A 57,671-nucleotide genomic window follows, 5' to 3' on the forward strand; every position below is an offset into this window, starting at 1 on the left:
TGAATACTCATTTCATGGTTGCACACACCACACATAATAACTTTTCTATCAAATTCTTTTTCAGTCCATCTTTGTATAGAATGTGATTCATGTTCATCATGACATTTATAACAAGGATAATATTTGTCACAACATTTAAATTTAATTGCAATAACATCTAAAAAAGAGTGATAGTGAGTACATCTTGTCTCTTTATCAATGACTGAACCGTGAATATTAGGCATAGATTAGATGTACCTCCTTTTAAAATTAACTTTTAGGGTGTTCTCCAATAATACGTACTTCTGTATTTAATTCTACATCAAATTTATCTTTAACAGTTCTTTGTACGTGGTGAATTAAATCTTCGTAATCTGTTGCCGTACCTTTATCTACATTAACCATAAAGCCAGCATGTTTTTTAGATACTTCTACGCCACCGATGCGATGACCTTGTAAATCAGAGTCTTGAATTAATTTACCAGCGAAATGGCCAGGAGGTCTTTGGAATACACTTCCACAAGAAGGGTATTCTAATGGTTGTTTTGATTCTCTTCTTTCAGTTAAATCATCCATTTTAGCTTGAATTTCATCTAAATGACCTGGCATTAAAGTGAACGCTGCTTCAAGTACAACAAGATGTTTCTTTTGAACAATACTATTTCTGTAATCTAGCTCTAATTCTTCATTAGTTAACTTGATTAAATCACCTTTCTCATTAACGCATAGCGCATAGTCGATACAATCTTTAACTTCACCGCCATATGCACCAGCATTCATAAATACAGCACCACCGATTGAACCTGGAATACCACATGCAAACTCTAAACCAGTAAGAACATGATCTCGTGCAACTCTTGAAACATCAATGATTGCAGCGCCACTACCAGCGATAATCGCATCGTCAGAAACATCAATATGATCTAATGATAGTAGACTTAGAACGATGCCTCTTATTCCACCTTCACGTATGATAATATTTGAACCATTACCTAAATATGTAACAGGAATATTATTATTATAAGCGTAAGCTACAATTGCTTGCACTTCTTCATTTTTTGTTGGGGATAAATAGAAATCTGCCTCTCCGCCAGTTTCAGTATATGTATAACGTTTGAGAGGTTCATCAACTTTAATTATATTGTCGGGAATAATCGACTTTAAATCATTTAAGATGTCACTTTTATTCAACGGTTTGTACATCCTTTCTCATCTTCTTAATATCATTATTATTATATCAACTTTAATAGTTATTTGCGAAATTTGAATATATTATTTTACCATTAAATAGACAAAGTAAGAATTCTCGTATTGATGTGTAGTAAATGCTCTAATTAATTTGAGTCTCTACTTAAATCCTCAAATATACTTTGTTTTTGATTTTCATACATACGAATGGCTCGCACATGTTTCAATATATTTTGTTTTTTCGTGGAAAATAATTGAGAAATTTTCTTATCTTGTGTTAATAATTGGTCAACCTTTTGATACTGTTCAAAAAGAGGGGTATCTAACTGTATAATATGTAATCTTACTTCTTGCTTAAGTTCACTAAGATTATTGAATCGAGCCATCACTACTTTTTTCTTATAGGAATGGTGAAGTCGGTAAAAACCAGCATAATTCAAACGTTTTTCATCTAGAGCAGTAATATCGTGTAAATTATTGACTCCTACAAGTACATCCAATATGGGTTCTGTAGCATAATTAAAATGACGCGTGCCACCAATATGTTGAGTGTATTTAACTGGTGAATCTAATAAATTAAACAATATATTTTTGACGTTTTGGTATTCTTTAGCGAACGATTCATTTAAGTCCTCTTTGACTAAAGGTTGAACATAAGTATACATGATTTACTCCTTGTGAATTATAATTTCTCAATTTTACAGTAAAGTCTGACATACTATAACACAATTCATTTTCATAATAAATACGTTTATGTATAATGTTTAATGATAAGGAGTGCAGATATGAAAAAATTACTATTTATTGCAACAATTGTCATATTTATAACCACGCTAACAGCCTGTGGAAATAAAACTAACAAAGATTTTAATGATTTTGACAATAAACTCAGTGATGTTAAGAAAAAGCAAAAAAACGTTGAAGAAGTTATAGATAAAATACATTTAAAAGAGTTAGATAACTTAAGTAAAACGGATACGACAGATAAAAACAAAAAAGAATTTATTGCACTTCAAAAAGATATTAATAACTATCTCATGCCGGAATTTAAGAAATATAAAAAGGCTGCTAATCAATTACCTGCAAATACAAATGATGTTAAAAATCTACGTAACTCGTATTTAGATACTGTTAAAGAGAAAGAAACTTCAATTAATGATTTAAAATCATTTGTTGATTTATGTAATCGTTCTATCAAAGATAATGAAGATATACTAGATTATACGAAACTTTTCGAAAAAAATAGATCAGAGGTAGAATCCGATATTAATAAAGCTACTAATAAAAGTGATGCTGATCAGTTAACATCTAAATTAGAAGAAAATAATAAGCAACTCAAATCTACAGCTAAGAAATATCTCAATTCTTCTACTACAAATTCAGATTCAGCTAAAAAAGCAATCAATGATCATATTTCACCATTGATTGATAAACAAATTAAAGATATTAACCAAACTAATATTTCAGACCAACACGTAGATAATGCTAGGAAAAATGCAATTGAAATGTACTACAGTTTACAAAATTACTATGACACACGAGTAGACACTATCGAAATTAGTGAAAAATTATCTAAAATTGATGTGGATAAATTACCAAAAGAGGGTAAAGATATTTCAAGCAAGGATAAAGAATTTAACAAGCAATACTATGAGTTTAAAGAAAATGTAAAATAGTTATTTTTTGAATTAAATAAAATAAAAATCGATGGTTAACATTATACAGCAGAATGTGTATAATTGTACCCACTGAGATGATTCTTGGGATATGAATATCACGCATATGCTCATAAAATGTGATAAATATTTTTAGAGGTGAATAGAATGGCTATTAAGCTGAGTTCAATTGACCAGTTTGAACAAGTCTTAGAAGAGAATAAATATGTTTTTGTATTAAAACATAGTGAAACTTGTCCAATTTCTGCAAATGCGTATGATCAATTTAATAAATTTTTATATGAAAGAGATATTGATGGTTACTATTTAATCGTTCAACAGGAGCGTAAATTATCGGACTATATTGCAGAAAAAACGAATGTGAAGCATGAATCTCCACAAGCCTTTTACTTTGTAAATGGTGAGATGAAGTGGAATGCTGATCACGATGATATTAACGTTTCTCAACTTGCACAAGCTGAGGAATAAATGAAAATAATTTAAATGTTTAAGTGGCTTGTCATAGACATCTGATAGTGAAGATGTATGGCAAGCCTTTCGTATATTATGAAAAATACTAAGAAAATATGTATAATGTGTTAGTGAATTATGTATAAGTACATCATTATCCTTAAATTTATAAAGATAAGTGAATAATCATATCCTAATAAATATTACTTGTAAAATAAGTACGCGGATAGGTTCAAATGCGAACCATTAAACAATATTTAAGTTGAAAATCATTTTGAAAAAGAGTAAAAGATATAAGGTGGTTAAGACAATGAAGGTTTTAGTAGCCATGGATGAGTTCAATGGAATTATTTCCAGTTATCAAGCGAATAGGTACGTTGAAGAAGCGGTAGCAAGTCAAATTGAACATGCAGATATTGTACAGGTTCCATTATTTAATGGAAGACATGAATTAATGGATTCTGTATTTCTATGGCAGTCTGGAAATAAATATCGTGTTAAAGCTCATGATGCCGATATGAATGACGTAGAAGCGATGTACGGCCAAACTGATAGTGGAATGACTGTTATTGAGGGGAATTTATTCTTAAACGGTGAAAAGCCGATTGATCAGCGTTCTAGTTATGGTTTAGGTGAAGTATTAAAAGCAGCACTGGATAATCAAGCGAAACATATCGTTATATCTCTAGGAGGTATTGGTAGCTTTGATGCAGGTGCCGGTATGTTACAAGCGCTTGGTGCAAAATTCTATGATGATGAAGCAAACATTGTAGATGTGAGTGAGGGTGCATATAAAATTAAATATATTAGACGCATTGATTTATCTGATGTACATCCTCAGCTTGCTAATGCCAAATTACAATTAATGTCCGATTTTTCAAGTCGATTGTATGGTAAGCAAAGTGAGATTATGCAAACGTATCAAACGTTTCAATTAAATCAAAGCGAAGCTGCTGAAATTGATAATTTAGTTTGGTATTTTAGTGAACTATTTAAAAGTGAACTCAAATTAGCAATTGGCCCTATAGAACGTGGCGGTGCTGGGGGAGGCATTGCTGCAGTGTTAAAAGGCTTATATCAAGCTGAAATATTAACAAGTCACGAACTTGTTAATCAAATTACACACTTAGAAGATTTAATTGAGCAAGCCGACTTAATTATTTTTGGGGAAGGACTCAAAGAAAAAGATCAAATTCTAGAGACAACTACTTTGCGTATTGCTGATTTAACTCAAAAATATCATAAACCTGCCATCGCAATTTGTGCCACAAGTGATAAGTTTGATTTGTTTGAATCGCAAGGTGTGACTGCAATGTTTAACACATTTATAGATATGCCTGAAACGTATACAGATTTTAGAATGGGCATTCAAATACGCCATTACACAGTTCAAGCTCTTAAATTACTTAAAACGAGTCTTAATCAATAAATCTATTTTAGATAATAAGATAAGAAAGCGGGCTAGAAATATAATTCATAAAAAAATTATATTTCTAGCCCGCTTTTAAATTAATATCAAAGTTTCGAATGATTATTCTTTTTTAGCAACTTCTTCAGCGATACCTACGACAACTTGAACTGCTTTTTCCATAACATCTATTGATGCATATTCGAATGGGCCGTGGAAGTTACCACATCCTGTGAAAATATTAGGTGTAGGTAACCCCATAAATGATAATTGTGAACCGTCTGTGCCACCACGAATAGGTTCAGTATTAGGTTCAATATCAAGTTTAGCAAATACACGTTTAGGGATATCAATAATGTGTTGTAAGGGTTTAATTTTTTCTGCCATATTATAATATTGGTCATGAACATCGACTTTTACAGGGAAATCCTCATAGTGAGTATTGATGTCATCACGAATTTCCATCATGCGTTTTTTTCGTAAGTCGAACTGCTTTTTATCATGATCACGAATGATATATTGGAGCGTTGCTTTTTCAACGTTACCCTCGAAACTCATTAAATGATAAAATCCTTCATATCCTTCAGTACGTTCAGGCACTTCGCTAGGTGGTAGAAGACTATTAAATTGTTGGCCTAAATTAATTGCATTCACCATTGCGTTTTTAGCGGAACCAGGGTGAACATTCACGCCGTGACAAGTAACTGTAGCTTCCGCCGCATTGAAACTTTCAAATTGAAGTTCACCCAATTGGCTTCCATCCATTGTGTATGCGAAGTCAGCATTAAAACGAGCAACGTCAAACTTGTGAGGTCCTCTACCAATTTCCTCATCGGGTGTGAAACCGACTCGAATACGACCATGCTTAATTTCAGGGTGATCAATTAAGTATTTAATACCTTCCATAATTTCGACAACACCTGCTTTATCGTCAGCGCCAAGTAATGATGTACCGTCTGTAACCATTAATGTATGTCCTACAACTTGGTTTAACTCAGGGAAAACACTTGGATTTAGCACACGATGAGTATCTCCTAACTGGAGCGCTTGCCCATCGTAGTTGTCTATAATTTGTGGTTGAACATTTGTTGCGTTGAAATCTGGTGATGTATCGACATGGGCCAAGAAACCTACTGTTGGCACCTCATCATCTACATTGCTTTCTAAAGTAGCGAATAGATATCCATATTCATCAATATCAGTAGATAACCCAAATGCTTGAAGTTCATTTTCCAATAAACGTAATAAATCCCACTGTTTATCTGTGGACGGTGTTGATTGAGAGTTTGGATCTGATTGCGTATCGATTTTTACATATCTTGTTAATCGGTTAATAATTTGTTCTTTCATTATAATCATCCCCTTAAGGTTAAACTCTATTATTCATATTATACGATTTTCTATAAGTTTTACCTTTGATTTTACCATAATACTGTTTAATACGAGTGTAAATATAATAGATGATTTCAGACACAAGTATACCGAAAGCGATGGCGCCCGAAATTAAAGTGACCTCTAAAAATGTATTTACTGCATAAGTATAATTATTAGAGACTAAGTAGCGAGTCGCTTCGTATGCAGCTCCTCCTGGTACTAAAGGAATGATTCCTGGAACGATAAAGATGATAACAGGTCGTTTATATCGTCTGCTCATAGTATGACTCATTAAACCTAAAATTAAACTTCCTAGGAAAGAAGCGCCTACTTTTCCTAAGTCCATCCCAACTGTGAATTGATAAATTGTCCAAGCTACTGCACCTACGAAACCACAGGCTACAAGTAACTTTTTGGGCGCATTAAATATAATTGAAAAAAGGACTGTGGAAATGAAACTAATTGTAAAATGGAATAAATAAAATAACATTATTAACAGCCTTTCTTATAATAGTAGTAATACAATTGCGACACCCGCACCTATTGCAAAGGCGGTAAGCGCAGCTTCAACGCCACGTGACATACCAGCTAACAATTCTCCTGCTAATAAATCACGAATGGCATTGGTTATAAGGATACCAGGAACTAAGGGCATAACACTTGCAATAGTAATAATATCTTGATTTTTAGCGATTCCAATTTTGGTGAAAATTGCAGCGATACTGATAACTACTGCTGAGGCTACAAACTCTGAGAAGAATTTAATTTGAATGTATTTTTGTACAAAACTAAAAGTTAAAAATGCTGCACCTCCAGCTAAACACGCAATCCAAAAGTCAGAAGCGGTACCTCCAAACATAAATAAGAAGAAGCCACAAGCTATAAATGCAGCAAGAAAATTCATAAAGAATGAATACTGTAGAGATGCACGTCTAAGGTGAATTAATTCTGTTTTAGCTTCATCAATCGTAAGTTGATTGTTAGAAATTTTACGAGATAAGCTATTGGTAAGAGCGATTTTCTCCAAATCTGTTGTACGTTCACGAATACGTATTAATCGTGTACTAGTGCGATCATTAAGTGAAAATATAATCGCAGTAGATGTAACAAAACTATATGTATCATGCAAACCATAACTATGTGCAATACGGTTCATTGTATCTTCAACACGATACGTTTCAGCGCCCGCTTCAAGTAAGATTCTACCTGCAATTAATACTACATCGATAACTTTATTTTCATCTATTATCGTGATGGAATCCGACATACACCTTCACCTCCAAGACAATTTTATTTTTTTAATGAACAATTGAAGTTTACAACTTGCGCTTTTAACTTTCAATAGACACTACACTATTAAAAGCTGAATTTTAATTTTCATATTGTTGTAGTTGTTGTGAAGTTTATTGATAGAATATGATGTTTTTATGAGAATGAATATAAAAAAACTGCCATACATAGATTCATTTTAATCATAAGATTAAATGGTTTACATCTATGATAGCAGTATTTAAAACTTATAGTTTAACAATAGGGTTAAACATCACTTTATTACGTCCTTCACTTTTAGCAACATGAACCATATCGTCGGCATCTTTAAATACTTTACGTTGTGATTTACGATCATCTTGGGTTAAGTATCCGACCCCGATTGAAACGGAAAGTTTGATAACTTCCTTATCTGGAAGATGGAAAGAAGACTTCTCTACACCAGAACGAATATTTTCAGCTAATTTTACGCTTTGATCTAGCGAGTAATTTCTAATGACAACTGAGAATTCTTCTCCACCGTTTCTGAAGATTTTAAATTGATTTGGTACATAATTTTTTAATAGCTGTGACATTTGTTTAAGTACAGCATCACCCGATTGGTGTGAATAAATATCGTTTACATCTTTAAATCCATCAATATCGATTAAGAGTAAAGCTAGACTTTGATTTTTTTCTTCAGCAATACGTGAAACTTCATTTAAATGTCTATCAAATTCTTTTACATTTCCTAAACCTGTAAGGTAATCGTATTTGTCCTCATTTTCATAACGGTTAACTAATGAGAAGAAATGCCAAATATCTACGAATGTAATGGCAGAAGCAATAGTAATAATTAAAGAAATAGGAATAAGTACTAATATTTCTATTAAGTCATAAATTGGACTTGCAAATGCTAATATTAATAAAATGATAATGCTAATGAAATTTAAAATTAGTAAAGAAACAATATCATTTTGTTTTAAAAATGGACCTACAGCACTTACAACACCAGCAATTACGACTAAAGTAATGCCATAAATAATTGAATTTCCAAATATTAATACATCAACTAATGCAACAATGAATGCGGAAGCCAGTGTATATATCATATTTGTATAGCGCCCTAAAAATAATAAAGGCACGAAAGTTAAATGAACGAGATATTCGCTCTTAAATGGAATAGGATATGCAGCTAAGAGTAGAGAAACGAGTGTCATTAAAACTGTCACGTATTCTTTTGAAAATACCATTTTTTTATTTTCTGAATACTGTAATCTGTGAAATAGATAAATACCTGCGACCATGACAGATATGTTGTAAATGATTGCTTCAAACATTTCTAAACCGACTCCTTTGTTGACCATTAGCTATTGTAAGTGAAAACTTACAATTTGTCATCATTTAGCCTTGGAAATTTTGTTCAAAAAATGGAATTTAATGTTAAAATAGTCGCTTAAATGGTATGATAGAAAAAATATATTTGAATTGAAAAAGGTTTAAGTATGATAATTTTTTTATCAATGCTTATTAGATAAATAACACATGTCATCGGAAAGGGCATTCCGGTAACATCCGTTCTAGACTATTGAGGGAGGGGGCGTTATGTTTTATCGTAACGCATAAAATACGTCTGGATATACTATAAATTTATGTGTAGCATCCATCTTCGTCTAAAATTAATTTGATAGAGATGATTACACAAGAAATTTTAAGAAATTGATTAACTTATTTAATGAAGGTGAACTGATGTATACTTTACTACTCATAGCATTTACCATGATAGTCAGTTTAATAATTACGCCCATTATCATTGCAGTATCAAAGAAATTAGACTTGGTAGATCGTCCTAACTTTAGAAAGGTGCATACCAAACCGATTTCGGTAATGGGTGGTACAGTCATATTATTCTCTTTTTTAATAGGTATTTGGTTAGGGCATCCTATTGAGAGAGAAGTGAAGCCTCTTATTTTAGGTGCCATCATAATGTACCTTGTAGGACTTATTGATGACATATATGATTTGAAACCATACATTAAACTTACGGGGCAAATAGTAGCTGCGTTAGTTGTCACATTATATGGCATTACTATAGATTTCATTTCATTACCTATGGGGCCGACGATTCATTTTGGATTTTTAAGTATACCGATAACAGTTATTTGGATTGTTGCGATAACGAATGCCATCAATCTTATTGATGGTCTTGATGGTTTAGCATCAGGAGTCTCTGCAATTGGATTAATGACTATCGGGTTTATCGCTATTTTACAAGCGAATATCTTTATTATTATGATATGTTGCGTGCTATTAGGTTCGCTCATTGGATTTTTATTTTATAATTTCCATCCAGCTAAAATATTTTTAGGTGACAGTGGGGCGCTCATGATAGGTTTTATCATAGGATTCTTATCATTACTTGGTTTTAAAAATATTACATTTATTGCGTTATTCTTCCCAATTGTCATTCTAGCGGTGCCTTTCATTGACACATTGTTTGCGATGATTCGTCGAATGAAGAAAGGTCAACATATCATGCAAGCTGATAAATCTCATTTACACCATAAGTTATTAGCTTTGGGATATTCACATAGACAAACCGTACTACTTATTTATTCAATTGCAATCATGTTTAGTTTATCAAGTGTGATTCTTTACTTATCACAACCACTTGGTGCACTCATGATGTTTATCCTCATTATATTTACAATCGAATTAATTGTAGAATTTACTGGTTTGATTGATGATAATTATCGTCCAATTTTAAATTTAATTACTCGAAAAGGGGACCACAAGCAACATCGTTATGATGAGCAACAGCCCCCTAGACACTAATAAAACGATCACGTGTAAGGATTAAAAGGATAACTCCTCATGCGTGATCGTTTTTTATACATCATTTAAATTAAGTCGTTGAGATATCGAAAGGTAATAATTTAAAATCTTCTTCTTCTAAATCATAATTACTAGCTGTAATACGGTTAAGAAATTGGATAAATTCATCGTAATCCTCTTTTACAACATCTATTTGATAGCTCACTTTGTCGGTATAAAATTGATTTCTTAGCATATAAGGTGTTGAAGCGAGCTCGTATTCAAATTTTCCAGTTAAATCATAACTTATAGTGACTGTTACAGGTACAGCTTCTCTTAGTTCTACTCGTCCAATATCGTATATCACATCTCTAACAGCACCGCTATAAGCACGGATAAGACCGCCACCACCTAATTTAATACCTCCGAAATAACGTGTGACTACTACACATGCGTCATGAATCTCTAATTTTTTTAAAATTTCTAGCATTGGTACACCAGCAGTACCACTCGGCTCACCATCGTCATTCGCTTTTTGGATGTTCATTTCAGGGCCAACAGTATAGGCTGAACAATTGTGAGTTGCATCTTTATGAGAGGATTTGATTTCATTAATAAATGCTTTTGCCTCCTCCTCGTTTTGAACGGGTCTAATATGTGCGATAAAGCGAGATTTATTAATGACATTTTCAATTTGATGTTCTTCTTTGATAGTAATTATCGGTTTTACCATATATTTTTGTCACCTACAATTTCGTACGTTTTTCAATAATATTATTATACACATATCTATGAAGAGTCTAAATCATTTAAATAAGATTTTCTTTTTCATAAAAATATTGTATTATGACAATGAGTATAATTGAGGAGGACTACTATGAAGGTTGCAGTAATGGCCGATTCAACAGGCTATTTACCACAAGAAATCATTGATAAATATAATATACCGATTGCTCCATTAAGTGTGACATTTGATGATGGGCATACATTTACAGAGAATGACCAATTTTCAATAGATGATTTTTATAAGAAGATGGCTTCATCTAAAACTATACCTACAACAAGTCAGCCCGCTATTGGTGAATGGTTGAAAAACTATGAAAAACTTAGAGATGAAGGATACACAGATATCATTGTAATTAACTTATCAAGTGGTATTAGTGGAAGTTATCAATCTGCTACACAAGCCGGAGAAATGGTTGATGGTGTTAACGTGCATACATTTGATAGCCGTCTCGCTGCAATGATTGAAGGTAGCTTTGTGATCTATGCAATTCAACTAGTAGAAAAAGGTTACACAGCTAAAGAAATTATTAATGAACTAACTGATGTAAGAGAACATATAGGCGCATATCTTATAGTTGATGATCTTAAGAATCTACAAAAAAGTGGGCGTATTACAGGTGCTCAAGCTTGGGTAGGTACGCTATTAAAAATGAAACCTGTACTTCGCTTTGAAGAAGATGGTAAAATTCATCCACATGAAAAAGTGCGTACGAAAAAACGCGCATTTAAATCTTTAGAATCAAATGTCTTTGAATTAATTAAAGACTTGGATGAAGTAACTGTATTTGTCATCGATGGGGATAAAAAAGAAGATGGACAAGCATTTTTACAACAACTTAAAGAAGACTACCCTAATGTGAATATTCAATACTCCGAATTCGGTCCAGTTATTGCATCTCATTTAGGTTCTGGTGGTTTAGGTTTAGGTTACTTCCCTAGAAAAATTGAAATTAATTAATAATATTACTGATAAAAAGTCTGAAACATGTAAGAGGATGAGAACTTTAGTAATTACGACATGTAATTAGTAGAGAACTAAATCTTCTAAAGTGTTTTAGGCTTTTTTAGTTAGAAAGTAGGGATTTATGATTAAACATTACGGTAAACTTATCTTTCCATCAATTCAGTTAAATGATGAAAAAGTTGCTCGTATTACGAAAGGCATTATTAAAAAAGAAGGACATTATTACTGTATTCAATGTGGTAATGAGGATAATAGTTATATGTCAAAGTACTATTCTCCCTTTTTGGACAAAGAAATTATTTACTGTAGGCGATGTATTCAATTGGGAAGGATAGATAGCATCACAGACTATAGAATTACCGAAAGTACACAATTAGCTACTGAAGGAGAGTTTGAATTACCATTTACATTGTCAAAGCAACAACAATATGCATCTGACGCTATCATTAAAGCTATAAAAAATTCTGAAAATCTCTTATTATATGCAGTGACAGGTGCAGGTAAAACAGAAATGATGTTTGATGGAATTAGCTTAGCACGGCAACTTGGACACAATGTGGCAATATTATCTCCTAGAGTAGATGTAGTTATTGAAATTAGTCATCGCATCAAAGAGGCTTTTAAAAACGAAGAAATAGATATTTTGCACCAGAAACAATCTCAAAAGTATAATGGGCATTTTGTTATCGCAACAGTGCATCAATTATATAGATTCAAACAACACTTTGACACTATTTTTATTGATGAAGTCGATGCCTTTCCATTATCTATGGATCCCAACCTCTCATTAGCAATCGATACCGCTTCTAAAACAATTCATTCTCATATTTATATGACAGCAACACCACCACGTCAACTTATTAAACAAATGTCTTCTAATAAAATAATTAAACTTCCAGCTCGATTTCATAGACAACCACTACCCGTACCTCGCTTTAAATATTTCAAATTAAACTCAACTCGAGTGCAACCCCAATTCATTCACCTTTTGCAAACGCAAATTAAACAACAACGGTATACTTTGGTATTTTTTAATCACATTGAAACTATGAAAAATGCATATCTAAGGTATCGATCTCATATTCCTAATCTCATCTGTGTTTATAGTGAAGACGTATATAGATTTGAAAAGGTAGAAGCACTTCGCCGTGGTGAGCACTCAATCGTTTTTACAACAACTATACTGGAAAGAGGATTTACCATGGCGAGGTTAGACGTTATTGTCATAAATGCAGAAACATTCTCTAAAGCGGCTTTAATACAAATCGCCGGACGTGTAGGGCGTAAAATAGAAGAACCAAATGGACTTGTACTATTTCTTCATGAGGGTGTCAGTCTATCAATGATGAGTGCTAAAAAAGATATTACAGAGATGAATCGTTTAGGTTATAAAAGAGGGTGGCTAGATGCGTAGATGTATACAATGTATGACACCATTGAAAGAAATTATTCATGTATATAATATTTTTAAACCGCCCACACCATTTTGTGAACGATGCGAACAATTGTGGAATAACATAAGAATAACTCATCTCGATGAAAGATGTTCTAGATGTCTTAATATAAAAACTTCTGATTCAAATGACTGTCTGGATTGTCAATTCTTGGAAAAGGAATTCAAATTGATGGATCAATTGTATTGTCAATATCGTTACCAAGGAGTAATGAAAGACGTGTTACAACAATATAAATTCATGAGAGACTATGAACTTTCTAATGTGTTATCTCAAAAACTGCAATTACCTCAAACAGATTATGATTATATTGTTCCGATTCCATCGCCATTTCAACGTGATGTTGAACGGACATTTAATCCTGTAGCTACAGTTTTAGATAAAATGGGGGTTGATTATGTGAATATTTTAGGAACAAATATACGCCCAAAACAGTCTGAGTTAGGTAAATTAGAACGTGCCAATGCTCCAAATCCGTTCTACGTAAAGGAAGAAGACATTGACATAGAGGGTAAAGTAATACTACTCATTGATGATATTTATACAACTGGATTAACAATACATCATGCAGGGTGTAAATTATTATCGTTAAATGTCAGAAAATTCAAAGTGTTTGCGTTTGCACGATAAACCAAACGTGGTAAAATATAAGTAAGCATTACCAATATAAGAGGTTAAAGGAGAGATTACTATGATTAGATTTGAAATTCATGGAGATAACCTCACTATCACAGATGCAATTCGCAACTATATTGAGGACAAAATTGGTAAGTTGGAGCGTTATTTTAATAATGTGCCAAACGCAGTAGCACATGTTAAAGTTAAAACTTATTCTAATTCAGCTACTAAAATTGAAGTTACTATTCCGTTGAAAGATGTGACATTAAGAGCTGAAGAAAGACATGATGATTTATATGCTGGCATTGATTTAATCACTGGTAAATTAGAACGACAAGTACGAAAATATAAAACTCGTGTAAATCGTAAACATAGAGATCGTGGAGATCAAGAAGTATTTGTGGCAGAAGTACAAGAAGCATCACCTGGGGAAGTAAGTGGTGCTGAAGAATCTGTAAGCGATAGCGAAATTGAAATTATCCGTTCAAAACAATTTAGTTTAAAACCAATGGACTCAGAAGAAGCGGTATTACAAATGAACTTATTAGGACATGATTTCTTCATCTTTACAGATAGAGAGACAGATGGGACAAGCATTGTTTACAGACGTAAAGACGGTAAATACGGATTAATCGAAACAACTGAATAAAATTTGTATAGACACATTGATTAATATGTGAAGTGATTAAAGAGGCTTTCTATTTTGTATTGATAGGAAGTCTCTTTTTAAATGGGTGATTTAGAGAGTGGTCAGATAGGCTACTCTTTTTTAATTTAAGGTTTTTTAGCTAATTAATTGTATAGAAATTTATTTTTTAGAAAATTCTTAATAAGATAAACAAATATTTCACTTTTAATGCAAATAAATACTTGATTTTAATTTGTTATTAGAATAATACTATAAGTGAAATTATTAAATAATAATTTTAATAATTAAAACAATATGAAAGAGGTGAGAAATTATGCCAAAAATAACAATTCTTTTTTCTACGTGTATGATGTTGATGTCAATGTTGCTCTTTTATACACCCGTTAGTCATGCCCAAAGTCTATCCTCAAAACAAACTATGGTGAATCAGCAAAATCAAAATAATACTACTACACAATTCTCGGGAAATACTGATAATGCGAAGAAAGCTACTACAGATGATGAACCGTCGTTTGAAAACTCTAAAGTAAATCAATATATTATCCAACATCATCTTCAACATTCTCACGTTGTCAATGATCCACGTATGAACACTCTTCCAAAATTGGAATATAAGGAAGGTACTTATATTGGTGTTGTAATCCATGAGGTAGGGGAAGACCATCGATCTTTACAAAAATGGGTTGATAACATGTATGCAACATACAATACAGCATTTGTACACGCATTCGTTGATAATAATGAAATACATCTTACTGCACCTTCAAAATATTATGTATGGGGGGGCTGGACCTAAAGCGAATCCATACTTCTATCAAATTGAACTTGTAAGAATGTATAACTTCGTAGATTTTGCGAAATCAGTGAATAACCAAGCATGGCTTGCAGCATTTATGTTAAAACAAAATGGAATAACTCCAACACTTGCTGACACAAATGAAGGAAAAGGTTCTGTTATCAGTCATAACGCGGTAAGCAGATGCTGGGGCGGAACAGATCATGTTGATCCATATGAGTATTACGCAAGATGGGGTTACGATATGCAACAAATGTATGAATTAATTAAATACTACTATGATAATATGGCGTAAAATCGCATGATTGTAAAATACGTGTATTAGACTCGGCTAGAAGCTTATATTAGGCTTCTAGCCTTGTTCATTTTGTTTGCTCCTACAGTAAGTTTTTATTTTTGAGTTGTTTATTTGCATATACTACTTCACTAATCATTTAACCGTTAATTGATGGACACATATCTTTGATTATGCTAACGTGGTTTGACGATTCTAAAATTGTATAATTTCAATTTCAGTTATTTAAACTACGGTTTTTATAATATATTCAAAAATTATTTATTTATGACGAGAAAAAATTGTTTCTATCGTGTTAAAATAAATATGTTGTTGATTTATAGGGATAGCTACAATTGATGGTTGGATTATAGTCTAACTAGTCATAACTAACAAGAACTTCATTTTCAATGAGGAAAGTAACAAGGAAGATATTAGTAAGACTCAAGGTATGAGTATATAAGTATAATTTTAATGGTATTAATGATAAGATAAATTGTTGTAAGCCAAACAGTTTTAGCTAAAGGAGCGACGCATGTAATGGGATTTTTATCGAAAATTGTTGACGGCAATAAAAAAGAAACGAAACGCTTAGGTAAACTTGCAGATAAAGTACTCGCGTTAGAGGAAGATACTGCATTATTAACTGATGAAGAAATTCGTGAAAAAACTAAAGCGTTCCAAAAAGAATTATCCGAAATTGATGATGTAAAAAAACAAAATGATTATTTAGATAAAATTTTACCTGAAGCATATGCACTTGTACGTGAAGGCTCTAAGCGTGTATTTAACATGATACCTTATAGAGTACAAGTTATGGGTGGTATCGCGATTCATAAAGGCGATATCGCTGAAATGAGAACAGGTGAAGGTAAAACTTTAACAGCGACAATGCCAACTTATTTAAATGCGCTGGCCGGTCGTGGCGTTCACGTGATTACAGTCAATGAGTATTTATCAAGTTTTCAAAGTGAAGAGATGGCTCAATTATATAATTTCTTAGGTTTATCTGTTGGACTTAACTTAAATAGTAAGTCTACTGAAGAAAAGCGTGAAGCATATGCACAAGATATTACTTATAGTACTAATAATGAACTTGGCTTCGATTACTTAAGAGATAATATGGTGAATTATGCTGAAGAAAGAGTTATGCGTCCATTACATTTTGCAATTATTGATGAGGTCGATTCTATTTTAATTGATGAGGCGAGAACACCTTTAATTATTTCTGGTGAAGCTGAAAAATCTACATTATTATACACTCAAGCTAATGTATTCGCTAAGATGCTCAAAGCAGAAGATGACTATAATTATGATGAAAAAACAAAAGCCGTTCATCTAACTGAACAAGGTGCTGACAAAGCTGAGCGTATGTTTAAAGTAGACAATTTATACGACGTTCAAAACGTTGAAATCATTAGTCATATTAATACTGCATTAAGAGCTCATGTAACGTTACAACGCGATGTGGATTATATGGTTGTTGATGGCGAAGTACTTATTGTGGACCAATTTACAGGACGTACGATGCCTGGACGTCGTTTTTCTGAAGGATTGCACCAAGCTATCGAAGCTAAAGAAGGTGTTACGATTCAAAATGAATCTAAGACTATGGCATCTATTACATTCCAAAATTACTTCAGAATGTATAACAAATTAGCTGGAATGACTGGTACTGCAAAAACTGAAGAAGAAGAATTCCGCAACATATATAATATGACAGTAACTCAAATTCCTACGAATAAACCTGTCCAACGTGTTGATAAGGCAGATTTAATTTATATTAGTCAAAAGGGTAAATTTGACGCAGTAGTTGAAGACGTAGTTGAGAAGCATAAAAAAGGACAACCTATCTTATTAGGTACCGTGGCAGTAGAAACATCAGAATACATTTCTAATTTACTTAAAAAACGTGGTATCCGACATGATGTATTAAATGCGAAAAACCATGAACGCGAAGCGGACATCATTGCAAACGCTGGTCAAAAAGGTGCTGTAACCATTGCGACAAACATGGCTGGTCGTGGTACAGACATCAAACTTGGCGATGGTGTTGAAGAACTTGGTGGACTCGCTGTTATAGGTACTGAACGTCATGAATCTCGTCGAATTGATGACCAGTTACGTGGTCGTTCAGGACGTCAAGGTGATAGAGGTGACAGTCGTTTCTATCTATCACTTCAAGACGAATTAATGGTTCGTTTTGGTTCAGAACGTTTACAAAAAATGATGAATAGACTTGGTATGGACGATTCAACTCCGATAGAGTCTAAAATGGTTTCAAGAGCTGTTGAATCTGCTCAAAAACGTGTAGAAGGTAACAACTTTGATGCGCGTAAACGTATCCTTGAATACGATGAGGTGTTACGTAAACAACGTGAAATTATTTATAATGAACGTAACGAAATTATAGATAATGAAGATAGCTCTCAAGTAGTCAATGCTATGTTACGTTCAACATTACAACGTTCAATTAACTATTATGTTAATGAAGATGATGATAATCCTGATTATGCACCGTTTATAAACTATGTGAATGATGTCTTTTTACAAGAAGGAGACTTAGCGGAGTCTGAAATCAATGGTAAGGATTCTGAAGACATCTTTGAAGTTGTTTGGGCGAAAATAGAAAAAGCTTATGAGCGTCAGAAAGAAAAATTAGGCGATCAAATGAGTGAATTTGAACGAATGATTTTATTACGTTCTATCGATAGTCACTGGACAGATCATATCGATACAATGGATCAATTACGTCAAGGTATTCACTTGCGTTCATATGCACAACAAAACCCTCTTCGCGATTATCAAAACGAAGGCCATGAACTGTTTGATATTATGATGCAAAATATTGAAGAAGATACTTGTAAATATATCTTAAAATCAGTAGTACAGTTTGAAGATGATATTGAACGTGAAAAAACAAAAGATTTAGGTGAGGGTAAACATCTAACTGCTGAAGATGGTAAAGAAAAAGTAAAATCTCAACCCATTGTAAAAGGTGATCAAGTAGGGCGAAACGACCCATGTCCATGTGGCAGTGGTAAAAAGTACAAAAATTGCCATGGACAAGCATAAATCAACACTAAATGTTGCAATGTTCAATAATAAAGACTGAGGCATATTCTAATGGCTCGGTCTTTATTATTATTTTCTTGATACTAATGTCGTGACTTCAAACTTTTTAAGTTTGAATGTTAATTTTCATAAAGATGAATTTCATGTAAGATATAGTATGATAAATGCTAAAAGCGCTAAACATTCAGTAATAGGAGAGAAAATCAATGGAATTATCTGAAATTAAACGTAATATAGACGAATATCAAAATAATTTAAATCAAATTAGGGGGTCTCTTTGACTTAGAGAATAAAGAGACTAATATCCAAGAATATGAAGAGATGATGGCAGATCCAAACTTCTGGAATGATCAAAATAAAGCTCAAGAAATTATAGATAAAAATAACGCTTTAAAGTCGATAGTGAATGGGTATCACAATTTAGCCAATGAAGTTGATGATATGAGTGCAACTAGAGAATTGTTACAAGAAGAATATGATGAAGATATGAAAGAAGAACTTGAGAATACTGTCATTCAATTTAAAGATAAAATGGATCAATTTGAATTGCAATTACTTCTGGATGGGCCACATGATGCAAATAATGCCATACTTGAACTTCATCCAGGCGCCGGAGGAACTGAATCACAAGATTGGGCGAGTATGTTACTAAGAATGTATCAACGTTATTGTGAACAAAATGGCTTCAATGTTGAGACGGTGGACTATTTACCGGGTGACGAAGCAGGCGTAAAAAGCGTAACGCTATTGATTAAAGGTCATAATGCTTATGGTTACTTAAAAGCAGAAAAAGGCGTGCACCGATTAGTCAGAATCTCACCATTTGATTCCTCGGGTAGACGACATACGTCGTTTGCCTCTTGTGACGTGATTCCAGATTTCAATAATGATGAAATTGAAATAGAAATTAATCCGGATGATATAACGGTTGATACCTTTAGAGCTTCAGGAGCTGGTGGTCAGCATATTAACAAAACAGAATCAGCGATCAGAATTACTCACCATCCTACAGGTATTGTAGTCAATAACCAAAATGAACGTTCGCAAATTAAGAACCGAGAAGCAGCAATGAAAATGTTAAAATCTAAGTTATACCAACTAAAATTAGATGAACAAGAACGTGAAATGGCTGAAATTCGTGGTGAACAAAAAGAAATTGGGTGGGGAAGTCAAATACGATCTTATGTTTTCCATCCTTATTCAATGGTTAAAGACCATCGTACAAATGAAGAAACTGGTAAGGTTGATGCAGTCATGGATGGCGATATTGGGCCATTTATAGAAGCTTATTTAAGAAAAGAAATGGACAATGAAGAAGTTTAATAATTTAAGTTCCTCATTTATTAGTGTTAGTGACTAGTAAATGAGGTTTTTAATTTAATAAACATTAAGTAGGTAATGTTTTGTGTAATAAAATATCTAATAATAATATGTAATATGCAATTTATAATATTACCACATATAGTTTCAAACTTAGAAAAGTAACCCTTTACACCGTTATTGTAAAGATAGTTAGCGTTTTATATCGTGTTTTTGTAATCATTCTCTTTTTACTGTTATATTACATCGCTATAACATTAAACATCTCAAGCTTGGGGTGTGCTATATTTGAACTTGTAAATTTAAGAACAAACTAGCAAAGGAATGACAACTAGATGAAAAAAACGCTAACTGTAACTTTAAGTTCGATTGCAGCATTTTTTGCAATCAACACTGCAGCTAACGCTCAAGAATCAGAGGCGTCTCAACAGGACGTAAATTCACCAGACGTTGTTACAACGAATCAATCTAATTTAGGAACATATATAGTTAAAGCAGGAGATTGTTTATATAATATCGCAGTAGAACACGGCATCACTTTAGAACAATTATATACATTAAACCCAGGAATCCAACCGCTTATTTTCCCTGGTGATAAAATAGTTGTTTCAGAGAGTGGCGTTAATCCATCACAATTTGAAAGTGAAGAAATCTCTATTCCGCAAACTACATTTGAGTCAACTTCAACTGATGAATCAGGTGTTACTTATGAAAATTATGAAACACCAATCAATTTTTCTCAAACTTCTTATGATGGTTTAAGAAGTATTTCGAATGCAGGTAACCTATATACTGATGGACAATGCACTTACTATGCATTTAATCGTCGTGCTGAATTAGGAAAACCAATTGGTAGTTTATGGGGCAATGCTAGCAACTGGGCAGCATCTGCTAGCCAAGCTGGATTCAATGTAAATAACACACCTGAAGTAGGAGCTATATTCCAAAGCGCTCCTGGACAAAATGGTGCTGGTGCGTATGGACATGTAGGCGTTGTTGAGTCAGTAAATCCTAATGGTACATTAACTGTTTCTGAAATGAACTGGAACGGTGGCGTAAACGTTAAATCATATAGAACAATTTATAATCCAGGTTCTTACAATTATATTCACTAAAAGACTAAATTATAAAAGTGAAAAAGAAAAAATTAATATATGTATTTTAAACAAGGCTGTAACAGTGTTTATTGTTACAGCTTTTTTATTCAAGTTACACTATATGTCATCAACTTAATAAGTAAGCGATTTAAACTCTTATTGAAATTTAATTATCAAACAAGGATATTCTAAGATATATGCAAACTAGAATCTCTTACCTTTATAAAAAATTAATATATAAAAATATGAATTTACTTTCAATAATAAAATGGATTGATATAATAACTATAAGTAATTAGACAAATTTCGTTTACAGGGAGGTATCGTGATATGGGTGTACATCAATATTTTAAAAGACTTTCTGATTTAGAAAAATTAATAAGACTACCGGGTAAGTTTAAATATTTCGAACATAATGTCGCTGCCCACTCATTTAAAGTGACTAAAATTGCCCAGTATTTAGCAACTGTTGAAGAATATTATGGAAATGAAATCAATTGGAAAAGTCTATATGAGAAGGCGTTAAATCACGATTTCGCGGAAGTTTTTACCGGTGACATTAAAACCCCTGTTAAATATGCAAGCAGAGAATTAAAGAAACTATTCTCCCAAGTAGAGGAAGAAATGGTAGATACATTCATAAAAGAGGAGATTCCTGAACAATATCAAAAAGTATACAGAGAACGACTACAAGAAGGTAAAGATGATTCTTTAGAAGGTCAAATTCTCTCAGTGGCAGACAAAATTGATTTATTATATGAAACTTTTGGAGAAATTCAAAAACGTAACCCAGAACCTTTATTCTTTGAAATTTATGAAATGAGTCTAGAGACAATTATTCAATTTGATCATTTAAATTCAGTAAAAGACTTCATAGATAATGTTATTCCTGAAATGCTTACAGAAAACTTCATTCCAAGAACTGAGTTACGTGAAACGACTATGACAATCTTAAATAGAAGAAATGGGTGACGATAATGATTTGGTATGCATGTGCCGCCTTTTTTCCTTGTATATTAGTGGTATTATTTACTGTTGTCACTAGAAGTAAATGGATAGGTACATTATTAACGCTAATATTAATAGGTACTTCGATTTATAAAGGTTTTTTTCATAACGAATGGATTATATTTATAGATGTAGTGAGTCTTCTAGCAGGTTATTTAATCATTGATAAATTGAAATTTCATAAGAATCAAGATGATTCTAGTTAGGAAATATCAATATATAGAAAGCGTAAACAAATCTTTTGAAGGTTACAGAAGATTGTTTTATAGTATCTTTAAACGAGAAAGACTTAAATTAAATAACTTTTTAAACAAGCATGGTGTTTCACTATGTTTGTTTTTATTTTCAAAAAATCTCAAGCGAACAAACGTTTGCTTTAGTCGTTATAAATTTGTTAGAATAATACATAATGAAACTTAAGACTATAAACGTGAGTGTTAAATTTTAAATGAGTGAGAAATTAAATAGGAGGCGTATGTCAGAATGGTTGAACATGTTCCATTTAAGTTGAATTCTGAATTTGAACCACAGGGGGATCAACCTCAAGCGATACAAAAAATTGTTGATGGTGTGAATAATGGAAAACGTCATCAAACTTTACTTGGTGCGACAGGAACAGGTAAAACATTCACTATGAGTAACGTCATCAAAGAAGTCGGTAAACCTACATTGATTATTGCACACAATAAGACATTAGCTGGGCAACTTTATAGTGAGTTTAAAGAATTCTTCCCTGAAAATAGAGTAGAATATTTTGTAAGTTATTACGATTATTATCAACCAGAAGCTTATGTTCCATCAACTGATACTTTCATAGAAAAGGACGCCTCCATCAATGATGAAATTGACCAATTACGTCATTCGGCTACAAGTGCGTTATTTGAACGCGATGATGTAATAATTATTGCTAGTGTAAGTTGTATTTATGGTTTAGGTAATCCGGAAGAATATAAAGACTTAGTAGTTAGCGTTAGAGTTGGAATGGAAATGGATCGCAGTGAATTGCTACGAAAATTAGTAGATGTTCAATATACACGTAATGATATTGATTTCCAACGTGGTACTTTTAGAGTGCGTGGAGATGTTGTAGAGATTTTTCCTGCATCTAGAGAAGAAATGTGTATTAGAGTAGAGTTCTTTGGAGATGAAATTGATCGCATCAGAGAGGTCAATTATTTAACTGGTGAAGTGATACGTGAACGTGAACATTTTGCTATTTTCCCAGCCTCTCACTTCGTAACTCGTGAAGAAAAGATGAAAGTTGCAATTGAACGAATTGAGAAAGAATTAGAAGAAAGACTTAAAGAATTACGCGATGAAAATAAATTATTAGAAGCTCAGCGACTTGAACAGCGCACGAATTATGATCTCGAAATGATGCGTGAAATGGGCTTCTGTTCAGGTATTGAGAATTATTCTGTTCACCTTACATTAAGACCTTTAGGCTCTACACCTTTTACATTGCTTGACTATTTTGGAGATGATTGGCTTGTAATGATTGATGAATCACACGTTACTTTACCACAAATTCGTGGTATGTATAACGGTGACAGAGCTCGTAAACAGGTGCTTGTAGATCATGGGTTCCGTTTACCAAGTGCACTTGATAATAGACCTCTAAAATTTGAAGAGTTCGAAGATAAAACTAAACAACTTGTATATGTTTCTGCTACACCTGGACCTTATGAATTAGAACATACTGATGAAATGGTTGAACAGATTATTCGTCCAACTGGCTTACTCGATCCTAAAATCGACGTTAGACCAACTGAAAATCAAATTGATGATTTACTCAGTGAGATTCAAGAACGGATAGATAGAGATGAACGTGTGTTAGTAACAACATTAACTAAAAAAATGAGTGAAGATTTAACCACATATATGAAAGAAGCGGGTATTAAAGTTAACTATTTACACTCTGAGATTAAAACATTAGAACGTATCGAAATTATTCGGGATTTGCGTATGGGAACTTATGACGCTATTGTAGGGATTAACCTGTTGAGAGAGGGTATTGATATACCTGAAGTGTCTCTAGTAGTTATACTTGATGCTGATAAAGAAGGATTTCTACGATCAGATCGTTCTTTAATTCAAACAATAGGTCGTGCTGCACGTAATGATAAAGGTGAAGTTATTATGTATGCAGATAAAATTACTGATTCAATGCAATATGCAATTGATGAAACGCAAAGACGTCGAGATATTCAAACGGCGCATAATAAGGAACACGGTATAACTCCTAAAACGATTAATAAGAAAATACATGATGTTATTAGTGCTACAGTAGAAAGTGATGAAACTAATGATCAGAAACAAACAGAACTACCTAAGAAAATGACTAAAAAAGAAAGACAAAAAACTATTGAAAATATAGAAAAAGAAATGAAAAAAGCAGCTAAAGATTTAGACTTCGAGAAAGCAACAGAATTAAGAGATATGTTATTTGAATTAAAAGCAGAAGGGTGACGTTTAAATGAAAGGACCGTCAATAGTCGTTAAAGGCGCACGTGCACATAATTTAAAAGGAGTAGATATTGAGCTACCCAAAAATAAACTTATTGTCATGACTGGACTTTCAGGCTCTGGTAAGTCTTCTTTGGCATTTGATACGATTTATGCAGAAGGACAAAGACGATATGTGGAGTCTCTAAGTGCATATGCACGTCAGTTTTTAGGACAAATGGATAAGCCAGATGTTGATACAATTGAAGGTTTATCACCTGCCATTTCTATTGATCAAAAGACAACTAGTAAAAATCCACGATCAACTGTTGCAACTGTAACTGAAATCTATGACTATATACGTCTGCTTTATGCACGCGTAGGTAAACCTTATTGTCCGCACCATGGAATAGAAATAGAATCTCAAACTGTTCAACAAATGGTGGATAGAATTCTAGAACTTGAAGAACGTACAAAAATCCAACTACTTGCACCTGTAGTGTCTCATAGAAAAGGAACACACGAAAAATTAATTGAAGATATAGGTAAAAAGGGTTATGTACGCTTACGTGTCGACGGAGAGATTGTAGATGTCAATGAAGTGCCCGAACTTGATAAGAATAAAAATCATACTATTGAAGTAGTTGTCGACCGCTTAGTCGTTAAAGATGGAATTGAGACGCGTTTAGCAGATTCAATTGAAACGTCTTTAGAACTAGCGGAAGGTAACTTAACTGTTGATGTCATTGATGGTGATGAACTAAAATTTTCTGAAAATCATGCATGTCCTATTTGTGGATTCTCAATTGGTGAGTTAGAGCCAAGAATGTTCAGTTTCAATAGTCCATTTGGTGCATGCCCAACATGTGATGGTCTTGGTCAAAAACTAACAGTAGACATGGATTTAGTTGTTCCTGATAAAGATAAATCATTAAATGAAGGTGCAATTGAACCATGGGAGCCTACAAGTTCGGACTTCTATCCAACATTGTTAAAACGCGTATGTGAAGTCTATAAGATCAACATGGATAAACCATATAAAAAGCTGACAGATAGACAAAAGAATATCTTGATGCACGGTTCTGGAGATAAAGAAATTGAGTTTACTTTCACTCAACGTAATGGGGGCACACGTAAACGCAAAATGGTATTCGAAGGGGTTATTCCTAATATCAATCGACGCTACCATGAGTCTCCTTCTGAGTATACCCGTGAAATGATGAGCAAGTACATGACAGAACTTCCATGTGAAACGTGTCATGGTAAACGTTTGAGCCAAGAAGCTTTATCTGTCTATGTTGGCGGTTTTAATATTGGTGAAGTCGTGCAATACTCCATTAAAAATGCTTTGAATTATTATGAAAAGATTGAATTAAGTGAGCAAGACAGAGCGATAGCAAACCAAATCCTTAAGGAAATTATTTCAAGATTATCTTTCTTAAATAACGTAGGTTTGGAATATCTTACTTTAAATCGTTCATCTGGTACTTTATCAGGTGGGGAAGCACAACGTATTCGTCTTGCTACTCAAATAGGTTCAAGACTAACAGGAGTATTGTATGTATTAGATGAACCTTCAATTGGGCTACATCAAAGAGATAATGATCGCCTAATTAGTACATTAAAAGAAATGAGAGATTTAGGAAATACGTTAATTGTTGTTGAACACGATGATGATACGATGAGAGCAGCAGATTATTTAGTAGATGTAGGTCCAGGTGCAGGGAATCATGGTGGAGAAATTGTTTCAAGTGGTACACCTGCTAAAGTAATGAAAGATAAAAAATCATTAACTGGACAATATCTTAGTGGCAAAAAACGTATTGATGTACCCGAACATAGACGAGAAGTAACTAATAAGAAAATTAGCATAAAAGGTGCTAGAAGCAATAATCTTAAAAACGTCGATGTTGAATTTCCTTTATCAGTAATGACTGTTGTTACTGGAGTGTCTGGTTCTGGTAAAAGTTCATTAGTTAATGAAATTTTATATAAATCACTTGCCCAAAAAATTAATAAATCTAAAATAAAACCTGGAGATTTTGACACAATTGATGGTATTGATCACCTCGATAAGATTATTGATATTGATCAATCTCCAATTGGTAGAACTCCACGTTCAAATCCAGCCACTTATACAGGCGTTTTCGATGATATTAGAGATGTCTTTGCTCAAACGAATGAAGCTAAAATACGTGGTTATCAAAAAGGTAGATTTAGTTTCAATGTTAAAGGCGGACGTTGTGAAGCTTGTAAAGGTGACGGTATCATTAAAATAGAAATGCATTTTTTACCAGACGTTTATGTACCATGTGAAGTGTGTGATGGTAAACGTTATAATCGAGAAACCTTGGAAGTAACTTATAAAGGTAAAAATATTGCCGATGTATTAGAAATGACTGTTGAAGAAGCAACACATTTCTTCGAAAATATTCCAAAAATTAATCGAAAGCTTCAAACACTTGTTGATGTCGGCTTAGGTTATATTACTTTAGGACAACAGGCGACAACTCTTTCAGGTGGTGAAGCTCAACGTGTAAAATTAGCCTCTGAATTGCATAAGCGTTCCACAGGACGTTCTATTTATATCCTTGATGAACCTACAACGGGGCTGCACGTTGATGATATTAGCCGTTTGTTAAAAGTTTTAAATCGATTAGTAGAAAACGGTGATACAGTTGTGATTATTGAACACAACTTAGATGTAATTAAAACTGCAGATCACATTATTGATCTTGGACCTGAAGGTGGCGAAGGCGGGGGTACTATAGTTGGTACTGGTACTCCGGAAGAAATTGCTGAAAATAATGACTCTTATACTGGAACATATTTAAAACCTGTTTTAGAAAGAGACAGTATAGAATAAATAGCCAATTAGTAAAGATAACGCTTCAAAGTTTTAGTTAACCTTTACTAATGCTAACCAACTTTGATAGGCTAGGACATTAATATTGTCCTAGCCTTAATTCTTTATCATGATGATAGCTTTTAAAATTAAGATATATTCATTGTAAGTTTTTAATTCTTATTAACCATTGCAACAAGTCCATAGCTAATAAAGTTTTTTCTAAAGTATTTATTGAGATATGCAAGTTAAAGTGAGTGTTTTATAACTTTAATACAAGAATTCAAACCTATAATTTATTAATGGTTAAAATACTCACCTCAGATGTTAAAAAAATTAACATTCATATATTTAAGTTAATGGTTATTTAAGAATATTTTAAAAGTTAAATCGTCATTTTAATATAGATTGTGAGTTCATTTTTGATATGATAATAGAATAGAGAATAGATACGAAGGGATATTATAATTTGAGGTGAACCCATGTTAACAACAGAAAGACTGGTTAATACACTTAATCTAGATTTAATCGCTGGGGAAAAAGGCTTAAATAGACCAATAAAAAATACGGATATATCACGTCCTGGTCTAGAAATGGCAGGCTATTTCTCTCACTATGCTTCAGATAGAATTCAATTGTTAGGAACTACTGAACTATCTTTCTATAATCTACTTCCTGATGATGAGAAAGAAGGAAGAATGAGAAAATTATGTCGACCTGAAACTCCAGCAATTATTGTGACGCGAGGATTGGAGCCCCCTGAAGAATTAATTTCTGCAGCAAAAGAACTAAATACACCTATTATTATTGCTAAAGATGCTACGACAAGTTTGATGAGTCGTTTGACTACATTTTTAGAGCATGAATTAGCTAAAACCACATCTTTACATGGAGTACTCGTCGATGTTTATGGAGTAGGTGTATTAATTACAGGTGATTCAGGTATAGGTAAAAGTGAGACTGCATTAGAATTAGTTAAACGTGGTCACAGACTTGTCGCTGATGATAATGTTGAAATTAAAGAAATCACTAAAGACGAATTAATAGGCAAACCACCTAAATTGATTGAGCATTTACTTGAGATTCGAGGACTGGGAATTATTAATGTTATGACTCTATTTGGTGCAGGGTCTATTTTGACTGAGAAACAAATTCGTTTAAATATTAATTTAGAGAATTGGAATAAAGATAAATTATATGATCGAGTTGGACTTAATGAGGAAACTTTGAAAATCCTCGATACTGAAATTACTAAAAAAACAATTCCTGTAAGACCTGGACGAAATGTTGCCGTAATTATTGAAGTTGCAGCGATGAATTATCGATTAAATATAATGGGAATTAATACAGCTGAAGAGTTTAGTGAGCGTTTAAATGAAGAAATCGTTCGCAATAGTCATAAAAGTGAGGAGTAGTACGAAATGGGTTTAACTCTAGGATACATTGATCCAATTGCTTTTAGTATTGGACCTATACATGTTCGTTGGTATGGAATTATTATCGCATGTGGTATATTACTGGGTTATTTTATTGCACAAGCTGCACTAAAAAATGTTGGCTTACATAAAGATACATTAATAGATATTATATTCTATAGTGCTATATTTGGTTTTATTGTGGCACGTTTATACTTCGTGATTTTCCAATGGCCATATTACATGCAAAATCCAGGTGAAATACCGAAGATATGGCATGGAGGTATAGCAATCCACGGTGGTTTAATTGGTGGATTTATTACAGGTGTTATCGTATGTAGGTCTAAAAATCTACACCCGTTACAAATCGGTGATATTGTAGCGCCAGGTATTATATTAGCTCAAGGTATAGGTAGATGGGGTAATTTTATGAATCATGAAGCCCATGGTGGACCTGTATCGAAGGCGTTTTTAGAACACTTACATTTACCGGATTTTATCATTAGAAATATGTATATCGATGGTCAGTATTATCATCCTACATTTTTATATGAATCTGCGTGGGATGTTCTCGGTTTTATAATTCTAATTAATTTGAGGAAACATCTAAAAATAGGGGAAACGTTCTTTATTTATCTTATTTGGTATTCAATTGGCCGATTCTTCGTTGAAGGACTGCGAACTGATAGTTTAATGCTTACAAGTCATATTAGAGTTGCACAACTCGTATCAGTCATTCTTATCGTTGTTAGCATTATTCTTATTGTATATAGAAGAGTTAAGTATCAACCTTCAACTTTTAAAAATTCTGGACCACTTCAATGGCCAGGTAAAAGGGCGTAGTGTGTATGGTGAGACGATTAAACAAACAAAAACGTTTCTCCATAAACCCTCTGTGGCAAGTTTATAAAATAGTGAGATTTCCTAAGGTTTTTAAACAAACTATTATTATTGAAATTTCTCGTTTTATACCAAGCATGCGTCTAAAACGCTCTATTTATCGCAAGTTTTTAAAAATGGCTATAGGTCAGAATACAGCATTTGCATATAAAGTTTTACCTGACTTGTTTTATCCAGAGTTAATTTCTGTTGGCAACAATAGTGTTATTGGTTATAATACAACAATATTAACGCATGAAGTACTTATTGATGAATGGCGACAAGGTAGAGTCACCATTGGGCATTATACATTGATTGGTGCGAATGTAACGATTTTACCAGGAGTTAGAATAGGAAACCATGTAAAAGTCGGAGCTGGTACGGTCATCACTAAAGATATACCTGATTATAGCTTTGTATTTGGTAATCCTATGCATATAAAAGTTGATAGAGGAGGTGACAATTAATGGCACGTGAAGACAATAAGATAATACCAATGATTTTCGACGAAACTTTTTACCGCAAAATGGCTATACAAAAATGGCAACAACAAGATTATAATAAAGCAGCAAATTACTATAGCAAAGTGCTCGAATTGTCACCTGAAGATTATGATATTCAATTACATTATGCACAATGTTTAACGAAAATAAATTTAGGTAGAAAAGCAGAGCAAATATTTTACGAAAATATTGTAAATGATTTTCATGTTGCAGATAGTTTCTATGAGTTAAGTCAATTAAATATAGAGTTGAATGAACCAAACAAGGCATTCTTGTTTGGTATTAATTATGTACTTTTAACAGATGATCAGGACTTTAGAGAAGTACTAGAAAAGACATTCGAAGTGACCTATACAAGTGAACATAAAATTGAATTAGAAGCACAATTATTTGCTACACAATTATTATTCCAATTTTTATTTTCACAAGGACGACTGAATGACGCGCGAGCATATATTCTAAGTCAAGATGAGCATATTCAATCCCATCGTGTTATACGTAATCTGCTTGCGATGTGCTATCTTTATTTAAGTGAATATGAAACAGCTAAAGAGATGTTTGAAGCGTTATTGAGTGAAGATAATTCAGATGTTCATGCCTTATGTCATTATACACTTTTACTTTATAACACAAATGAAATGGAGAAATATAAGAGGTATCTTAAAATATTAAACAAAGTTGTACCTATGAATGATGATGAAAGTTTTAAACTAGGAATTGTATTAAGTTATTTAAAACAGTATCAAGCATCTCAAAATTTACTTTATCCTCTATATAAAAAGGGTAAGTTTTTATCCATTCAAATGTATAATGCATTGAGCTTTAATTTTTATTACCTCGGAAATAAAGATGAAAGTGTAGAATTATGGAATAAATTACTACAGATATCTAAAGTAGATGTTGGTTATGCGCCATGGGTGCTTGAGGAAAGTAAATCTGTTTTTAACCAACGCATTCTTCCACTATTATTGGATGACGATAGTCATTATAGACTATATGGAATCTTTTTATTAAATCAACTCAATGGTAAAGAAATTCTTATGACAGAAGAGATTTGGTCAATCTTAGAATCAATGAATGATTATGAAAAATTATATCTAACGTATCTGGTACAAGGATTAACATTAAATAAATTAGATTTTATTCACAGAGGTATGTTGAAATTATATGAAATGGATTATTTTAAAAACGATACCTCACTATTTATTGACTGGATTGATCAAGCTGAAGCGATTATCTCTGAAAAAGTTGATTTAGCAGAGGTAGACAGATATTTAGCTGCATTTGTATATATGCACTATAAATATACCAATCACGCTATGACTAAAAAACAAATTATTGATTCTTTTGAAGTCACACGATATAAATTAGATAAAACCATTGCTTTTATTTTGAGCATATAAATTTAAGAAATAAATGGTATAGTATATAATGCGATAATGATTAATAACTAGGAGGCATTAAAAAATGACTGAAGTAGATTTTGACGTAGCCATTATCGGCGCAGGTCCTGCCGGTATGACAGCAGCAGTTTATGCATCTCGTGCAAATTTAAAAACAGTTATGATTGAACGTGGTATGCCAGGTGGTCAAATGGCCAACACTGAAGAGGTAGAGAACTTTCCAGGATTTGAAATGATTACGGGTCCAGATTTATCTACGAAAATGTTTGAACACGCGAAAAAATTTGGAGCAGAGTATCAATATGGAGATATTAAATCTGTAGAAGATAAAGGTGACTACAAAGTAATTAACTTAGGTAATAAAGAAATTACGGCTCATGCAGTGATTATCTCAACTGGTGCAGAATATAAAAAAATTGGTGTGCCTGGGGAACAAGAACTTGGTGGACGTGGTGTAAGTTACTGTGCTGTGTGTGATGGTGCCTTCTTTAAAAATAAACGATTATTTGTTATTGGTGGTGGCGACTCAGCAGTTGAAGAAGGAACATTCTTAACTAAATTCGCTGATAAAGTAACAATCGTTCATAGAAGAGATGAATTACGTGCGCAGAATATTTTACAAGAACGTGCTTTCAAAAATGAAAAAGTTGATTTCATTTGGAGTCATACTTTAAAAACAATCAACGAAAAAGATGGCAAAGTAGGATCAGTAACTTTAGAATCTACTAAAGATGGTTCGGAAGAAACGTACGATGCTGATGGAGTTTTCATTTACATTGGAATGAAACCTTTAACAGCACCATTTACTAATTTAGGAATCACAAATGAAACAGGATATATTGTCACTAAAGCTGATATGAGTACGAATGTCCCTGGAATCTTTGCAGCTGGTGATGTTCGTGATAAAGGATTACGTCAAATTGTAACTGCAACGGGAGACGGTAGTATTGCAGCTCAAAGTGCAGCAGATTATATCACAGAGCTTAAAGATAAATTAGAAGCTTAATCTACACAATCACATGTAGCTAGGACATTGATGTCGACAAGTAGTCGCTATCAATCGTTCTAGCTTTTTTGATTAATAAAGAAGATTCCTTTAGATATACTAGTATGATAAGATTAATTTAATTATATGAAGTAAGAGCGAAGAACTTAAATGGTGGTGACTTTAAAAAGTGAAAAATAGCGAAAATGAAATTGTTAAAAGTGAATTATTAGTTGTTACAGGCATGTCAGGAGCGGGTAAATCACTAGTGATACAAAGTCTTGAAGATATGGGGTTCTTCTGCGTAGATAATTTACCACCAGTTTTATTACCCAAATTTGTAGAACTCATGGAACAAGGAAATCCTTCTTTACAAAAGGTGGCAATTGCCATTGATTTAAGAGGGAAGGAGTTATTTAAATCTTTAATTAAAGAAATTGATATCATTAAAAGTCGTAATGATGTTATCGTAGACGTCATGTTTTTAGAGGCTAAAACAGAAAAACTTATTTCTCGTTATAAAGAATCAAGAAGAGCACATCCATTGAATGAAAATGGACAACGTTCTCTTATTGAAGCAATTAATGAGGAGAGAGAACATCTTTCTGAAATTAGAAGCATTGCAAACTTTGTTATCGATACGACGCTATTAAAACCTAAGGAATTAAAGCATCGGATCGCTAAATTTTATTTAGATGATAATTTTGAAACGTTTACGATTAATGTTACCAGTTTTGGTTTCAAACATGGGATTCAAATGGATGCTGATTTAGTATTCGATGTAAGATTTTTACCAAATCCATACTATGTAGAAGAACTACGCCCGCTGACTGGTCTTGATGATCTGGTCTATAACTATGTAATGAAATGGAAAGAAACTGAGATTTTCTTTGATAAATTAACAGACCTCTTAAAGTATATGATTCCAGGTTATAAAAAAGAAGGAAAGTCACAGCTTGTTATTGCTATAGGATGTACAGGCGGTCAACACCGATCAGTTGCTTTAGCAAAACGTTTAGGCGAATATCTTGATGAGGTTTTTGATTACAATGTCTATGTGCATCACAGAGATGCTCATATTGAAAGTGGAGAGAAAAAATGAAACAAATGAAAGTAGTACTTATCGGAGGAGGAACAGGCTTATCTGTTCTAGCAAGAGGATTAAGAGAATTCCCTATAGATATTACTGCTATTGTTACTGTCGCTGATAACGGCGGAAGCACAGGGAAGATTAGAGATGTTATGGATATACCTGCTCCAGGTGATATACGTAATGTTATCGCAGCGCTTAGTGATTCAGAATCAACGTTAACTCAACTTTTTCAATACCGTTTTGATGAAAATAAAGTCGACGGCCACTCACTAGGGAATTTGGTTATTGCAGGGATGACAAGTATAACTAATGATTTCGGTCATGCGATAAAAGAACTTAGTAAAGTTCTCAATATCAAAGGGCAAGTTATACCATCAACAAACACAAGTGTTCAATTGAATGCGGTCATGGAAGACGGAGAAATTGTTCGTGGAGAAACCAACATACCTAAAACAAATAAAAAAATAGATCGCGTCTTTTTAGAACCCGGGGATGTTGAACCTATGGAAGAAGCGGTTGAGGCTCTAGAACATGCAGATTTAATCGTTCTTGGGCCTGGTTCGTTATATACAAGTGTTATCTCTAATTTATGTGTTAAAGGGATTTCTGAAGCATTACTTCGCTCTAATGCACCAAAACTTTATGTTTCTAACGTAATGACTCAACCAGGAGAAACAGATAATTACGGTGTTAAAGAACATATAGATGCAATTTGCCAACAAGTCGGTGAAGATTTTATCGACTTTGTGATATGCAGTAATGAAAATTATAGCAAAGACGTTTTACGTAAATATGAAGAAAAAAATTCAAAACCAGTAGAAGTTCATAAAGAAGAGCTAAAAAACAAAGGTATAAGAGTTTTAACAGCTTCAAATTTAATTGAAATTTCTGACGAACACTTCGTACGCCATAATACTAAAATTTTATCAGGTATGATTTATGAGCTTGCACTAGAATTAACAAGCACAATTCAGTTTAACCCTAATGATAAACATAAATAGTGTTAGTGCAATATTTGTTATGATATGATAGCTTACGTGTGTTTTATCAAAGTAGTGTAATGTAATCTCTATGTCGACCATACATAGATCAAAATAGAGTTGATTTAGGAAGGAATGAGTATTCTATGAGCTTTGCATCAGACATGAAAAATGAATTAACACGTATTGAAGTTGATGAAGCAAATGCTAAAGCAGAGCTCAGTGCATTAATTCGTATGAATGGCGCACTTAGTTTATCTAATCAACAATTTGTAATTAACGTACAGACTGAAAATGCAACGACAGCACGACGAATATACTCTCTTATTAAACGAATTTTTAATGTAGAAGTTGAAATATTGGTTCGAAAAAAGATGAAACTAAAAAAGAACAACATCTATATTTGTCGTACAAAAATGTTAGCGAAAGAAATCTTAAATGATCTTGGAATACTTAAAGAGGGCATCTTTACCCATGAAATTGATCCTGACATGATTAAAGATGACGAAATGAGACGAAGTTATTTAAGAGGAGCCTTTCTTGCTGGTGGCTCAGTAAATAATCCTGAAACATCTTCTTATCATCTCGAAATCTTCTCGCAATATGAAAGTCACTCAGAAGGTTTGACTAAATTAATGAATAGTTATGAATTAAATGCAAAGCATCTTGAACGTAAAAAAGGTAGTATTGCTTATCTAAAAGAGGCTGAAAAAATTTCGGATTTTCTTAGTTTAATAGGTGGTTATCAAGCGTTACTGAAATTTGAAGATGTGCGCATTGTTAGAGATATGAGGAATTCTGTGAATCGGTTAGTAAACTGTGAAACAGCGAATCTAAATAAAACAGTGAGCGCAGCCATGAGACAAGTTGAGAGCATACAACTTATTGATCAAGAAATTGGTTTGGATAACTTACCAGACCGATTGAGAGAGGTAGCTAAATTACGAGTTGAACATCAAGAGATATCATTGAAAGAATTAGGTGAAATGATTTCAACTGGGCCAATATCTAAGTCAGGTATGAACCATCGACTAAGAAAACTTAATGAACTTGCAGATAAAATACGTAATGGAGAACAAATCGAAATGTAAGCATAGGTATTTTTGAAATAAATTCAAAAATACCTCATTTATGTTTAGAAGAGCAGGGTCATGTAAAATTTCATGAAACTACGTTTTATATCGTGTTTTATTAATAGACAAGACAAAAAAGAACGCCGTCATTACAGCGTTTTAAATAAAAAAATTGTGTGTAATTTAAAGTTAAAAGCCCCCTCGAGAGGAATTGAACCTCTATTATAAGAACCGGAATCTCATGTGTTATCCATTACACTACGAGGGGTAAATGAGGATAGAAACATTTTTCTGTACTAATAATAGTGATAACAGTACAATGAAAACGATAATTCTAGTTTACAAATCTTATAGTTAAGCGTCAAACTGAATTTTTAAATAGTAAGTTCAAAATTTTGACCATTTTTGACTTTTAAGGTAAAATAAAATTCAACAGTTATTAAAGGAGGAAAAATAGATGAATTTAATTCCTACAGTTATTGAAACAACAAATCGTGGTGAACGCGCATATGATATTTATTCCCGTTTATTAAAAGACCGTATTATCATGTTAGGTTCTCAAATTGATGATAATGTAGCTAATTCAATTGTATCTCAATTATTATTCTTACAAGCTCAAGACTCTGAAAAAGACATCTACTTATATATCAATTCACCAGGTGGTAGTGTTACAGCAGGTTTTGCTATTTACGATACAATTCAACATATTAAACCAGATGTTCAAACAATTTGTATTGGTATGGCAGCATCTATGGGATCATTCTTATTAGCAGCAGGAGCTAAAGGTAAACGTTTTGCATTACCAAATGCTGAAGTTATGATTCACCAACCTTTAGGTGGTGCACAAGGTCAAGCGACTGAAATCGAAATTGCTGCAAACCATATCTTAAAAACTCGTGAAAAATTAAATCGTATTTTAGCTGAGCGTACAGGTCAATCAATTGAGAAAATTCAACAAGATACTGATCGTGATAACTTCTTAACTGCTGAAGAAGCAAAAGAATATGGTTTAATCGATGAAGTCATGGAGCCAGAAAGTAAATAATTAAAAGCTAGAATATCTTTTAGTTAATTTTCTGTCACACTGTCTACAAAGTTACTAACTTTGTGGGCAGTTTTTTTATGTAGTTTTAGCTCAAAGCGTATTCTCGTTATAGGTTTCTTAAAAAATATTTCAATTAAAAAATTGCTTAGAGTGGGTGGAAAAAATCAACATTCAATACTTATAAAAAAAGAGACAACGATATTGTGAAAATTAAAAGTTGAGTTAACATGTTCAACTTGTTTATAAATCACAAATCATGTCTCTTAATCATTTTATTGCTTAGTGCTTCTTGTCTTTTATAAGTAATCGAAAAACTACAATGAATAATGTTAAACCTACAATTGTAAAGAGTAATGACATTAATATCATTGCAATTGTGTGATCAAATGCAAATATTCCATTCAATATTAATAAAATACTAGCAATAATTAACAAAATATAAGTTAATTGATTGTCTTTCATTTTATAAACCTTCTTCGTACGTTGTAATTTCTTAGGCTTTAACTAAATCATCTAACGCATTCTTTAAATTGTTAAACTTAAACTCAAAGCCAAGTGCGTGTAACTTATTTGGTAAAACCTTTTGAGTGTCTAAAACAACTGTTGACATTTCTCCAAGAACTAAACGCATTGCTAATTTTGGCGCCCAAGTTTCATGAGGTTTATGCATTGCTCTAGCTAAAGTATATCCAAATAAGTTTTGTCTTTCAGGGATTGGTGCTGTTAAATTGAAAGGACCGTGTGCATCTTTATTATCTATAGTAAATATAATACCTCTGATTAAATCATCTATGTGAATCCAAGAATACCATTGTTGACCTGAACCTAATTTACCACCTACATAAAAACGGTACGGTAATTCCATAGTTTGTAACGCTCCACCAGTATCAGAGAGAATAAGTCCAAATCTTCCTAAGACTACTCGTGTTCCGAAATCTTTAAATTTATTAGCGAAACGTTCCCATTGGTAAACAATATCTGATAGAAAATCAAAAGGTAAAGTTTGATATAATTCTGTATAACTATAATATAAATCAGGAGGATAATATCCCATAGCACTCGCGTTAAATAAAACTTTTGGTTTTTGAGTACGGCTTTCAAATAACTCATATAAAGCTTGTGTAGACTGAATACGACTAACCATCATGACTTGTTTATGTGATTTAGTCCAGCGTTTATTGAGCGTTGCACCTGCTAAATTGATAACTACATCTATATCAGGAACGTCATTTTGCCAGCCTTCTTTTGACCAATTGACGTAAGTAATTTTAGATTCATTAGATGTTTTATCTTGTCGGGTTAAAATAGTAATATGTGCATCCGTTTTTTTAATTTCCTTTACTAAATGTGAACCTACCATTCCAGTTCCACCAGTAATTAAGTATTGTTTCATCATTTCACCTCATTTTAAAAATAAAAGCGCTTACCTTATTGATAGTGATTATTAATATTCAAAAATTATACATTTTTTAGCCAATAAGATGTCAAATACTTTTATGAATTTGCATTTAAAATTAAAACATTTCAGTTATAATGAAATTGTACCTTCGATAATTAATTAAACATCTCTTAATTAGTATGAGTATACCCCATAATATACTAACGAAGGTAAATTTTGACTCCCTTTAGTAGTGGATCCATGCGAGCAACGTATGGGTCCTTTTTTATATTTTAAAATACATAAATCACTTTTTACAGAAAATGATTTCAATAGATTTTAAAGTCTCTTTAATTGTTTGATTAGTCTAATTTAAGGTTATTATCTATTAGATTGATGTAATATATTATTACCCAAGTAACCATTTAATTATTACAATGAGGGCTATAATTAATAATGTGATTATAAATCCAGCAATATGATTTGACTTACTGTCTTCATAATTATCATTTTTAATCATCATGTATTTCAAATTATTGTGAGATTTTTTATTTTGTGAATTCTCATTATTAAAGTCATACATTTAATCACGTACCATTCATGTTAAGTTTAGATTAAGAAATTAAAAATATAGTGTTTACTTATGAGTATGATGTTATCATATAAAAAATAGGCAAATGAAAACATACAGTTTTTAGTAAATTATAATTAACTGCTTTTAACTAGTAGTTAGTTCATTATATAAAGTTGAATTATAACTATATATTTCATTCAACTATAGTTATAAGGAAGGTTTTTTATTTTCAAAATGAATTATTGAACAATAAATATCGTAAAAATGAGCATAAAAAACAAACTTAAATTTTATTATATATGAATTCCTAATAATTGAAAGAGAGGTAAGTAAGGAATGAGTGGTTTGGCAAAAATAATTAGTACCATCATAGTATTACTTTTATTAATTGGCTTAGCATTTGGAATATTCTCTTTTGTAGACAGTTCTAAAAAAGCTAATGAGCGTCTTAACAGTGATAAAACTGAACAAAATGATAAGAAGAAAGATGACAAGAAAGATAAAGATCAAGATAAAGACAAAGATAAAAATAAGGATAATGACAAAGACAAATCTAAAGATACTAAAGTAAACAAAACACAACAAGCTCCGCAACAAACACAACAGACTCAACAAACGCGTCAAACACAACAAACACAAGAGACACAACAAACAAAGCAGTCAACACAACAAGCTCCAAGCACATCTGAGAAGACACAACAGACACCAACTCAACAAAGAAACACTCAAGAAAAGCAAAAAACTAAACAACAAAAGGCAGAACCACGCTCATCACAACAAACTCAAGAAGCACAAACAGATGAGAAGACAACTGAGCAGTCTAAGTCAGAAAGTAAAAATGATAATAAAACTCAAGAACAACCTAGTTCAGAAGAGAAATCATCATCTCAACAGCCTAGTTCACAACAATCAAGTTCACAACAACCAAGTTCTCAACAGGATAATAGAAAACAACAATCGCAATCAAATAGTAATACTAGCAATAGTAGTAATCAATCTGTTCAAAAAAACACGAGTCAAACTCAACAATCTAGTAATCAAAGCAGTAGCACTCAGGAACGTTCAAGTAATCAAAGCTCATCTAATAATAGCTCACAAAATTCAAAAGAAGATTAAAAAATTAAGCCAACGTCCTTTAATAAGGATGTTGGCTTTTAATATATTATTTAGAATAACCAATATACTAACCAAGATAATAAAAAGGAGATGAACATGATTGAAAAACACCCTATAGTACATCCACAACCTGTATGTGTACATCCATAAGAATATGTTTTCTTAATCATTCTTTCATCCTCAAATTGATAATCTTCATCGGTATGTTGATTTGATTTAAAATATTCATCATCTTTATAGCGCATATCGCTTGGGTCTATCACTTCTACTTTTTCGTTTGAATCTTTATTATTCTCATTTGTCATTTTGTATCCCTCTTCATGAAAAATCTTTGTCAACAATTTTAATTATAATTGAATTAATCAAGGATTTAAAACAGATGATTATATTTAATATAGCTTGGGTAAAATTATCTCGTAAAGGTAATAAAACAATAATTTAAACCTTTTGGAGCTCATAATGAACACTTCAAGGATGTAAACGTTTTATTATCAACTTTAATAATTATTAATAAAAATATGAGTTAATTTGCTTGCAATTTATTATACGCAATAGTACTATTGCAAGTGTAAAGAGGTTAATTTTTGTCCCAGGTGGGACTTAAAAAGTCAACCCATGGTTGTGAGTAGCCCCTCGATTACCTTTTTATAAAGATATAAGGAGGAAGGTAGTAGTGAAAGACTTAATAAAAGTTCAGCAAAAGCTCATACCTGACCTTGTTGACAAGATGTATCGACGTTTTTCGATTTTAACTACTATCTCTCAAAACCAACCAGTGGGTAGAAGAAGTTTAAGTGAACACATGGACATGACTGAAAGGGTCTTAAGATCTGAAACAGACATGTTGAAAAAGCAAGAATTAATTAAAGTTAAATCAACCGGTATGGAAATCACTCATGAAGGTACTGAAGTGTTATCGCAACTCAGTGATTACTTCAATGTTTATAGTGATGACCACAGAATGGCTAGAGCGATTAAAGAAAAGTTCAACATTAAAGATGTTCATGTCATTCCAGGTGATTCAGATTCGAATCAAACAGTTAAAAGAGAAATAGGAAGACAGGCTGGTCAGTTACTAGAAAGTATTTTATATGAAGATGCAATTGTTTCTGTAACTGGAGGATCCACGATGGCATACGTAAGTGAATCTATTCATTTACTACCATTTAATGTTTTCTTTGTTCCAGCTCGAGGTGGACTAGGTGAAAATATGGTCTACCAAGCAAATACTATTTCTTCTAGTATGGCTCAACAAGCTGGTGGATACTACACAACATTGTATGTACCAGATAATGTGAGTGAATCTACATATGACACTTTGATGTTAGAGCCATCAGTGATTCATACGTTAGATAAAATTAAACAAGCAAATGTTACAATTCACGGTATTGGTGATGCGCTGAAGATGGCGCATCGACGTCAATCACCAAAAGAAGTGATTGATAAACTTCAACATCATCAAGCCGTTGGAGAAGCTTTTGGATATTATTTTGATGCTCAAGGCAATGTGGTTCATAAAGTTAAAACGATTGGGCTACAATTAGAAGACCTTGAGAGTAAAGATTTTATCTTTGCTGTAGCAGGTGGACAATCTAAAGGAGAAGCAATTAAAGCTTATCTCTCTATTGCTCCAGACAATACTGTATTAATCACAGACGAAACTGCAGCGAAAGTTATTTTACAATAGTAATAAAAAGTTTAATACTTTTTAAATATCATTTTTAAAGGAGGCCATTATAATGGCAATTAAAGTAGCAATTAATGGTTTTGGTAGAATTGGTCGTTTAGCATTCAGAAGAATCCAAGATGTAGAAGGTCTTGAAGTAGTAGCAGTTAACGACTTAACAGATGACGAAATGTTAGCTCACTTATTAAAATACGACACTATGCAAGGTCGCTTCACTGGAGAAGTTGAAGTTATCGATGGTGGATTCCGTGTTAACGGTAAAGAAATTAAATCATTCGATGAACCAGATGCAAGCAAATTACCTTGGGGAGACCTAGACATCGACGTAGTATTAGAATGTACTGGTTTCTACACTGATAAAGATAAAGCACAAGCTCACATCGATGCAGGTGCTAAAAAAGTATTAATCTCTGCTCCAGCTACTGGTGATTTAAAAACAATCGTATTCAACACTAACCATGATGAATTAGATGGTTCTGAAACAGTTGTATCAGGTGCTTCATGTACTACTAACTCATTAGCACCAGTTGCAAAAGTTTTAAATGATGAGTTTGGTTTAGTAGAAGGTTTAATGACTACTATCCATGCTTATACTGGTGACCAAAATACTCAAGATGCTCCTCACAGAAAAGGCGACAAACGTCGTGCTCGTGCAGCAGCAGAAAACATTATCCCTAACTCTACAGGTGCTGCTAAAGCAATCGGTAAAGTTATTCCAGAAATCGACGGTAAATTAGACGGTGGAGCTCAACGTGTTCCAGTTGCTACAGGTTCATTAACTGAATTAACTGTAGTATTAGATAAACAAGATGTAACAGCTGATCAAGTAAATGAAGCAATGAAACAAGCTTCTGACGAATCATTTGGTTACACTGAAGATGAAATCGTATCTTCTGACGTTGTAGGTATGACTTACGGTTCATTATTCGATGCTACTCAAACTCGTGTAATGACTGTTGGTGACCGCCAATTAGTTAAAGTTGCAGCTTGGTACGACAATGAAATGTCTTATACTTCTCAATTAGTTCGTACATTAGCTCACTTAGCTGAACTTTCTAAATAATTGAAGCATAGTGTATAAGCACGTAATTCAAGTTATTTAAAGTACACATGTCGAGAGAGTAACTCTCTCAAACGTTCATAATTTGATTAGTGCTCTGTACTGTTTAATTAGATATATAAGCTTATGAGTAAGCGGGGAGCACAAACGCTTCTCCGCTTATTTTTATATAAAGTTTTCCTATTTAAAGGAGGAAATTAATAATGGCTAAAAAAATCGTTTCAGATTTAGATTTAAAAGGTAAAGTAGTTCTCGAACGTGCAGACTTTAATGTTCCGTTGAAAGATGGAGAAATCACTAATGATAACCGCATTGTTCAAGCGTTGCCAACGATTAAATACATTATTGAACAAGGTGGTAAATTAGTATTATTCTCTCACTTAGGTAAAGTGAAAGAAGAAAGTGATAAAGAAGGTTTATCTTTAAAACCAGTAGCAGATGATTTATCTAAAAAATTAGGTAAGGAAGTTACTTTCGTACCTGAAACACGTGGAGAAAAACTTGAAACTGCTATCAAAAATTTAAATGAAGGCGATGTATTATTAGTTGAGAATACTCGTTTTGAAGATATTGATGGTAAGAAAGAATCTAAAAATGATCCTGAATTAGGCAAATATTGGGCATCATTAGGTGATGTATTCGTTAACGATGCATTTGGTACAGCTCACCGTGAACACGCATCTAACGTAGGTATTTCTACTCATTTAGAAACAGCAGCTGGTTATTTAATGGAAAAAGAAATTAAATTTATTGGTGGAGTTGTTAACGACCCACACAAACCAGTTGTAGCTATCCTAGGTGGTGCCAAAGTTTCAGATAAAATTAATGTCATCAAAAACTTAGTTAATATCGCTGATAAAATTTTAATTGGTGGCGGTATGGCTTATACATTCATGAAAGCGCAAGGTAAAGAAATTGGTCTTTCGTTATTAGAAGAAGACAAAATTGACTTCGCTAAAGATTTATTAGAAAACAATGGCGATCAAATTGTCTTACCAGTAGATTGTAAGGTAGCTAAAGAATTCTCTAATGACGCGAAAATCACTGAAGTTTCAATTGATGATATCCCAGCTGATCAAGAAGCAATGGATATTGGTCCTAAAACTGTTGAACTATTTAATAAAGAATTACAAGGTGCACATACAGTAGTATGGAATGGACCTATGGGTGTATTTGAATTTAGTAACTTTGCAAAAGGTACGATCGGTGTATGTGAATCAATCGCTAACTTAAAAGATGCTACTACTATTATCGGTGGGGGTGATTCTGCAGCAGCAGCTATCTCACTAGGTTTCGAAGATGACTTTACTCATATTTCTACTGGTGGCGGTGCATCATTAGAATATTTAGAAGGAAAAGAATTACCAGGTATTAAAGCAATTAACGATAAATAATTGAATGAACCTCGCTCAGTTAAGGCGTAAGTTTTTAAATTTAATGATATGGGAAAAGGATGAATGAAAGCTTATATATGCTTTCTTTATCTGACTCATATGTCATCATTAAAATTTATTATCTTACAAATTTTTAAATTTAACACTAAATTATTAAGGAGTGTAATGAATGAGAACACCAATTATAGCCGGAAACTGGAAAATGAATAAAACAGTTCAAGAAGCTAAAGATTTCATAAATGAATTACCAACATTACCTGATCCTAAAGAAGTAGAATCAGTAATTTGTGCACCAACAATCCAATTAGATGCTTTAGTAACTGCTGTTAAAGAAGGTAAAGCACAAGGATTAAAAATCGGTGCTCAAAACGCATACTTCGAAGACAGTGGCGCATACACTGGTGAAACATCACCTGTAGCTTTAGCTGACTTAGGTGTTAAATATGTCGTGATTGGTCACTCAGAACGTCGTGATTATTTCCACGAAACTGATGAAGAAGTAAATAAAAAGGCTCACGCAATCTTTAATCATGGTATGACACCAATTATTTGTGTTGGTGAATCAGATGAAGAACGTGAAGCAGGTAAAGCAAATGAAGTAGTAGGTAATCAAGTTAAAAAAGCTGTTGAAGGCTTATCTGAAGATCAACTTAAAGAAGTAGTTATTGCTTATGAACCAATTTGGGCAATCGGCACTGGTAAATCTTCTACTTCAGAAGATGCTAATGAAATGTGCGCGCACGTTCGTAAAACATTAGCTGACTTATCAAGCCAAGATGTTGCTGAAGCAACACGTATTCAATATGGTGGTAGTGTTAAACCAAATAATATTAAAGAATATATGGCTCAATCAGATATTGATGGTGCATTAGTAGGTGGCGCATCATTAAAAGTTGAAGATTTCGTACAATTATTGGAAGGTGCAAAATAATTATGGCTAAAAAACCAACTGCCTTAATCATTTTAGATGGTTTTGCAAATCGTGAAAGTGAACATGGTAACGCTGTAAAATTAGCAAACAAGCCTAATTTTGATCGCTATTATGATAAATACCCAACTACACAAATTGAAGCGAGTGGTTTGGATGTAGGTCTTCCAGAAGGACAAATGGGTAACTCGGAAGTAGGTCACATGAATATTGGTGCAGGTCGCATTGTTTATCAAAGTTTAACTCGTATTAATAAATCTATCGAAGATGGGGATTTCTTTGAAAACGATGTATTAAATAACGCAGTTAAACATGTAAAAGATAATAATTCAGCACTACATGTATTTGGTCTATTATCTGATGGCGGTGTTCACAGTCACTATAAACATTTATTTGCAATCTTAGAATTAGCTAAAAAACAAGGTGTAGATAAAGTTTATGTTCATGCTTTCTTAGATGGACGTGACGTAGATCAAAAATCTGCACTAAAATATATTGAAGAAACTGAAGCTAAATTCAAAGAATTAGGCGTTGGCCAATTCGCTTCAGTATCAGGACGTTATTATGCGATGGACCGCGATAAACGTTGGGATCGTGAACAAAAAGCTTATAATGCTATCCGTAACTTCGAAGGTCCGACTTATGCTTCAGCCAAAGAAGGTGTGGAAGCTAATTACAACAATGATGTTACTGACGAATTCGTTGAACCATTTATCATTGATAATCAAAATAATGGTGTCAATGATGGTGACGCAGTTGTGTTCTATAACTTCCGTCCTGATAGAGCAGCTCAACTTTCAGAAATTTTCACTAATCAAGCATTTGATGGTTTCGAAGTTGAACAAGTTAAAGATTTATTCTATGCAACATTCACTAAATATAACGATGATGTAGACGCTGAAATCGTTTTTGAAAAAGTTGATTTACACAATACAATCGGGGAAGTTGCTCAAAATAATAACTTAAAACAACTACGTATTGCTGAAACTGAAAAGTATCCACATGTAACTTACTTTATGAGCGGTGGTCGTAACGATGAATTCGAAGGAGAGCGTCGTAGATTAATCGATTCTCCTAAAGTTGCGACATATGATTTAAAACCAGAAATGAGTGCTTATGAAGTTAAAGATGCTCTTTTAGAGGAATTAGATAAAGGCGATTTAGATTTAATTCTATTAAACTTTGCTAATCCTGACATGGTAGGACATAGTGGTATGCTTGAACCTACAATTAAGGCAATTGAAGCTGTAGATGAATGTCTAGGCGAAGTTGTTGATAAGATCCTTGAAATGGACGGTCATGCTATCATCACTGCTGACCATGGTAACTCTGATCAAGTGTTAACAGATGATGATGAACCAATGACTACGCACACTACAAATCCAGTTCCAGTAATTGTAACTAAAGAAGGCGTAACTTTACGTGAAACAGGACGTTTAGGAGATTTAGCTCCTACACTATTAGACTTGTTAAATGTAGAACAACCTTCTGATATGACTGGTGAATCATTAATTAATCACTAATACAGAATTTAGATGTTAAATTAAGGGAGGAAATTTAGTACTCCCGCATTTTACAACCTTGCTAATAAATTATTTTAATAAAATTATAAATAGGGCTATAATAGCTTTATAATATATTTAAAGGAGATATTAAACATGCCAATTATTACAGATGTTTACGCTCGCGAAGTCTTAGACTCACGTGGTAATCCAACAGTTGAAGTTGAAGTACTTACTGAAAGTGGTGCTTTCGGTCGTGCATTAGTACCATCAGGTGCTTCTACTGGTGAACACGAAGCAGTTGAATTACGTGATGGAGACAAATCACGTTATTTAGGAAAAGGTGTGACTAAAGCAGTAGAAAACGTTAATGAAATCATCGCACCAGAAATTGTTGAAGGTGAATTTTCAGTATTAGATCAAGTATCTATCGACAAAATGATGATTCAATTAGACGGTACAAATAATAAAGGTAAATTAGGCGCTAATGCTATTTTAGGTGTTTCAATCGCAGTAGCACGTGCAGCAGCTGACTTATTAGGTCAACCTTTATATAAATATTTAGGTGGATTCAATGGTAAACAATTACCAGTTCCAATGATGAACATCGTTAACGGTGGTTCACACTCTGATGCACCAATCGCTTTCCAAGAGTTTATGATTTTACCAGTTGGTGCTGAATCATTTAAAGAATCATTACGTTGGGGTGCTGAAATCTTCCACAACTTAAAATCTATCCTTAGTGAACGCGGTTTAGAAACTGCAGTTGGTGACGAAGGTGGATTCGCTCCTAAATTTGAAGGTACTGAAGATGCTGTTGAAACAATCATCAAAGCTATCGAAAAAGCTGGTTATAAACCAGGTGAAGATGTATTCTTAGGATTTGACTGTGCTTCTTCAGAATTCTATGAAAATGGTGTATATGATTACACTAAATTCGAAGGTGAACACGGTGCTAAACGTAGCGCAGCAGAACAAGTTGACTACTTAGAAGAATTAATTGGTAAATATCCAATCATCACTATCGAAGATGGTATGGATGAAAACGATTGGGAAGGTTGGAAGCAATTAACTGATCGTATCGGTGATAAAGTACAATTAGTAGGTGACGATTTATTCGTTACAAATACAGAAATCTTATCAAGAGGTATTGACCAAGGTATTGGTAACTCTATCTTAATTAAAGTTAACCAAATCGGTACTTTAACTGAAACATTTGAAGCAATTGAAATGGCTCAAAAAGCTGGTTACACAGCTGTAGTTTCACACCGTTCAGGTGAAACTGAAGATACTACTATTGCTGACATTGCAGTTGCTACTAACGCAGGTCAAATTAAAACTGGTTCATTATCAAGAACTGACCGTATTGCTAAGTATAATCAATTATTACGTATTGAAGATGAATTATACGAAACAGCTAAATTTGATGGAATTAAATCTTTCTACAATTTAGACAAATAATATCTCTAATATTAAATAAATGAGTTCACGCTTTAATCTTTAGGTTTCACGCCCTAAAGAACTTATAGACCCGTTACAGAGTTGAGGCTGTAATGGGTTTTTTTAATACTTTTATTACATCGTATCTCGTTTAATTTAACCCATTAAACTGATATAATAGTTAAAGTAATTTTAAAAAGGAGTACCATTATGGAAGATATAACAGATTCAAATGTTAGAGAAAAAAGATCTGGCCGCTTAATAGCAATGAGTTCTTTATTATTTTGTATTTTATTAATCATTCATCATTTTGTAGTTTTAGATGTAACAACCGCTAAATCATTGCTATCTTTAGCTGGTCAAAAGACTTCTGACACTGCAGTACATAATATTCTAAATAGTGATAGATATACAGGCGTAATGTACATTCTTGCATACTTAGCAGGAGTCGTGGCACTTTGGAATCGCCATCCATATTTATGGTGGTTTATGTTTGCTGTATATGTTTCTAATGCATTATTCACACTTGTTAATTTATACATGTTTGTTCAAGCCATTTTGGATGTTAAAAATGTTGTCGCAGTTTTACCTATACTCATTGTTGTAATTGGCTCTATTATTTTAGCGATTTATATGTTAGTTGTTTCGATAGCTAGAAAAAGTACTTTTAATAGATAGAAGTTTGATAACTCTATTAGAGATGTGTTATAATTCGTCTCGTATATAATGAACGGAGGACAATTTTTATGCATACATTAATCATCGTTTTATTAATTATAGATTGTATTGCATTAGTGACTGTTGTATTACTCCAAGAAGGTAAAAGTAATGGACTTTCAGGTGCTATTAGTGGTGGCGCGGAACAGTTATTTGGTAAACAAAAACAACGTGGCGTCGATTTATTCTTGCATAGATTAACAATTATTTTAGCTATTATTTTCTTCGTACTTATGTTCTGTATCAGTTACTTAGGTATGTAAGCCATAAGATAATGTATTAATGAAGTTAATGAATCTTAACCAAGTCTGATAGAAGATGTGATTAACAAGAACTATAATAACTCACAAATACTATCAGCCTGAGTCCGACGATATACTTGTCGGGCTTTTTTATTTTATAATGTATCATAATGATGTTTTTAATACCTATATATAAGGGAATAGTTCAAAGACGCTTAATAAGCATTATTGAAGTTCTTTTTATAATGAAAATTATGCTAATAGCAACCTGAAAGCAGACAAGATTAAATATAAAGAAATGAGTTCTCAATAAAAAAGGGAGAGGGATTCTAACCATGCAAATTAAACTACCAAGACCATTCTTTTTTGAAGAAGGAAAACGAGCTGTGTTATTATTACACGGTTTCACTGGCAACTCAGCTGATGTGAGACAATTAGGTCGTTATCTTCAGAAAAAGGGTTATACATCTTATGCACCTCAATATGAAGGGCATGCAGCACCGCCGGAGGAAATTTTAAAATCTAGCCCATATGTATGGTTTAAGGATGTTTTAGATGGTTATGACTACCTGGTTGAACAAGGCTATGATGAAATAGCAGTAGCAGGTTTATCACTAGGTGGGGTCTTCGCATTGAAATTAAGCTTAAATCGTGATGTGAAGGGTATTATAACGATGTGTGCTCCTATGGATGGCAAGACGGAAGACACTATTTATGATGGATTCCTTGATTATGCTCGTAATTTTAAAAAATATGAAGGCAAAGATCAGGAAACGATTGATAAAGAAATGAAAGACTTCCATCCTACTGAGACGCTTAAAGAACTTAGTGAAACTTTACTTCGTGGTAAAGAACAAGTAGACGAGGTTATTGAGCCTATTCTTGTTATACAAGCAGAACAAGATAAAATGATTGATCCTCAATCAGCGAATTATATATATGAACATGTTGATTCTGATGAAAAGGATATCAAATGGTATCATGAATCAGGACATGTAATTACAATTGATAAAGAAAAAGAACAAGTTTTTGAAGATGTATATCAATTTTTAGAATCATTAGATTGGACAGAATAATTAATTTAAAAGTAAGAAAGGAGGGGCATAATGAATTTAAAGCAATCCATCGAAGAAATAATTAAACAACCTGACTATGAACCCATGTCAGTGTCAGATTTTCAAGATGCGTTAGGTTTAAATAGTGCCGACTCATTTAGAGATTTAATTAAGGTGCTCGTTGAACTAGAACAAACGGGTTTAATCGAACGAACTAAGACAGATAGATATCAAAGGAAAGAATCAAGTAAGTCCAATTCTAAATTAATCAAAGGAACTTTAAGTCAGAATAAAAAAGGATTCGCTTTTCTTCGACCAGAAGATGATGAAATGGAAGATGTCTTCATTCCTCCAACTAAAATTAATCGAGCGCTAGATGGCGATACAGTAATTGTAGAACTTCAAAAATCTAGAGGAGAACATAAAGGTAAAGTTGAAGGTGAAGTTAAATCAATTGAGAAACATTCTGTCACTCAAGTGGTAGGAACATATAGTGAAGCAAAACATTTCGGTTTTGTTATTCCAGATGATAAACGAATTATGCAAGATATCTTCATTCCTAAAGGTCAAAGTTTAGGTGCTGTAGATGGACATAAAGTACTCGTTCAGATTACTAAATATGCTGATGGTACAGACAACCCAGAAGGTCATATTTCAGCAATACTAGGTCATAAAAATGATCCAGGTGTAGATATTTTATCTATCATTTACCAACATGGGATAGAAATTGAGTTTCCAGATAACGTGCTTAAAGAAGCGGAAGATGTTCCTGAAGAAATTGAACCATCTGAAATTGAAGGTCGTCGTGATTTAAGAAGTGATTTAACAATAACTATAGATGGTGCAGATGCTAAAGACTTGGATGATGCCATAGCAGTTAAGAAATTAAAGAATGGTAATACTGAATTGACTGTAAGTATCGCAGATGTAAGTTACTATGTGAAGGAAGATTCAGCTTTAGATAAGGAAGCATATGATAGAGCGACAAGCGTTTATTTAGTAGACCGAGTGATTCCAATGATTCCTCATCGTTTAAGTAATGGTATATGTTCATTGAATCCGGAAGTCGACCGCTTAACGTTAAGTTGTCGTATGGAAATTAATGCACGTGGCGAAGTCGTTAATCATGAAATATTTGATAGCGTGATTCATTCTAATTATCGTATGACTTATGATGCTGTAAATAAAATTATTACAGATCAAGATCCTCAAGTGCGTGCACAATATAAAGATTTGACGCCGATGCTTGATTTAGCGCAAGATTTATCTAATCGTTTAATCCAAATGCGACGTCGTCGTGGTGAAATTGACTTTGATATTAATGAAGCTAAAGTGCTAGTAAATGAAGAAGGTATTCCTACAGATGTTCAAATGCGTGAACGTGGTGAAGGTGAACGTTTAATTGAATCATTCATGCTAGCTGCTAATGAAACAGTGGCAGAGCATTTCAATAAAATGGAAGTACCATTTATTTATCGAGTTCATGAGCAACCTAAGTCAGATCGCTTAAGACAATTCTTCGACTTTATTACTAATTTCGGTATTATGATTAAAGGTACTGGTGAAGATATTCATCCTACAACTTTACAAAACATTCAAGAAGAAGTTGAAGGTCGACCAGAGCAAATGGTTATTTCAACAATGATGTTGCGTTCAATGCAACAAGCGCATTATGACGATGTAAACCTTGGACACTTCGGCTTATCTGCCGAGTATTATACGCACTTTACATCTCCAATCCGTCGTTATCCTGATTTAACGGTGCATAGATTAATTCGCAGATATTTAATAGAGAACTCTATGGATAAAAAGGAATTACGACATTGGGAAGATACGTTGCCAGAACTTGCTGAACACACGTCTCAACGCGAGCGTCGTGCTATAGAGGCAGAACGTGATACAGATGAATTGAAGAAAGCAGAATATATGATTCAACATATTGGCGATGAATTTGAAGGTATCATTAGTTCAGTTGCTAACTTTGGTATGTTTATTGAATTGCCTAATACAATTGAAGGTATGGTTCATATTGCTAATATGACTGATGATTACTATAATTTTGATGAACGCCAAATGGCTCTTATAGGTGAACGCCAAGCGAAGGTGTTCCGCATTGGTGATGAAGTGAAAGTCAAAGTCACTCATGTTGATGTAGACGAACGCATGATTGATTTTCAAATTGTGGGTATGCCTTTACCTAAAAATGATAAATCCCAACGTCCAGCACGTGGTAAAACAATTCAAGCAAAAACACGTGGTAAGTCATTAGATAAGTCAAAAGATGACAATAATGGCAAAGGCAATAAAAAGAAACGCAAGCAACGTAAAGGTAAGAATGCACGTAAAAAAGATAAACAAGGTAAAACAAATCATAAACCATTCTATAAAGATAAAAGCGTGAAAAAGAAATCACGCCGTAAGAAAAAATAGTCATCAAAGATGAGGTGAGTATGAATGGCTAAGAAAAAAACTAAATCACCAGGTACTTTAGCGGAGAATCGTAAAGCAAGACATGATTATAACATTGAAGATACGGTTGAAGCGGGTATTGCACTGCAAGGTACCGAAATCAAGTCTATACGACGTGGAAGTGCGAACTTGAAAGATAGTTATGCTCAAGTTAAACGTGGTGAAATGTATTTAAATAATATGCATATTGCTCCATATGAAGAAGGTAATAGATTTAATCATGATCCTTTACGTTCTCGTAAATTATTATTGCATAAGCGTGAAATTATTAAATTAGGAGAACGTACACGAGAAATTGGCTATTCTCTAATCCCATTAAAACTTTATTTAAAGCATGGACAATGTAAAGTTTTATTAGGCGTTGCACGAGGTAAGAAAATTCACGATAAACGTCAAGCTTTAAAAGATAAAGCGATGAAACGTGATGTCGATCGTGCGATAAAAGCCCGTTATTAAGCATGCGTATTGCTTAAACGGGTGCCATTTGGTATGATTAATGATGTTGTTATTTAAATGAATGACGCATATTGTCATACCAAATTGTTTGTATTATTATTTGTCATTAATATTATTTCGGGGGCGTTTTTGGATTCGACAGGGGTCCCTCGAGCACACTAAGCGTGTCGGAGGGTTGTCTCCGACATCAACACATTTCAGTAAATATAACTGACAAATCAAACAATAATTTCGCAGTAGCTGCGTAATAGCACACTGCATCGCCTAACAGCATCTCCTACGTGCTGTTAACGCGATTCAACCCTAGTAGGATATGCTAAACACTGCCGTTTGAAGTCTGTTTAGAAGAATACTAATCAAACTAGCATAATACTGGTTGTCTGTTGCTTACTATTATGCGAAATGAATCAATAGACTACACACGTAGAAAGGTGTGTATCAGGACCTCTGGACGCGGGTTCGAATCCCGCCGTCTCCATATGATTGAAACCCGCAGCCTATATGGTTGTGGGTTTTGTTTTTATACGTATTATTTTAATTAACTGTATTTTTAAAAGATTAGGGGAATTCATATGTCATTAACTAGAAGAAAAATTGAGAAAAAAGATTATCATAAGGTATTAGATATTTGGGAGAAGTCTGTAAATAGCACTCATGATTTTTTAAAAGAAAAAGATAGATTAGAGTTAAAAACTGAAATACCGAATTATTTAAATGATGTTGAAGCTTATTTTTGGTGTGATGACGATGAAATTATTGGATTTTCAGGTACAAATGACCAAAACCTAGAAATGTTGTTCATAGATCCTAAGTATTTTAGAAAGGGCTATGGAACTCAAATACTTCAAACTCTAATTCGTGAAGACCAAGTAAGATATGTAGAAGTTAATAAAGAGAATTATAACGCGGTTAAGTTCTATCAAAAGAATGGTTTTGAAAAATATAAAGAATCTCTAAAAGATCAACAAGGAAGAGATTATCCTATATATTATCTTAAGTTATAATTAAGTGATGCTTAAGTTCAATATAAATATTGAATGTGAATATTAAACGGAAAGTTTGATTTATTTGTAAAAAAGTCATGGATGCTAAGTAAAGGTATAGCATTCATGACTTTTTGTGATTCTAAAATCCTCTTTGGGTATTAGTATTTGTTTGTCCTTGTGAGTTATTCATGCCTTGGCTATTATTTGCAGATTGGTTGTTGCCAGTTGAATATTGTTGTTGATTATTCTGTGATGGTTGTTGTCTTTGGGAATTATTTTGTTGTGTATTGTTAGTTTGATTTTGTTGTTGGTTTTGTGAATTAGCTTGATTGTTATAAGAATTTTGGTTATTGCCGTTAGTATTGTTAGCGTTATTAGCATTATTATTTTGAGGTTGAGTTGAAGTATTGTTTGCTTGTGATGCGCTATTAGATGATTGTTGATTAGTTTGTTTATTTTTAGGTTTTGAATCCTTACTTTTTGAACTTTTATCTTTGCTTTTCTTACCTAATTTACTGTCTTTAATGTTATCTTTAGCGTTATTAACTTTTTTATCACCTTTTGAATCTTTTTTATCCGACTTTTTAGATTCCGTTTTTGAACTGTTTTTATCTGAATCTTTTTTATCTGAATAATCACTATGACTACATGCACTTAGCACTAAAAAGCTTGATAATAATACGGCAAAAAATTTCTTCATTAAATTTCACTCCTAAAATAATGATTTTATTGTGATAATTTTTCTTTACCCAAAATCGTTAAATCTAATTTAAAATTAATGTAAAATTTTAAAAGAGTTATTTGTATATGAAATAAAAAAGCCCCTCTATTGAAAGAGGGGAAGATAATTAATTATTTTTTGTTACCAAATAAACCTTTGAAGAATTCGATTGCTTTTTTGATTAAGTTAACGATGAACATTTGACTCACCTCCTATGTATTTGTTAGCTGTAGTATATTATTATTAGAGTAATTTTTGTTAATTATTTCAAAAGTAGTAAAAAATTATTCATAAATGTAGTTTTTTAGTATATATTTAATAACTTTGAATTCTTTTCTGTTAATTCTAAAAATTAATAACAAATTTATTCAATATTTTATATAATAATACTAGGGTTTTATTATATAAAAAAAGTACCCTTCAATAAAGAAGGGCACCACTACTACTCAAAAATATTATTTACCAAATACGTCTTTAAAGAATTGAATTCCTTTTTTTAATAAATCAAAGATGAACATTTATAAGCACCTCCAATTAATTGATTATGTGTATATCATATAGCAAGTATTGGAGATTTTGGTGGTTAATGCGCAAATAATTATATATGGTTCTTTTGTGTGAAAAAATTAAAAATTGAGATAATTTTGAATTCCTAACTGTATAATTTTATTTAATTTCTACTTTAGCTACTTATTTTTGTGCAATTTAAAAAGTCACATTAACTATAACTTTATCTTTGTGATAATCATTTTATTTAATAGTTATGGTATATGTGATGATAAATAGTTATCTTTAAAAATTTGAAATATAAATTAATTTAAGAAATTCCTGGAAAAGACTTTACTTATTTCAAAATAAGCGTATAGTGAATGTTAAGTAATAAAGAACGTGAAGTTGATTGTGGAATTATTTTTATAGAATATTCTCTTTTAATTAATGGATTTGTTACAAATATTTAGTGCAACAGCACATGGAGGTATTCTATATGAATAACGGTACAGTTAAATGGTTTAATTCAGAAAAAGGCTTTGGATTCATCGAAAGAGAAAATGGCGGGGACGTATTCGTTCATTTCTCAGCAATCGTAGAAGACGGTTATAAGTCTTTAGAAGAAGGTCAAAACGTTGAATTCGACATTGTTGAAGGAGAACGTGGTGAACAAGCAGCGAACGTTGTTAAAATGTAATTAAAAGTTTTAAAGCCCTCTTAGGAGGGCTTTTTTTTTTGTAAGATGGTATCCTTAATCTAATAAAATGCTAAAATATATAAACCAGTAAATTTTCAATATAAATAAGTATAAGGAGAAATACATGCATAAAGCAAAAATGATATTGAATGAAGTACCAACGATGTTGAAGTCATTGAAGAACATTTTCAATATTATCAATGGGAATAAAGATTACTATAATCCAAAAATTGATATGAAAAAAGAAGATGATAATCTTAATGGGAAAAAAATTATCTTTTTAGGGTCTTCTATAACTTATGGTGCGGCTTCGAAAGGAATCTCTTTTGTTGAATATCTCACAACAGAATATGAAGTAAAAGGAATCAAAGAGGCTAAATCAGGCACAACATTAGCTGGGAAAAATGTAAATAGTTATTTAAATCGACTCAGAAAGTTAAATTTTGTGAATACTAAAATTGATGCTGTTGTAATACAGTTATCTACGAATGATGCAAGATTTGGTTATGAAATTGGTGAAATGAGTCAGTCTTTTGACCTTGAAAGTTTTGATACTGAGACGACATTAGGTGCGATTGAATATATTATTAAGTATGTTCATACTAAATGGCATTGTCCAATCATCTTTTATACCTGTATTAGAGAAAATGATCTAACTTATAAGCAGTTAGTTAATCATCTTTATCCACTTAAAACAAAATGGGATATACATATTATTGATATTTTTAATAATGATGAAATTAATAAATTAGCTAAAAGTGATAAAGAAATGATGGTAGATGATTCACATCCAACCAAAAAAGGTTACCGTTATTTATATACACCTATTTTAGTAAAACAATTAGATGAGATATTATAAAAAAGCTGCATATCGCAGCTTTTCTAATTTCTTATTTATATAGGCCCAAAGTGATATCCTTTTTGAATTATTTAGTCTTCATTATAAAAAAATCGCCTGTACAGCGCTTTAATAATGACGAAAATTAAAGTCTGTACGGCGACAACAAGAAGTAATGTTAAACACTCACAGAGTGCAACACATATAGAGTACCATAAAACTATATTTATGGCTATTTTATTAGTTTGACAATAATAAAATAATTATTAAAGTTCTGTTAACATAAATTGATAATTCATTAAATATAGAATTATCGCAATTTTTAAAGATTACGTATTGTTGTTATCAAATATACAAATTTCTTCTTGTTCTAGGCTTACTGAAACATATAAATGACTGTCATAAATATTTACATCATTTTCATTAGATAAGTTAATTTCAGCAAGTATTTTAAATGCACCATTATCTAATGGTTCTACAATTGATAATTCACCCTCATTTTTTTGAATTAAAAATTTGCGATTTGAATGATTATAAATTTTCCAATTATCCATTAAAAATCACCTTACTAAAAATACTAACCAAAGCTTTTTTCAATTTCTGTAAAAGCTTTGGTAGTTAATTTAATATTATAAATCGTTTGATCTTTAATATCACCTTCAAGATAGCCCTCTTCTATAAGTACTTTACAGTTATGAATAAAATCTTCATATTCACGGTCACAGAAATAATCATCTTGAGTAGTTATAGAATCTTTGAAGTCGTTAGATTGTTCTTCAGATAATCCTTCATTTGAACGTTCCATATATAATTTATAAAACTTTGCGACTGTATATTTTTGTTCTTTAGTTAATTCGTCCATAAATTAATCCCTCCACACAAAATACATATCACTTTATACCCTAGATACGTACTTGTAGAAACGCTGAAAAGAATGATTTTTAATAAAAATTTTATGTGTAGGTAGAAGGTCATTTGAGTTTATTTTGCTTTTTTTATACCTTTTTCTACAGCGTTCGCAAACTTATAAAAATCTCTTGTATATTTTTTAGGATTACCTCGCGTTGTTTTGTCTAAT

Annotated in this window: 55 protein-coding genes, 1 tRNA gene, 1 other RNA gene and 1 pseudogene (2 of these 58 cut by a window edge); 41 read left to right on the forward strand and 17 right to left on the reverse strand. The window is 32.7% G+C overall.

The window, feature by feature from the left end; all coding sequences use genetic code 11:
• The 3 genes from HMPREF3154_RS08665 to HMPREF3154_RS08675 all read right to left on the reverse strand — a co-directional run.
• Nucleotides 1-224, reverse strand: the 5' portion of a protein-coding gene (locus tag HMPREF3154_RS08665) for a CHY zinc finger protein (protein ID WP_030064710.1). 91 nt of this gene lie to the left of the window's left edge; 224 of the gene's 315 nt are visible here — the first part of the coding sequence; the start codon lies at nt 222-224; the stop codon falls past the left edge of the window.
• Nucleotides 225-249: 25 nt separating this feature from the next.
• Complete coding sequence (murB, locus tag HMPREF3154_RS08670; protein ID WP_002433388.1) at nt 250-1,182, reverse strand: UDP-N-acetylmuramate dehydrogenase; 933 nt, start codon at nt 1,180-1,182, stop codon at nt 250-252.
• 131 nt (nt 1,183-1,313) lie between these two features.
• On the reverse strand, nt 1,314-1,832 hold the full coding sequence (locus HMPREF3154_RS08675) for a GrpB family protein (RefSeq protein ID WP_030064713.1): 519 nt from the start codon (nt 1,830-1,832) through the stop codon (nt 1,314-1,316).
• 120 nt (nt 1,833-1,952) lie between these two features.
• Here HMPREF3154_RS08675 and HMPREF3154_RS08680 point away from each other — a divergent pair, with 120 nt between their 5' ends.
• From HMPREF3154_RS08680 to HMPREF3154_RS08690, 3 genes are all read left to right on the forward strand, one after another.
• Nucleotides 1,953-2,843 carry an EMYY motif lipoprotein gene (locus HMPREF3154_RS08680; RefSeq protein WP_030064715.1) on the forward strand — a complete coding sequence of 297 codons (891 nt, stop codon included), beginning with the start codon at nt 1,953-1,955 and terminating at the stop codon, nt 2,841-2,843.
• A 147-nt stretch (nt 2,844-2,990) separates the two neighbouring features.
• Nucleotides 2,991-3,311 carry a bacillithiol system redox-active protein YtxJ gene (gene ytxJ, locus HMPREF3154_RS08685; protein WP_002433080.1) on the forward strand — a complete coding sequence of 107 codons (321 nt, stop codon included), beginning with the start codon at nt 2,991-2,993 and terminating at the stop codon, nt 3,309-3,311.
• A gap of 292 nt (nt 3,312-3,603) precedes the next feature.
• Nucleotides 3,604-4,722 carry a glycerate kinase gene (locus tag HMPREF3154_RS08690; protein WP_030064717.1) on the forward strand — a complete coding sequence of 373 codons (1,119 nt, stop codon included), beginning with the start codon at nt 3,604-3,606 and terminating at the stop codon, nt 4,720-4,722.
• 102 nt (nt 4,723-4,824) lie between these two features.
• Here HMPREF3154_RS08690 and pepT read toward each other — a convergent pair whose 3' ends face one another.
• From pepT to HMPREF3154_RS08710, 4 genes are all read right to left on the reverse strand, one after another.
• Nucleotides 4,825-6,051, reverse strand: a complete 1,227-nt coding sequence (gene pepT / locus HMPREF3154_RS08695; protein ID WP_030064719.1) for a peptidase T — start codon at nt 6,049-6,051, stop codon at nt 4,825-4,827.
• A 19-nt stretch (nt 6,052-6,070) separates the two neighbouring features.
• Entirely contained in the window at nt 6,071-6,565 is a 495-nt protein-coding gene (locus HMPREF3154_RS08700; protein ID WP_002469625.1) for a threonine/serine exporter family protein, read from the reverse strand.
• A gap of 15 nt (nt 6,566-6,580) precedes the next feature.
• The gene (locus HMPREF3154_RS08705) at nt 6,581-7,342 is read right to left on the reverse strand and encodes a threonine/serine exporter family protein (RefSeq protein ID WP_023350663.1); all 762 of its coding nucleotides are present in this window, start codon (nt 7,340-7,342) and stop codon (nt 6,581-6,583) included.
• Nucleotides 7,343-7,592: 250 nt separating this feature from the next.
• A complete protein-coding gene (locus HMPREF3154_RS08710) occupies nt 7,593-8,663 on the reverse strand; it encodes a GGDEF domain-containing protein GdpS (RefSeq protein ID WP_002433106.1) in 1,071 nt (356 codons plus the stop codon).
• A gap of 409 nt (nt 8,664-9,072) precedes the next feature.
• Here HMPREF3154_RS08710 and HMPREF3154_RS08715 point away from each other — a divergent pair, with 409 nt between their 5' ends.
• A complete protein-coding gene (locus HMPREF3154_RS08715) occupies nt 9,073-10,158 on the forward strand; it encodes a glycosyltransferase family 4 protein (RefSeq protein ID WP_023350662.1) in 1,086 nt (361 codons plus the stop codon).
• Between the two features lie 70 nt (nt 10,159-10,228).
• Here the strand turns inward: HMPREF3154_RS08715 and HMPREF3154_RS08720 are convergent, their stop codons facing one another.
• Entirely contained in the window at nt 10,229-10,870 is a 642-nt protein-coding gene (locus HMPREF3154_RS08720) for a YigZ family protein (protein WP_030064722.1), read from the reverse strand.
• 144 nt (nt 10,871-11,014) lie between these two features.
• Here HMPREF3154_RS08720 and fakB1 point away from each other — a divergent pair, with 144 nt between their 5' ends.
• From fakB1 to whiA, 20 genes and pseudogenes are all read left to right on the forward strand, one after another.
• Entirely contained in the window at nt 11,015-11,881 is an 867-nt protein-coding gene (gene fakB1, locus HMPREF3154_RS08725) for a fatty acid kinase binding subunit FakB1 (RefSeq protein WP_002433264.1), read from the forward strand.
• A gap of 127 nt (nt 11,882-12,008) precedes the next feature.
• Nucleotides 12,009-13,301 carry a DNA/RNA helicase gene (locus HMPREF3154_RS08730; protein WP_037582567.1) on the forward strand — a complete coding sequence of 431 codons (1,293 nt, stop codon included), beginning with the start codon at nt 12,009-12,011 and terminating at the stop codon, nt 13,299-13,301.
• Nucleotides 13,294-13,971 (forward strand): ComF family protein, encoded by a 678-nt coding sequence (locus tag HMPREF3154_RS08735; RefSeq protein WP_030064727.1) that lies wholly within the window; start codon nt 13,294-13,296, stop codon nt 13,969-13,971. The genes HMPREF3154_RS08730 and HMPREF3154_RS08735 overlap by 8 nt, the downstream gene beginning before the upstream one ends.
• 61 nt (nt 13,972-14,032) lie before the next feature.
• Complete coding sequence (gene hpf / locus HMPREF3154_RS08740) at nt 14,033-14,608, forward strand: ribosome hibernation-promoting factor, HPF/YfiA family (RefSeq protein ID WP_023350658.1); 576 nt, start codon at nt 14,033-14,035, stop codon at nt 14,606-14,608.
• A 313-nt stretch (nt 14,609-14,921) separates the two neighbouring features.
• A pseudogene (locus HMPREF3154_RS08745) lies at nt 14,922-15,699 on the forward strand (N-acetylmuramoyl-L-alanine amidase).
• A 519-nt stretch (nt 15,700-16,218) separates the two neighbouring features.
• Entirely contained in the window at nt 16,219-18,753 is a 2,535-nt protein-coding gene (gene secA, locus HMPREF3154_RS08750; RefSeq protein ID WP_070474668.1) for a preprotein translocase subunit SecA, read from the forward strand.
• Nucleotides 18,754-18,959: 206 nt separating this feature from the next.
• Nucleotides 18,960-20,076 (forward strand): peptide chain release factor 2 gene (gene prfB, locus HMPREF3154_RS08755; RefSeq protein WP_096389352.1). Its coding sequence is split into 2 segments (ribosomal slippage): nt 18,960-19,031 and nt 19,033-20,076, totalling 1,116 coding nucleotides; the frame shifts between segments, so codons are not numbered across the junction.
• A gap of 332 nt (nt 20,077-20,408) precedes the next feature.
• Entirely contained in the window at nt 20,409-21,188 is a 780-nt protein-coding gene (locus tag HMPREF3154_RS08760) for a COG3942 and LysM peptidoglycan-binding domain-containing protein (RefSeq protein ID WP_023350653.1), read from the forward strand.
• A 312-nt stretch (nt 21,189-21,500) separates the two neighbouring features.
• Nucleotides 21,501-22,142 carry a YfbR-like 5'-deoxynucleotidase gene (locus HMPREF3154_RS08765; protein WP_002433218.1) on the forward strand — a complete coding sequence of 214 codons (642 nt, stop codon included), beginning with the start codon at nt 21,501-21,503 and terminating at the stop codon, nt 22,140-22,142.
• A 5-nt stretch (nt 22,143-22,147) separates the two neighbouring features.
• Nucleotides 22,148-22,384 (forward strand): CsbA family protein, encoded by a 237-nt coding sequence (locus tag HMPREF3154_RS08770; protein ID WP_070474671.1) that lies wholly within the window; start codon nt 22,148-22,150, stop codon nt 22,382-22,384.
• 277 nt (nt 22,385-22,661) lie between these two features.
• A complete protein-coding gene (gene uvrB / locus HMPREF3154_RS08775; RefSeq protein WP_002433232.1) occupies nt 22,662-24,647 on the forward strand; it encodes an excinuclease ABC subunit UvrB in 1,986 nt (661 codons plus the stop codon).
• A gap of 7 nt (nt 24,648-24,654) precedes the next feature.
• Nucleotides 24,655-27,489 carry an excinuclease ABC subunit UvrA gene (gene uvrA / locus HMPREF3154_RS08780; protein WP_030061168.1) on the forward strand — a complete coding sequence of 945 codons (2,835 nt, stop codon included), beginning with the start codon at nt 24,655-24,657 and terminating at the stop codon, nt 27,487-27,489.
• A gap of 461 nt (nt 27,490-27,950) precedes the next feature.
• The gene (hprK, locus tag HMPREF3154_RS08785; RefSeq protein WP_037548404.1) at nt 27,951-28,883 is read left to right on the forward strand and encodes an HPr(Ser) kinase/phosphatase; all 933 of its coding nucleotides are present in this window, start codon (nt 27,951-27,953) and stop codon (nt 28,881-28,883) included.
• Between the two features lie 6 nt (nt 28,884-28,889).
• Complete coding sequence (gene lgt / locus HMPREF3154_RS08790; protein WP_030061172.1) at nt 28,890-29,726, forward strand: prolipoprotein diacylglyceryl transferase; 837 nt, start codon at nt 28,890-28,892, stop codon at nt 29,724-29,726.
• Nucleotides 29,727-29,734: 8 nt separating this feature from the next.
• Nucleotides 29,735-30,229: an acyltransferase gene (locus HMPREF3154_RS08795; RefSeq protein ID WP_030061174.1), complete on the forward strand. Its 495-nt coding sequence runs from the start codon at nt 29,735-29,737 to the stop codon at nt 30,227-30,229.
• The gene (locus HMPREF3154_RS08800; RefSeq protein ID WP_023350650.1) at nt 30,229-31,668 is read left to right on the forward strand and encodes a tetratricopeptide repeat protein; all 1,440 of its coding nucleotides are present in this window, start codon (nt 30,229-30,231) and stop codon (nt 31,666-31,668) included. The genes HMPREF3154_RS08795 and HMPREF3154_RS08800 overlap by 1 nt, the downstream gene beginning before the upstream one ends.
• A gap of 64 nt (nt 31,669-31,732) precedes the next feature.
• Nucleotides 31,733-32,674 (forward strand): thioredoxin-disulfide reductase, encoded by a 942-nt coding sequence (gene trxB, locus HMPREF3154_RS08805; RefSeq protein ID WP_023350649.1) that lies wholly within the window; start codon nt 31,733-31,735, stop codon nt 32,672-32,674.
• A gap of 169 nt (nt 32,675-32,843) precedes the next feature.
• On the forward strand, nt 32,844-33,755 hold the full coding sequence (gene rapZ, locus HMPREF3154_RS08810) for an RNase adapter RapZ (protein WP_002432991.1): 912 nt from the start codon (nt 32,844-32,846) through the stop codon (nt 33,753-33,755).
• A complete protein-coding gene (gene yvcK, locus HMPREF3154_RS08815) occupies nt 33,752-34,747 on the forward strand; it encodes a gluconeogenesis factor YvcK family protein (RefSeq protein ID WP_030061177.1) in 996 nt (331 codons plus the stop codon). Before rapZ ends, yvcK begins: the two co-directional genes overlap by 4 nt.
• A 125-nt stretch (nt 34,748-34,872) precedes the next feature.
• Nucleotides 34,873-35,817 (forward strand): DNA-binding protein WhiA, encoded by a 945-nt coding sequence (gene whiA, locus HMPREF3154_RS08820; protein ID WP_002433095.1) that lies wholly within the window; start codon nt 34,873-34,875, stop codon nt 35,815-35,817.
• A gap of 178 nt (nt 35,818-35,995) precedes the next feature.
• Here whiA and HMPREF3154_RS08825 read toward each other — a convergent pair.
• Nucleotides 35,996-36,067 (reverse strand) — tRNA-Arg (locus HMPREF3154_RS08825).
• A gap of 189 nt (nt 36,068-36,256) precedes the next feature.
• On the opposite strand from HMPREF3154_RS08825, the gene clpP reads away from it, so the two are divergent.
• Nucleotides 36,257-36,844: an ATP-dependent Clp endopeptidase proteolytic subunit ClpP gene (gene clpP, locus HMPREF3154_RS08830; protein WP_002433484.1), complete on the forward strand. Its 588-nt coding sequence runs from the start codon at nt 36,257-36,259 to the stop codon at nt 36,842-36,844.
• A gap of 279 nt (nt 36,845-37,123) precedes the next feature.
• Here the strand turns inward: clpP and HMPREF3154_RS08835 are convergent, their stop codons facing one another.
• On the reverse strand, nt 37,124-37,306 hold the full coding sequence (locus tag HMPREF3154_RS08835) for a hypothetical protein (RefSeq protein ID WP_030061180.1): 183 nt from the start codon (nt 37,304-37,306) through the stop codon (nt 37,124-37,126).
• Between the two features lie 31 nt (nt 37,307-37,337).
• Nucleotides 37,338-38,237, reverse strand: a complete 900-nt coding sequence (locus HMPREF3154_RS08840) for a TIGR01777 family oxidoreductase (RefSeq protein WP_002433368.1) — start codon at nt 38,235-38,237, stop codon at nt 37,338-37,340.
• An 895-nt stretch (nt 38,238-39,132) separates the two neighbouring features.
• On the opposite strand from HMPREF3154_RS08840, the gene HMPREF3154_RS08845 reads away from it, so the two are divergent.
• On the forward strand, nt 39,133-39,912 hold the full coding sequence (locus tag HMPREF3154_RS08845; RefSeq protein WP_030061182.1) for a hypothetical protein: 780 nt from the start codon (nt 39,133-39,135) through the stop codon (nt 39,910-39,912).
• A 50-nt stretch (nt 39,913-39,962) separates the two neighbouring features.
• Here HMPREF3154_RS08845 and HMPREF3154_RS08850 read toward each other — a convergent pair whose 3' ends face one another.
• Complete coding sequence (locus tag HMPREF3154_RS08850; protein ID WP_070474674.1) at nt 39,963-40,217, reverse strand: hypothetical protein; 255 nt, start codon at nt 40,215-40,217, stop codon at nt 39,963-39,965.
• A gap of 368 nt (nt 40,218-40,585) precedes the next feature.
• Between HMPREF3154_RS08850 and HMPREF3154_RS08855 the strand changes: the two genes are divergently transcribed.
• The 13 genes from HMPREF3154_RS08855 to HMPREF3154_RS08915 all read left to right on the forward strand — a co-directional run bounded on the left by HMPREF3154_RS08855 (nt 40,586) and on the right by HMPREF3154_RS08915 (nt 53,866).
• A complete protein-coding gene (locus tag HMPREF3154_RS08855; RefSeq protein WP_030061186.1) occupies nt 40,586-41,599 on the forward strand; it encodes a sugar-binding transcriptional regulator in 1,014 nt (337 codons plus the stop codon).
• A gap of 52 nt (nt 41,600-41,651) precedes the next feature.
• Nucleotides 41,652-42,662, forward strand: a complete 1,011-nt coding sequence (gene gap / locus HMPREF3154_RS08860) for a type I glyceraldehyde-3-phosphate dehydrogenase (RefSeq protein WP_002432992.1) — start codon at nt 41,652-41,654, stop codon at nt 42,660-42,662.
• A 200-nt stretch (nt 42,663-42,862) separates the two neighbouring features.
• Nucleotides 42,863-44,053 carry a phosphoglycerate kinase gene (gene pgk / locus HMPREF3154_RS08865; protein WP_002433372.1) on the forward strand — a complete coding sequence of 397 codons (1,191 nt, stop codon included), beginning with the start codon at nt 42,863-42,865 and terminating at the stop codon, nt 44,051-44,053.
• A 169-nt stretch (nt 44,054-44,222) separates the two neighbouring features.
• Complete coding sequence (gene tpiA / locus HMPREF3154_RS08870; RefSeq protein WP_023350645.1) at nt 44,223-44,984, forward strand: triose-phosphate isomerase; 762 nt, start codon at nt 44,223-44,225, stop codon at nt 44,982-44,984.
• 2 nt (nt 44,985-44,986) lie between these two features.
• Nucleotides 44,987-46,504, forward strand: a complete 1,518-nt coding sequence (gene gpmI, locus HMPREF3154_RS08875; RefSeq protein ID WP_002433081.1) for a 2,3-bisphosphoglycerate-independent phosphoglycerate mutase — start codon at nt 44,987-44,989, stop codon at nt 46,502-46,504.
• 135 nt (nt 46,505-46,639) lie between these two features.
• Nucleotides 46,640-47,944: a surface-displayed alpha-enolase gene (gene eno / locus HMPREF3154_RS08880; protein ID WP_002432982.1), complete on the forward strand. Its 1,305-nt coding sequence runs from the start codon at nt 46,640-46,642 to the stop codon at nt 47,942-47,944.
• A gap of 198 nt (nt 47,945-48,142) precedes the next feature.
• Nucleotides 48,143-48,601 (forward strand): hypothetical protein, encoded by a 459-nt coding sequence (locus HMPREF3154_RS08885; RefSeq protein WP_030061190.1) that lies wholly within the window; start codon nt 48,143-48,145, stop codon nt 48,599-48,601.
• A gap of 68 nt (nt 48,602-48,669) precedes the next feature.
• Nucleotides 48,670-48,903 carry a preprotein translocase subunit SecG gene (secG, locus tag HMPREF3154_RS08890; protein ID WP_002433475.1) on the forward strand — a complete coding sequence of 78 codons (234 nt, stop codon included), beginning with the start codon at nt 48,670-48,672 and terminating at the stop codon, nt 48,901-48,903.
• Between the two features lie 314 nt (nt 48,904-49,217).
• On the forward strand, nt 49,218-49,958 hold the full coding sequence (locus HMPREF3154_RS08895) for an alpha/beta hydrolase (protein WP_002433145.1): 741 nt from the start codon (nt 49,218-49,220) through the stop codon (nt 49,956-49,958).
• A 30-nt stretch (nt 49,959-49,988) separates the two neighbouring features.
• On the forward strand, nt 49,989-52,367 hold the full coding sequence (gene rnr, locus HMPREF3154_RS08900) for a ribonuclease R (RefSeq protein ID WP_070474678.1): 2,379 nt from the start codon (nt 49,989-49,991) through the stop codon (nt 52,365-52,367).
• A gap of 24 nt (nt 52,368-52,391) precedes the next feature.
• Entirely contained in the window at nt 52,392-52,862 is a 471-nt protein-coding gene (gene smpB, locus HMPREF3154_RS08905) for an SsrA-binding protein SmpB (protein ID WP_002433363.1), read from the forward strand.
• A gap of 119 nt (nt 52,863-52,981) precedes the next feature.
• Nucleotides 52,982-53,343: a transfer-messenger RNA gene (gene ssrA / locus HMPREF3154_RS08910) on the forward strand.
• Nucleotides 53,344-53,434: 91 nt separating this feature from the next.
• Nucleotides 53,435-53,866, forward strand: a complete 432-nt coding sequence (locus HMPREF3154_RS08915) for a GNAT family N-acetyltransferase (RefSeq protein ID WP_023350641.1) — start codon at nt 53,435-53,437, stop codon at nt 53,864-53,866.
• A gap of 121 nt (nt 53,867-53,987) precedes the next feature.
• On the opposite strand, the gene HMPREF3154_RS08920 is transcribed toward HMPREF3154_RS08915, so the two are convergent.
• Entirely contained in the window at nt 53,988-54,548 is a 561-nt protein-coding gene (locus HMPREF3154_RS08920; protein ID WP_023350640.1) for a hypothetical protein, read from the reverse strand.
• A 152-nt stretch (nt 54,549-54,700) separates the two neighbouring features.
• A complete protein-coding gene (locus tag HMPREF3154_RS11805; protein WP_095658921.1) occupies nt 54,701-54,769 on the reverse strand; it encodes an epsilon family phenol-soluble modulin in 69 nt (22 codons plus the stop codon).
• Between the two features lie 785 nt (nt 54,770-55,554).
• On the opposite strand from HMPREF3154_RS11805, the gene HMPREF3154_RS08925 reads away from it, so the two are divergent.
• Both HMPREF3154_RS08925 and HMPREF3154_RS08930 read left to right on the forward strand, forming a co-directional pair.
• Nucleotides 55,555-55,755, forward strand: coding sequence for a cold-shock protein (locus HMPREF3154_RS08925; RefSeq protein ID WP_002433447.1), 201 nt, complete (start codon nt 55,555-55,557; stop codon nt 55,753-55,755).
• A 124-nt stretch (nt 55,756-55,879) separates the two neighbouring features.
• Nucleotides 55,880-56,614, forward strand: a complete 735-nt coding sequence (locus tag HMPREF3154_RS08930; RefSeq protein WP_049307381.1) for an SGNH/GDSL hydrolase family protein — start codon at nt 55,880-55,882, stop codon at nt 56,612-56,614.
• 308 nt (nt 56,615-56,922) lie between these two features.
• Here the strand turns inward: HMPREF3154_RS08930 and HMPREF3154_RS08935 are convergent, their stop codons facing one another.
• From HMPREF3154_RS08935 to HMPREF3154_RS08945, 3 genes are all read right to left on the reverse strand, one after another.
• Nucleotides 56,923-57,147 (reverse strand): hypothetical protein, encoded by a 225-nt coding sequence (locus HMPREF3154_RS08935; protein WP_070474681.1) that lies wholly within the window; start codon nt 57,145-57,147, stop codon nt 56,923-56,925.
• A gap of 23 nt (nt 57,148-57,170) precedes the next feature.
• Nucleotides 57,171-57,455: a hypothetical protein gene (locus tag HMPREF3154_RS08940; RefSeq protein ID WP_023350638.1), complete on the reverse strand. Its 285-nt coding sequence runs from the start codon at nt 57,453-57,455 to the stop codon at nt 57,171-57,173.
• Between the two features lie 119 nt (nt 57,456-57,574).
• Nucleotides 57,575-57,671 carry the 3' end of a poly-gamma-glutamate hydrolase family protein gene (locus HMPREF3154_RS08945; protein WP_023350637.1) on the reverse strand. 650 nt of this gene lie beyond the right edge of the window, so 97 of the gene's 747 nt are visible here — the last part of the coding sequence; its start codon lies beyond the right edge, outside the window; the stop codon is at nt 57,575-57,577.

Source organism: Staphylococcus sp. HMSC06C11, assembly GCF_001808345.1.
Classification (GTDB): Bacteria; Bacillota; Bacilli; order Staphylococcales; family Staphylococcaceae; genus Staphylococcus; species Staphylococcus capitis.

Excerpts from the sequence above, each read along its gene's own strand:
- eno (WP_002432982.1), top strand. The coding sequence starts at position 46,640 with ATGCCAATTATTACAGATGTTTACGCTCGCGAAGTCTTAGACTCACGT.
- ytxJ (WP_002433080.1), top strand. The coding sequence starts at position 2,991 with ATGGCTATTAAGCTGAGTTCAATTGACCAGTTTGAACAAGTCTTAGAA.
- rnr (WP_070474678.1), top strand. The coding sequence starts at position 49,989 with ATGAATTTAAAGCAATCCATCGAAGAAATAATTAAACAACCTGACTAT.
- secA (WP_070474668.1), top strand. The coding sequence starts at position 16,219 with ATGGGATTTTTATCGAAAATTGTTGACGGCAATAAAAAAGAAACGAAA.
- hpf (WP_023350658.1), top strand. The coding sequence starts at position 14,033 with ATGATTAGATTTGAAATTCATGGAGATAACCTCACTATCACAGATGCA.
- uvrA (WP_030061168.1), top strand. The coding sequence starts at position 24,655 with ATGAAAGGACCGTCAATAGTCGTTAAAGGCGCACGTGCACATAATTTA.
- fakB1 (WP_002433264.1), top strand. The coding sequence starts at position 11,015 with ATGAAGGTTGCAGTAATGGCCGATTCAACAGGCTATTTACCACAAGAA.
- HMPREF3154_RS08715 (WP_023350662.1), top strand. The coding sequence starts at position 9,073 with ATGTATACTTTACTACTCATAGCATTTACCATGATAGTCAGTTTAATA.
- secG (WP_002433475.1), top strand. The coding sequence starts at position 48,670 with ATGCATACATTAATCATCGTTTTATTAATTATAGATTGTATTGCATTA.
- HMPREF3154_RS08920 (WP_023350640.1), bottom strand. The coding sequence starts at position 54,548 with ATGAAGAAATTTTTTGCCGTATTATTATCAAGCTTTTTAGTGCTAAGT.
- gpmI (WP_002433081.1), top strand. The coding sequence starts at position 44,987 with ATGGCTAAAAAACCAACTGCCTTAATCATTTTAGATGGTTTTGCAAAT.
- HMPREF3154_RS08925 (WP_002433447.1), top strand. The coding sequence starts at position 55,555 with ATGAATAACGGTACAGTTAAATGGTTTAATTCAGAAAAAGGCTTTGGA.
- HMPREF3154_RS08835 (WP_030061180.1), bottom strand. The coding sequence starts at position 37,306 with ATGAAAGACAATCAATTAACTTATATTTTGTTAATTATTGCTAGTATT.
- HMPREF3154_RS08935 (WP_070474681.1), bottom strand. The coding sequence starts at position 57,147 with ATGGATAATTGGAAAATTTATAATCATTCAAATCGCAAATTTTTAATT.
- HMPREF3154_RS08720 (WP_030064722.1), bottom strand. The coding sequence starts at position 10,870 with ATGGTAAAACCGATAATTACTATCAAAGAAGAACATCAAATTGAAAAT.
- HMPREF3154_RS08675 (WP_030064713.1), bottom strand. The coding sequence starts at position 1,832 with ATGTATACTTATGTTCAACCTTTAGTCAAAGAGGACTTAAATGAATCG.
- yvcK (WP_030061177.1), top strand. The coding sequence starts at position 33,752 with ATGAAACAAATGAAAGTAGTACTTATCGGAGGAGGAACAGGCTTATCT.
- HMPREF3154_RS08840 (WP_002433368.1), bottom strand. The coding sequence starts at position 38,237 with ATGAAACAATACTTAATTACTGGTGGAACTGGAATGGTAGGTTCACAT.
- murB (WP_002433388.1), bottom strand. The coding sequence starts at position 1,182 with ATGTACAAACCGTTGAATAAAAGTGACATCTTAAATGATTTAAAGTCG.
- lgt (WP_030061172.1), top strand. The coding sequence starts at position 28,890 with ATGGGTTTAACTCTAGGATACATTGATCCAATTGCTTTTAGTATTGGA.
- HMPREF3154_RS08770 (WP_070474671.1), top strand. The coding sequence starts at position 22,148 with ATGATTTGGTATGCATGTGCCGCCTTTTTTCCTTGTATATTAGTGGTA.
- uvrB (WP_002433232.1), top strand. The coding sequence starts at position 22,662 with ATGGTTGAACATGTTCCATTTAAGTTGAATTCTGAATTTGAACCACAG.
- pgk (WP_002433372.1), top strand. The coding sequence starts at position 42,863 with ATGGCTAAAAAAATCGTTTCAGATTTAGATTTAAAAGGTAAAGTAGTT.
- HMPREF3154_RS08765 (WP_002433218.1), top strand. The coding sequence starts at position 21,501 with ATGGGTGTACATCAATATTTTAAAAGACTTTCTGATTTAGAAAAATTA.
- HMPREF3154_RS08690 (WP_030064717.1), top strand. The coding sequence starts at position 3,604 with ATGAAGGTTTTAGTAGCCATGGATGAGTTCAATGGAATTATTTCCAGT.
- HMPREF3154_RS08735 (WP_030064727.1), top strand. The coding sequence starts at position 13,294 with ATGCGTAGATGTATACAATGTATGACACCATTGAAAGAAATTATTCAT.
- tpiA (WP_023350645.1), top strand. The coding sequence starts at position 44,223 with ATGAGAACACCAATTATAGCCGGAAACTGGAAAATGAATAAAACAGTT.
- trxB (WP_023350649.1), top strand. The coding sequence starts at position 31,733 with ATGACTGAAGTAGATTTTGACGTAGCCATTATCGGCGCAGGTCCTGCC.
- HMPREF3154_RS08845 (WP_030061182.1), top strand. The coding sequence starts at position 39,133 with ATGAGTGGTTTGGCAAAAATAATTAGTACCATCATAGTATTACTTTTA.
- whiA (WP_002433095.1), top strand. The coding sequence starts at position 34,873 with ATGAGCTTTGCATCAGACATGAAAAATGAATTAACACGTATTGAAGTT.
- pepT (WP_030064719.1), bottom strand. The coding sequence starts at position 6,051 with ATGAAAGAACAAATTATTAACCGATTAACAAGATATGTAAAAATCGAT.
- HMPREF3154_RS08800 (WP_023350650.1), top strand. The coding sequence starts at position 30,229 with ATGGCACGTGAAGACAATAAGATAATACCAATGATTTTCGACGAAACT.
- HMPREF3154_RS08915 (WP_023350641.1), top strand. The coding sequence starts at position 53,435 with ATGTCATTAACTAGAAGAAAAATTGAGAAAAAAGATTATCATAAGGTA.
- HMPREF3154_RS08680 (WP_030064715.1), top strand. The coding sequence starts at position 1,953 with ATGAAAAAATTACTATTTATTGCAACAATTGTCATATTTATAACCACG.
- HMPREF3154_RS08700 (WP_002469625.1), bottom strand. The coding sequence starts at position 6,565 with ATGTTATTTTATTTATTCCATTTTACAATTAGTTTCATTTCCACAGTC.
- smpB (WP_002433363.1), top strand. The coding sequence starts at position 52,392 with ATGGCTAAGAAAAAAACTAAATCACCAGGTACTTTAGCGGAGAATCGT.
- HMPREF3154_RS08930 (WP_049307381.1), top strand. The coding sequence starts at position 55,880 with ATGCATAAAGCAAAAATGATATTGAATGAAGTACCAACGATGTTGAAG.
- clpP (WP_002433484.1), top strand. The coding sequence starts at position 36,257 with ATGAATTTAATTCCTACAGTTATTGAAACAACAAATCGTGGTGAACGC.
- HMPREF3154_RS08850 (WP_070474674.1), bottom strand. The coding sequence starts at position 40,217 with ATGACAAATGAGAATAATAAAGATTCAAACGAAAAAGTAGAAGTGATA.
- HMPREF3154_RS08895 (WP_002433145.1), top strand. The coding sequence starts at position 49,218 with ATGCAAATTAAACTACCAAGACCATTCTTTTTTGAAGAAGGAAAACGA.
- HMPREF3154_RS08705 (WP_023350663.1), bottom strand. The coding sequence starts at position 7,342 with ATGTCGGATTCCATCACGATAATAGATGAAAATAAAGTTATCGATGTA.
- hprK (WP_037548404.1), top strand. The coding sequence starts at position 27,951 with ATGTTAACAACAGAAAGACTGGTTAATACACTTAATCTAGATTTAATC.
- HMPREF3154_RS08760 (WP_023350653.1), top strand. The coding sequence starts at position 20,409 with ATGAAAAAAACGCTAACTGTAACTTTAAGTTCGATTGCAGCATTTTTT.
- gap (WP_002432992.1), top strand. The coding sequence starts at position 41,652 with ATGGCAATTAAAGTAGCAATTAATGGTTTTGGTAGAATTGGTCGTTTA.
- HMPREF3154_RS08710 (WP_002433106.1), bottom strand. The coding sequence starts at position 8,663 with ATGTTTGAAGCAATCATTTACAACATATCTGTCATGGTCGCAGGTATT.
- HMPREF3154_RS08730 (WP_037582567.1), top strand. The coding sequence starts at position 12,009 with ATGATTAAACATTACGGTAAACTTATCTTTCCATCAATTCAGTTAAAT.
- HMPREF3154_RS08940 (WP_023350638.1), bottom strand. The coding sequence starts at position 57,455 with ATGGACGAATTAACTAAAGAACAAAAATATACAGTCGCAAAGTTTTAT.